We start from the raw sequence: 55,274 nt of genomic DNA on the forward strand, positions 1-55,274 counted from the left end.
GGCCGGGACCGTCACCACGGTCCCGGCCGCCGCTCGGCCGTTGTGCGGGAGCTACACCCGCGCGTCGGTGGCCAGGGCCTCGGCCACCGGGAGGTTGGGCTGCGGGTGGGTCAGCAGGTGCACACCCGCCGCCAGGGCGCCGCCGACCAGCGGGGCGAGCAGGAACAGCCACAGCTGCGACAGCGCCCCGCCGCCCGCGAACAGGGCCGGGCCGAGGCTGCGCGCCGGGTTGACCGAGGTGCCGGTGAGCGGGATGCCGACCAGGTGGACGACCACCAGCGCGATGCCGATCGGCAGCCCGTCGAAGCCGACCGCGGCCAGCCGGTGGGTCACCGCCAGCACGACGTACACCAGCAGGAAGGTGAGGACGACCTCGGTCAGGAACGCACCGCCGGCGTTGATGTGCACCTGGGAGCGGTCGCCCCAGCCGTTGGTGCCGAGCTTGCCGTGGGTCTCCAGCCCCGGTACCTGCTTGGCCAGCAGCAGGACGAGCGCCGCACCCGCGATGCCGCCGAGCAGCTGCGCCACCCAGTACGACACCGCCGTACGCCCGTCGATCCGGCGGGCCAGCAGGAAGCCGAGCGTCACCGCCGGGTTGACGTGGCAGCCGGAGACCGGTCCGAGCGCGTACGCGAGTGCGAGCAGTACGAAGCCGAACGCGAGCGCGATGCCGACCGGGCCGATCGCGTCCCCCGCGAGCACCGCCGCGCCCACCGCCAGCAGCACCAGCAGCAGGGTCCCGAGGAACTCGCCGATCACCGCCCGCCTGTCCGTTCCACCCATGCGCCTGGTCCTCCTGACCGTCAGGGCAGGCGGACCGGTACCGCCCACGTCCGGCCAACCCTGGTCGACCGTTCGGGGGACCGCATGTCGGCCGAACGGCCCACCGCCGTGTTCACGGCGCGTCCGCCTGCCGAATTACTCCGAACGGCTGAAACCGTACGAAAATGGCGAGCCCAATGCAAAACGTAGGTAAAACGGGCAGACGGGGACAGGGCGGGCGCCGGGCGGCTATCGGACCGTCAGCACGATCTTCCCGCGCAGGTGCCCGTCCTCACTGACCCGCTGCGCCTCGGCCGCCTCGGCCAGCGGGAACACCCGGTGCAGCGGCAGCCGCAGGGTGCCCGCCTCGTGCAGGGCCAGCGCGGCCGCGTAGGCGCGCTGGTGATAGGAGTCGACACCCTCGGCTCCGCCGTTGAAGCGGACGCCGTGCTCCTGCGCGCCCTGGATGTCGGCGATGGTCAGCACCCGGTCCGCGCTGCCCGTCAGCTCGATCGACAGCGGCAGCACCCCGCCCCGCCCGGCCGCGTCCAGCGCCCGGTCAACGCCGCCCGGGGCGGCGGCCCGCACCCGCTCGGCCAGGCCCTCGCCGTACGTCACCGGGATCGCGCCCAGCTCCCGCAGGTAGGCGTGGTTCGGCTCGCTCGCGGTGCCGACCACGGTGATCCCGCGCGCCCGGGCGAACTGGAGCAGCAGGGTGCCCACCCCGCCGGCGGCGCCGTGCACCAGCAGTGTCTCGCCCGGCCGCACGCCGAGGACGTCGAGGACCCGCTCGGAGGTCTCGGCGGCCGTCGGGAGCGCGGCGGCCTCCTCCCAGCCCAGCGTGGCGGGCTTGTGGGCCAGCACCGCCGCGTCGACCAGCGCGTGCTCGGCGTAGGCGCCGCCCATCATGCTGCCGAACACCTCGTCGCCGGGCGCGAAGCCGCTCACCTCCGCGCCGACGGCCTCGACCGTGCCGGACACCTCGACGCCCGGCACGTAGGGGAAGACGACCGGGAACAGCGCGGCCAGCTCGCCGGTGCGCAGCCTGCGGTCCACCGGGTTGACACCCACCGCGCGGACCGCGACCAGCACCTGGCCGGGCCCGGGAGCGGGCAGTTCGATGTCGGTCGGGCGCAGCACGTCCGCGCCGCCGAACTCGGAGAAGGCGATCGCCTTGGTCATGGAAGATCCTTCGGTTTCAGGGGAGTTGGTTCGCTCCGACGCCTTCCATCCTGCGACCGGGACGGTGGCTGCCCGGCCGGTCCTTCGGACGGTTCCACCTGTCCGAACGGCCAGGTGGGAACGGCGGCACCCGAACTAGGCTGGACCTCATGGACCACACGAGGGGCGCGGCGGCTACAACGGCGGGTACGGGCGGCGCGGACGGGACCTGGCGCGACCACTGGGGCCGCCCCGAGGACGCGCTGGCACGGGCCGTCGAAGTGCTGCGCGCTCCCCGGCCGGACGTCCTGCGGCGACTGTCCGAGGTGCTCGGCACCCTCGTCCCGCACGCGGCGCTCGCACAGCTCAGTGGCGTCTGTACGTTCAGCCCCACGCACAGCTACGGCCCGCCCGAGCTCACCGGCGCCATCAGCGCGCTGGACCTGTCCCGGCTGGCCGAACGCACGGCCGGGACCACCTCGGCCGGCCGTCCCTGGCAGGGCGAGGCCGAGCTCGCCGGACGGTCCCGGCCGGTGGTGGTCGTCGCAACCACGCCGGGCAACGACAGCGGCGCCGTCCTGGTCCTCGTCCGGACGGGCACCGAACCGGTGGCACCCGGGGCGCTCGCCGTCCTGCAACAGCTGTGGGACCTGGTGATCGCCCACTCCGACCACCGCGCCACCGACGCCGCCCCCACCCAGACGGCCGCCTCCCGCGCCTCCGCCAACGCCCGGGCCCGGGCCATCGCCGAGTTCACCGGCACCCACAGCGCGGCGCTCACCGCGATCCTGGCACCGCTGCGCGCGCCCGGCCTGGACGACGCCACGGCCCGCCGCAGCGCCACCGAGCTGGCCGTCACCGCCCTGCTCGACCTGCGCCAGGGCGCCGAACTGGACCGCACCCTCAGCGAGGAGCCCGCCGACGCCGCCTTCGCCCGGCTGGTGCGCGAGCTGCGCCCGCTGCTGCGGCACACCCGGGTCCACCTCGACGCCGCACCCCCGGCGGAGGCCGGCCGGTCCGTCCCGGCGGACGCCGCGCACACCGCACGCGACGCCGTCCGGGTCGCCGTGCTGCTGATGCTGGAACAGGAGAAGCCGACCCGGCTGCACGTGAGCTGGCAGCTCACGACGGACGGCCTGCTGCGCGCCGTGGTGCGCGGCGACGGCCTCGGCCTGCTCACTGCCGACGCCCTCGCCGTCCACCGCACCGCCGACCGCATCACCGCCCTCGGCGGACACCACGGCGTCGAGGCCGTCCCGGGCTGGGGCACCACGGTGACCGTCGACCTCCCGCTCGCCCTGCCCGAGCCCGTCCTCGCCACCGACCCGCTGGACGGCCTCCAGCCGCGCGAGCTGGAGGTCCTCGACCAGCTGGCGCGCGGCCGCCGCAACCGGGACATCGCGGCGGCGCTGCACATCAGCGAGTCGACGGTGAAGTTCCACGTGGCCAACATCCTCGCCAAACTCGATGTCTCCTCGCGCGGCGAGGCCGCCGCCCTGGCCCACCGCGCCGGACTGCCACGCGGGCCCGTCGGGCTGCACGCGGCATCCTGAACATCCCCCCCGAGAGAAAGAGACCATGACCGAACCCGCCACCTGGGACCCGACCACCCCCGGCATCCTGCGCCTGCCCTCCGGCCGCCTGCTGCGCGGTCGCGGCCTCAGCCGACCCCTGCCGCCCGGACCCCAACCGACCTTCGGCCTCTACCTGTTGGGCCGCCCGCCGCACGTCGACTGGCCGAGCCGCTGGGTGCGCTGGCCCGACTTCCGCCTCCCCGCCGACCGCGCGGACGCCGCCGACGCCTTCCGCGAGGCCTGGGAACGCTCCGCCACCGAACGCGTCGAACTCGCCTGCGCCGGCGGGCGAGGGCGCACGGGCACCGCGCTCGCCCGCATCGCCGTCCTGGACGGCGTCCCGGCCGCCGAGGCGGTGGACTACGTGCGGGAGCACTACAGCCGGCACGCGGTCGAAACGCCGTGGCAGCGCAAGTTCGTGGAGCGGCCGGCCTAGGCCGGGTGGGGAGCGCCCCAGAGACTTCGACGGCCGATCGGATCACCGGCGGAACGGTCAACGGTGACGCGCACCAGGCCGGAACGGGCCGAAGCCGGGCTCGGCGCCGTCGCGCACCTCACCACCGGCCCTTGAACTCCGTCAGAGGTCCCAGCTGCGGCCCGCCGCCCACGTCTCCAGCGGCTGCCAGTCGATGTCGGGGTGCTCGGCGTGCAGGGCTCCGGTGTCGATGGTGAGCCCGGGCTCCCGGAAGTAGCGGAACATCGTGGCGAGGTCCTCGGAGTACCCTGCCGCGACCGACAGCGACACCTCCTCGAAGCGGATCGGCCGACCGCTCGCCGCACCGATGGCGGCGGCGATCTGCTCGCCGGTGCGCCACTGCGAGGCGATGTCGATGCGCCGGCCCGCGTACGCCCCGGGCCGGGCGAGGACGTGGGCGGCGAAGGCGCCGATGGTGTCGGCGGCGATCACGGGAAGCGGGACGCCGGGCGGCATGGGGAGGTGGAAGACGCCCTCGCGGAGGGACTTGAGGGTCCAGTCGTTGGCGTAGTTCTCCATGAAGGCGGCCGGGCCGAGGACGGTCCAGGGCAGGCCGAGGCCGGCCAGGTGCCGCTCGATGCGGTGCTTGCTGTCGAAGTGCGGGATGCCGGTGGAGCGGTCGGCGTTGGCGGCGGAGGCGTAGACGACGTGCCGGACGGTGGCGGCGGCCCGGGCGGCGTCCAGCAGGGCGATGCCCTGGCGGACTTCGGCGTCGAGGTCGGTCCCGAACGGGGTGGACATGGCGAACAGCGCGCCGGCGCCGTCGAGTGCCGCGACGAGGGAGGCCGGGTCGTCGAAGTCGGCGCGGACCACCTCGGCGCCGAGTGCGGCGAGTTCGGCGGCTGCGGGCGAGCCGGGGTTGCGGGTGAGGGCGCGGACGGGCCGGCCGGCGCGCAGCAGGGCGCGGGCCGTGGCGCCGCCCTGGGCTCCGGTGGCACCGGTGACGGCAACGGGAAGAGGAGACTCGGTTATCTGCGTCATGCAGACAACATAGAGAGCGATCTCTGCGCGACGCAAACAATTATCGAGCAGCCGGTTACCCTTCCCCCATGACGACGACCCGCGACGAACTGATGGCCCGGCTGTGGCCGGTCTCGCGCCGCTACCTGGCCTCGTACGTGCTGTTCAACCAGGCCGTCGCCGACCACCTGGGCATGCACCCGACCGACGTCCAGTGCCTCAACCTGCTCACCCTGGAGGACGGGCCGGTCACCACCGGCCGGATCGCCGAGCTCACCGGGCTCACCAGCGGCTCGGCCACCCGGCTGGTCGACCGGCTGGAGAAGGCCGGGCTGGTCACCCGGCAGCGGGACGAGGCGGACCGGCGGCGGGTGCTGGTCGCGGTCCTCCCCGAGGCGCTGGAGCGCTTCGGGGCGGTGTGGCGCGAGCTGTCCACCGACTGGGCGGCCGTCTTCGCCGAGGACAGCGAGGAGGAACTCGCCTTCCTGCTGCGGCACATGAACCGCACCGTCGAGCTCGGCCACCGTCAGGTGGCCCGTCTGGCGGCCATGGAACCGGGCAGAGCGGACACCTCGGGCGGGCCGGGCGGCTCCTGAGGCCGGTCAGGCCGACGGCGGCGCAGGCAGGGTGCCGAGCGCGAGTACGCCGGCGCGGCTGCCCTGGTAGACGGTCCCGCCGGCGGCCGCCAGCGGGCAGCTCAGCCCGCCGTACTGGGTGGACGCCCAGAGCTCGGCGCCGGTCGCCGGGTCCGGCCCGGCGACGATCGTAGAGACCATCGCCATCCGGAAGAAGATCAGGCACGGCCCCGGCCGCCGACACTACGTCTTGCGCAGCTCCGGCGCCGGCACCCCGATCAGCAGCCGCCGCACCGCGTCCCAGGCCGCGCGCAGGGCGGCCGCGACGGCCCGGGTGTCGGAGCCGAGCAGCCGCAGCCAGGCGCCGCTGTCCTGCGGCAGGACACTGACCCCGTACAGCAGCTCGCCGTGGCGCCGGCCGCGGCCGGCCACCGCCTCGTGCAGGACGTCCGCGATCCGGCCCGCCGGGGCGGGGCTGAGGACGTACAGGCTGGACATCACGTCGTGCCCGGCCAGCACCGCCGGCCCGGTGACCCCGCCGCCCCCGGTCGCCGAGGGCTCCAGCCGGACGGTGTCCAGTGCCACCAACTCGCCGTCCGGGCGCCGCACTTCGAGGTCGGACGCGAACACCCGGTAGGCGTTGCGCTCACCCCGGGCGAGCCGACCGGCCAGGACGGTCTCGCCGGCCAGCACCGTCGCGTCCGGGTCGACGGTGAGGACGGTCCGCTGGTAGAGGCGCGAGTCGACGAAGGGGATCACCGGCTCGGGCAGGTACTCGACGTAGGCGCGCGGGCCGGCCGTCAGGTTGACCAGCTGCGTCGCGTAGTCGTGCTCCATCCGGTAGACCTTGGTGGCCGCCTGGGTGGTCAGGTGGACGGCCGTGTCGGCGCCGCAGTGCAGGTCGGTGCGGAGCCGGTCGGCCTGGAGGATCCCGCCGCCGGTGGACATCAGAAAGGTGACGGCGAGGTCGGGGCGGGCCGGGTCGAAGTACAGCGGGCGCATGATCTGCAACGGCGACTTCTGGTAGTGGCCGGTGAGTTCGGTGCGCCCGGCGATCCGCTCGAAGGCCAGCTCCAGCAGCCCGACCTTGCCGGGACGACCGACCGCGAGGGTGTCGGGCGTCCCGGCGTGGCGCCGGACCTCGTACGGGACGCGGGCCGGCTCGTAGTGCCGGGGGTCGAGCCGGGGCACCGCCGCAACCGAAGCGGCCGACGGGACTGTCACGCCGGGACCTTGCGGAAGGTCTCCAGGAAAGCCGCGATCTCCTCCAGCCCCTCCCCCGTCAGGCAGTTGGTGAGCACCACCGGACCGCCCTCGCGCACCCGGCGGGCGTCGGACTCCATCACCCCGAGGTCGGCGCGGACGTACTGGGCGATGTCGATCTTGTTGATGACCAGCAGGTCCGACTCGGTGATGCCCGGGCCGCGCTTGCGGGGCATCTTCTCGCCCTCGGCGGTGTCGAGGACGAAGAGGAAGAGGTCGACCAGCACCGGGCTGAAGGTCAGCGTGAGGTTGTCGCCGCCGGACTCGAACAGCAGGGTGTCGACGTCCGGGAAGCGCTCCAGCATCTCGGCACCGGCCGCGAGGTTCATCGTCGGGTCGTCGCGGACGGCGGTGTGCGGGCAGGCGCCGGTCTCCACGCCGACCACCCGCTCGGGGTCCAGCACCCCGGCCAGGGTGCGCCGCACGTGCTGGGCGTCCTCCTGGGTGTAGATGTCGTTGGTGATGACCGCCGGGCGGTGGCCGCGGGCGATCAGCACCGGGACGAGCGCCTCGATCAGCGCCGTCTTTCCGGAGCCCACCGGCCCGCCGATGCCCACGCGGAGCACGTTCTCGGTCAACTCTCCTCCTCTGGTCGTACATTGTGCGGAACAACAATTCAGCTCATGAACAGCCGGGCCTCCGCCCGTTCGTGCCGCCCGGACATGGCGTCCGCGACCGGCACGCAGCCGCCGAGGTCCGCCAAGTCCCGTTCCAGGGCGGCGGAGACGACCTCCCGGATCACCGGGGAGGCCGCCCGCAGCACCACCTGCGCCTTGCGGTGGTCGGTCAGCCGCAGCCGAAGCGCGGCGCCGACGAAGCTGGTGCAGAACGCGAACAGGTCGCTGGTGACGGCCTGTTCGACCGGAACGCCGGCCGAGGCGTACGCCACCCCGGCCGCCACCGCCTGGCAGCCGGGGGCCCGCTTCTGCGCGACCAGCGCGGCGTACCGCTCCAGCGCCTCGCCGCCCACCGACTCCCCGGCGATGTCCAGGAGTTGGCGCCCGGTCCGGGTGGCGGCCAGGCGCAGCTCGCGGTTGAGCCTGGTGGCGTGCAGCCGCTGGTCGGTCTCGGCGAGCAGTTCCCAGTCGCCCGCCGTGGCCGCCCGGTGGGCCAGGACCAGCGCCGTGGCGTCGGACGGTCCGACGCCGTGCCGCAGCAGGTCGGCGAGCAGCCCGGGCAGGGTGTCCGGCGTGACGGCCTTGGCCTGGGCGTAGCCCTCCAGCCCGTGCGAGAGGGTGTAGAAGCCGCTGGGGAAGGCCGAGTCGGTCAGCTGGAGGCAGACCAGCAGGGCGTCCAGTCCGGTGTCGGCGGTGCCGGCGGCATCAGCGGCATCGCCGGCGCCGGGGTCGACAACGCTCACGCGAGGTAGAACAGGTGGTTGAGCGGCAGCTCGCGGGCCGGCTCGATGGTGGCGGGCTCGCCGTCCAGGGTGACCTTGTACGTCTCCGGGTCGACCGCGATCTTCGGCAGCGCGTCGTTGCGCACCATGTGCTGCTTGCCGATCGAACGGCACCGCCGCACCGGCAACACCCTGCTCTCCAGACCGAGTTCGGCCGGAACGCCGAGGTCCACCGCGGCCTGCGACATGAAGGACACCCGGGTGGCCTGCCTGGCCCGCCCGTACTGGCCGAACATCGGCCGGTAGTAGACCGGCTGCGGGGTGGGCAGCGAGGCGTTCGGGTCGCCCATCAGCGCCCAGTTGATCACGCCGCCCTTGATGACCATCTTCGGCTTGGCGGCGAAGGAGTTGATCGGCCAGAGCACGATGTCCGCGAGCTTGCCGGGCTCCAGCGATCCGATGTGGTCGGCGGTACCGGAGGCGATGGCGGGGTTGATGGTGAGCTTGGCGAGGTAGCGCAGGACGCGGACGTTGTCGTTGCGCTCGCTGTCGCCGGCCAGCTTGCCGCGCTGCTCCTTGCAGTGGTGGGCGGTCTGGAAGGCGCGGGTGAAGGACTCCCCGATCCGCCCCATCGCCTGGGAGTCGGAGGAGAAGATCGAGATGACGCCCTCGTCGTGCAGCACGGTCTCGGCGGCGATGGTCTCGGCGCGGACCCGGGAGTCGGCGAAGGAGACGTCCTCGGGGATGTTGTGGCTGAGGTGGTGGCAGACCATCACCATGTCCAGCAGCTCGTCCACCGAGTTGACGGTGTAGGGCAGCGTCGGGTTGGTGGAGGACGGCAGCACGTTGGGCTCGCCGGCGATCCGCATGATGTCGGGGGCGTGGCCGCCGCCCGCACCCTCGGTGTGGAAGGTGTGGATGGTGCGGCCGTCGATCGCGGACAGGGTGTCCTCGAAGTAGCCGGACTCGTTGAGGGTGTCGGTGTGGATCGCCACCTGCACGTCGTACTCGTCGGCGACGCTCAGCGCGCTGTCGATCGCGGCCGGGGTGCTGCCCCAGTCCTCGTGCACCTTGAGTCCGCACACGCCCGCCTCGACCTGCTCGCGCAGCGCGCCGGGCAGCGAGCCGTTGCCCTTGCCCAGCAGGCCGACGTTGACCGGCAGGTCCTCCACCGCCTGGTACATCCGGTGGATGTTCCACGGGCCGGGGGTGCAGGTGGTGCCGTTGGTGCCGTCGGACGGGCCGGTGCCGCCGCCGATCAGGGTGGTGATGCCGTTGCTCAGCGCCTCCTGCACCTGCTGCGGGGCGATGAAGTGGATGTGGGTGTCGATGCCGCCGGCGGTGGCGATCAGGTGCTCGCCGGAGATCACCTCGGTGCCGGGGCCGATCACCAGCCGCGGGTGCACGCCGCTCTGGGTGTGCGGGTTGCCGGCCTTGCCGACGGCGACGATGAAGCCGTCCTTGACGCCGATGTCGCCCTTGACCACGCCGAGCACCGGGTCCAGCACCACCACGTTGGTGATCACCAGGTCGAGCGCGCCCTGCACGGAGGTCGCGGCCGGGTCCTGGGCCATCCCGTCGCGGATGCCCTTGCCGCCCCCGTAGACGGCCTCGTCGCCGTAGTGGCCCTGGTTGTGGTCCTGTTCGACCTCGACCACGAGGTTGGTGTCGGCGAGGTGGAAGCGGTCGCCGACGGTGGGGCCGAAGAGGTCGGTGTACTGCTTGCGGGAGAGCATGGCCATCAGCGGTCGCCTTCCTGGTGGAGCTCCGGGTGGAAGTCCCGTGGCCGGTCTTCCTTGCGGTCGAGGTTGGTGCCCTTGAAGCCGCGGGCGATGGCCCGGTCGACGGCGCGGGCGCGGGTGTCGGGGGCGGTGATGCCGCCGTCCACGAGGCTGGCGAAGCCGACCAGGCGGCGGTGGCCGCCGAACTCGGCGAGCGTGACGTCCTTGGTGTCGCCCGGCTCGAACCGGACGGCGGTGCCGGCCGGGATGTCCAGGTGCTTGCCGAAGGCGGCGTTGCGGTCGAAGTCGAGAGCGCGGTTGGCCTCGAAGAAGTGGTAGTGGGAACCGACCTGGATCGCCCGGTCGCCGGTGTTGCTGACCGTGACGGTGGCCTTGGCGCGGCCGGCGTTGATCTCCACCGGGTCGTCGCCGTACAGGTATGCGGCGCTACCGGACATGGCTGGTCTTCCTCTCTGCCGGGTCAGTGGGGGCTGTGTGCGTGGGGGGTGTGTGCGTGTTCGCGGGTGTGGCCGTGGCGGTGCCGGTGGCCCTGCTCGCCCGGCCCGTGGCTGTGGCCCTGCTCGCCCGGCCCGTGGCTGTGTGTGTAGCCGTGCCCGTGCTCGGCGTCGAGGCCGGCCAGGATGCCGTCCTCCCCGTGCCCGAGCAGGTGCAGCGCCGCCGCCGTCCGGGCCGCGACCACCCCGGCGACGGCGGACGGCCGCAGCAGCGGGCCGCCGTCCCGTACGCCGGGCAGCGCGGTGCGCAGGGCCGGCCCGAAGGAGGCCGGAACGGCCGTCACCTCGCGGGCGCCGAACAGTCGGCAGCGCTCGGCGCCCTCGGCCGGGTCGGGGTCGCCGCCCTCGAAGGCGACCTCGACCCACCGGTGCCGTCCGTACTGGCGGGCGAGGCGGGCGATCCGGAACAGCTCGGCGTCCTCGAACGGGCCGGCCGCCGGGGCGGTGACCAGCACCGCGCCGTCGGGGGCGGTGCCGGCGGCGGCGCGCAACCAGCCGATCAGGTGGTCGGCGGCGCCGAAGGGCGCGGTCAGTGCGAGCCGTCCGCGGGCCTCCCCGGCCGCCAGCCAGCGCAGCGCCCGAGCGGTGTCGGCGACCAGTCCGGGGTCGCGGCCGAGCGTCATCGGTACGACGCACACCGGCCCGTCGCCCGCCGCGGCGAGCGCCGACCGCACGGCCTCGGCGAGCGGACGGCCTGCGGGGACGGCCGCGCGCACGGCGGGCTCGCGGGCCACCAGAGCGGCGAGGTCCCGGCCGCCGGCGCTCTCGTGCCCGCCGGCCAGCACCACGGCGACGGCCTGAGGCTGAGTCATCGCTCAGGCACCGACCGGGTCGTGGCAGGAGACCAGCTTGGTCCCGTCCACGAACGCCGCCTCGACCTGGAGCAGCGGGAGCATCTCGCGCACGCCCGGCATGACGTCCTCGCCGCCGACGACCTGCTTGCCGATCTCCATGCACTCGGCGACGGTTCGGCCGTCCCGGGCACCCTCCATGATCGCCTCGCTGATCAGCGCGCAGGCCTCGCTGTAGTTCAGCTTGACGCCGCGGTCGCGGCGTTTGCGGGCCAGGTCGGCGACGACGTAGATGTACAGCTTGTCCATCTCACGCGGCGAGAGATTCACGGGTACCACTCTTCCTTTCCGGGAATCCGATGGATGAAATGCAGGAGGTGTCCGACGTGCGGGAAATCCGGGGGCGCCGGATGTGGATTCAGGCCCGGCGCAGGCGGGGGACGGCCGGCACCGCCGCCAGGAACAGCAGGGTGGTCAGCACGAACGGCCAGGTGAAGGCGTGGCCGCCGAAGGGCGCGGAGACGGCGCCGAGCGCGGGGGTCAGCACGGTCGCGGCCGCCGCGCCGACCAGGGCGTAGGCCGCGCTCCAGCCGTCGGGCGCCAGGAACACCCCGCACAGCGCGAGGGCGACCAGCACGCCGCTGTACCCGAGCAGGCCCTGCCCGACCGCCTCCCCGGGAGCGCCGAACACCCAGGCCGTGAGCAGCCCGGTGGCGCTTCCCGCACAGGCCGTCAGGCCCGCGAGGCGGCTCGCCGCGAACAGCCCGGCCAGGAACAGCAGGCCGACGTACCACTGCGGCATGAAGAAGATCTGACCGATGTTCGCGAAGAACCCGTGCCAGAGCTGTTCCCAGCTCAGCCCGGTCGGACCGTCGGCCGGGACGGGCAGGGCGGCGGGTGCGCCCGCGCCGTGCCACAGCCGCCGGAAGCCCGGGGCGGCCACCGTGACGGCCGTCGCGACCAGGCAGAACGGCGCGGTCAGCGCGGGCAGCCGCCAGGTGGCGAGCAGCGCCCCGACGCCCGCCGCGACCACCACGGCCACGGCGGCCCCGAGGACCGCCACCGCGACCGTCGCCGGGTGCCCGGCACCCAGGAAGACGGCGCAACCCAGCGCCACCAGGCACCCGTTGTACCCGTGCAGCCCCGCGCCGACGGCCTCCCGGTCGAGCCCGAGCCCGTACGCGACGGCGGTGGCGACGGCGCTGCCGAGCAGTCCGTAGAGGCCGTACCGCCAGCCGGCCGCGAACAGTGCGGCCACGAAGGAGAGCCCGCAGACGACGGACGGCATGAAATCGACTTGTGCGACGCCGCGCAGGACTTCCGCGGCCCACCTGCCGGATATCGGACGAGTCGCCACCGAGGCGCTCTCCCCACCCTTTTGCCAACCCATGCTGCGCACCAATTTCCGGTACGGCCGGCCTGCCCGAAAGTCGGCCCCGGCGATTCCTCCGGAACCGTACTCCTACAAATTGCGAAGTCCAGCGGGAGCGGACTGTTACGCCAAATCCACGAAGGGTGACCATCGGGCCACTGAGCTGCAACAATCTGTTGAAGTCGGCGCCGCCCGGGTTCGTTGCGGGGAGAAATCCTTTGCGAAGTTTTACCGACGGTTGACGTCGGCCGCGCCGGGGCCCGCGCTCACTCCGCCCGGATCGGATGCCGGGCCAGGAACCGCTCACACGAGGCCAGTTCGAGCTCCGGCACCGCCCGCTCCGCGAGCGCCGCCGTGTGCCGCGCCACCCACGCACTGATCGGCCGGCGGGCCCGCGCCACCAGCCCCGGCCCCAGCTTGTGCCGGCCGCCACCGTGCCCCAGCAGCACCAACGGCCGCCCGCCGAGGGCCGATCCGTCCGGCTGCCAGAGCACACCGGGCACGCCGTCGAGGGTGAAGCGGCGCTGCGTCACGCCGTCCGCGCTGGATTCCGAGGTGAAGTGCACCCCGCCATCATGGCTCCCGACGCGCGTTGGAGTCCCGGCTTCCCCGTTGTCGGCGGAACGGGTGTCCGGCCCGTTGTCAGACCGGCCCGGCAGAGTGCCGATCATGTTCAACGGACTGCACGACATCGACTGGACGCAGCTGCACCACGCGTACGGAACGGCCGAGGAGGTACCGGAACTGCTCGCGGCCCTGGCTTCCACGGACGAGGAGGAGCGGGGCAAGGCACTCGGCCGCTACTACAGCGCCCTCTTCCACCAGGGCAGCGTCTACCCCGCCACCACGGCCAGCCTGCCGTTCCTGTTCGAGCTGCTGGACGACCCGGCCACGCCCGGGCGGGCCGCGATCGTCGAGCTGCTGGCCGGCATCGGCCACGAGTCGGCGGCGTGCGAGGACCACGGGTACACCGACGCGGACTACTCCGACGCGCTGGCCCTCCTGCGCCGACGGAGCGACGTCTTCGTGCGGTTCGCCACCGACGACACCGGGAGCCGACTGCTGCGGCAGGCGGCGATCCCGGCTCTCGGGCTGCTCGTCGAGGACACCGTCCGGGCCGCGGCGGTGCTGCGCGAGCGGCTGCCCGCCGAGCCCGGAGTGGTCGAACGGCTGCTGCTGGTCGAGGCCATGGCGACACTGGCCCTGCGCCGTACCGAAGCGGCGCCGGACGCGGCGGCGTGGCTCACCGCCCTGGCCGGGGACGCCACCCTGGACCCCACGATCCGGCTCGCCGCGCTCGTCCACCGGGCCCGCTGCACCGAGCCGGACCCACAGGACGTCCCGGCCGCCATCGACCTGCTGCGGCAGGAGCCTGCGCCGGCCGGCGAGTGGTGGGCCTCCCCCACCCCGGCCGGGCCCAAGCCCCCGATCGAACCGGGCAGCGCACCCGGGTACGTCATCGCCGCGTTCGCGGAGCTGGACCGGCACGCCGCGGTCCACTCGCCGACCACCGGGCTGCTGCGCGACTTCCACGAAGTCCTGGACTCCCGGGTGCCCGAGCGCACCGCACTGCTCGCCGAACAGCTGTGCAGCCCCGACCCCGGGTCCCGCCTCGACGCGCTGCGGATGACCGCCGAACTCGTCAAGTCCTGGCGCGGCGACCACGGTTCGCTGATCGCGCTGGCCGCCGGACGGCTCGCCGACCCCCACCCCGAGGTGGTCGCCGAGGCCGCCGCCGTCCTCAACGCCTGCCATGTGGTCGCCGGACCCGCCCGCGAGGCCCTCGCCGCCCTCGTCGCGGCGCAGCGCGCCGAGGGCGGGCCCCAGGTGTGGGCCTCGCCCGAGCCGCACCGGCGCCGGGCGCACCAGGAGGCCGTCCTGGCGCTGGCGCAGCTCGGCGACGAACGGGCGCTGCCGGGCCTGCTGACGGCGCTGGACGCGGGGGACGACGCCTGGCGCGCCGTCCAGGTGGCTCGCCATCTTCCTGCTGCTACAGGCGAGTTGGCGCCCCGGCTGGCCGGGATGCTGCGGGGGTTCGACCTGTCCCGGGAGTGGATCGAGATGGAGGTGCGGTCGGTCGTGGGTGCCCTGGGGGTGCTCGGCGACGCGGCGGTGCTCCCGTCCCTCACGGAGGCCCTCGACGCGGCCGTCCGGGAAGGACAGTGGGGCATCGCCGAATCCGCGCTCCAGGCCCTGCAACGACTCGGCCCGGCGGCCGCCCCCGCGTTGCCACGGATCCGCGCCCTGGCACACGGACCGGAGGCCAGGGTCCGCCCCGTCGCCCTCGGCGCGCTCCGGGCGGTCGAGGGCGACGCGGAAGAGGTCCTGCCGCCACTGCTCGAACTGCTCGGCACCGACAGCCCCTTCGGACTGTTCACGGTCGTGGACCTCCTCGGCGAGATCGGCCCGGCAGCGACGGCCGCCCTGCCCCGGCTGCGTGAACTGCTCGCCAACGACTACGACTGGGTTCGCGTCCACTGCGCCACCGCGCTCTGGGACATCGGCGGCGCCCCCGAGATCCCGGCGGTCCTCGACGCGCTCCTCCCGGCCTGGGAGAACAACTCCTCCACCGGCGGCCACGTCGCGGCCTGCCTGGAGCGGATGGGCGCCGCCGCCGCACCGGCCGTCCCGCTGCTGCGCGCACAGCTCGAACTGCCACAGCGGGGAGGCCGGTTCGGGAGCATCGAGGAGGACGAGAAGCTTCAGCGCCAGTGCCGCACGCTCCTCGCCCGCCTCGACCCGGACGGTCAGTCGCCGGCGGCGGAGGGCGCCAGGCAGAACGGGTGACCCTGCGGGTCGAGCAGGACCACCCACTGCCCCTCCCCCGGCTGGAACGCGGGCCGGGTGGCCCCGAGGGCCAGCAACTCCCCGACGGCTCCCGGAAGATCGGCGACGGCGAAGTCGAGGTGCAGCCGCGCGCCGCCTTCCGGCCAGCCCGGCGCACGGTGGCCGTCCACCCGGACGAAGGCCAGCCCGGGCGCGGCGCCGGCCGGGGCGAGGGAGGCGAAGTCCTCGTCGCTGTGGGTGAGTTCCCACCCGGTGGCCTTCTGGTAGAAGGCGGCGAGCGCGAGCGGGTCGGCGCTGTCGAGGACGATCGTGGCGGGCTGGTTCAGCACGGACATGGTGCGGGCTCCTGCGGTTGCGGGTGAATGCGGGTGCTGTTGCTGTGCACAGCCTGCCGCCGGCCCGCCGTGCCGGTCTTGAACATCCTTGCAGGGGGCCGTCGGACCGACCCGGGTGTCAGACCCCGCCCGTACCCTGCCGACCGTGCTCACCGCCGAACCCGTCGCCACCCGGCCCGACTTCGACATCAGCGCGGTCGCCTGCGGCAGCGATCACGCCCGCTGGTCCCCGCCGGAGGTCCACCGTGGCCACCGCATGGTGCTGGTCCGGCACGGCCGCTTCCGCCGTCGCGCCGCCGGGGTGGCCGCCGACCTCGACCCGAACCTCGGCTACCTCGGCACACCGGGCGAGGAGGAGAGCTTCGCCCACCCCAGCGGCGGCGACCGGTGCACCTCGATCAGTGTGACGCCCGCGCTCTGGCGTTCCCTCGCCGGCGATGACCCCGGGCCGGGCGCCGCAACGCTCTACGTCGATCCCGGACTCGGCCTCGCCCACCGCCGCCTCCTCGCCACCGCCCGCTCCGGGGACGTCGACTACGCCGTCACGGAGCAGCTGCTGGGACTGCTGGCCACCGCCGTCACCCGTACGGCCCTCGGGCCGACACCCGCGGCGGCCCGCCCGTCCGCCGCCCGCGACCGCGCCCTGGTCGCAGCGGCCCGCGAGGCGATCGCCGAGGACCACCCGGCCTCCCGCACCCTGCTGTCCCTCGCCGAGCTCCTGGGCGTCTCCCCGTACCGCCTGAGCCGCGCCTTCCCCCGCGAACTCGGCGTCTCACTCACCCACCACCGCCACCACGTCCGCATCACCCGCGCTCTCGACCGCCTCGAAGCCGGCGAACCCAGCCTCGCCACCCTCGCCACCGACCTCGGCTACGCCGACCAGGCCCACCTCACCCGCACCCTCCGCCACCACCTCGGCCACACCCCCACAGCCCTCCGCCACCTGCTGAAACCAGCCGCGGAGTGAAAGGTCGGCCGGGCCGACTTCCCACTCCGGCCGGGTCCAGCGGGGCTCCGGTGGGTGGGCGGGCCGGGGGTGCTACTGCGCGGCCGGGGCGGGCTCGCGGAGGAAGGCGAGCAGCAGGTCGGTGGTGTCGGCCGGGCGTTCCAGGCTGGGGAGGTGGCCCGCCCAGGGGAGTTCCTGGTGGCGGGCATCGGGGAGGACGGCGGGGAGGGTCGCGGCGATGTCGCGGAAGTCCGGGAAGTCGTGGGCGCCGGACACGGCCAGCGTGGGGGCGGTGATCCGGCCGAGGTCGACGTCCTCGCGGTCGGAGCCGAACGTCGCCTCCATCTGGACGTCGAAGGCGTGGCGCTGCATCCGGCGGACGTCCGCGCGGGCCTGCTCGTCGGCCTCCGGGCCGAGCCAGGACTCGACGTTCAGCTCGACGGCCGCGTCGATCTCCCCGGCCTCGATCAGCTCGTCCTCCCGGCCGCCGAAGGCGCGCAGGGTGTCGCTGGGCTGGTGTCCGGGCATGCCCGCGCCGAGCAGCGCCAGCTTGGTGACCGCCGCGGGGCGCAGCGCGGCCGCCGTCAGGGCGATCCGGCCGCCGTAGGACGCGCCGACCAGGGCGGCGGTCTCGATGCCCAGGTGGTCGAGGAGTGCCAGGACGTCCCCGGTGTCGCTGTACGGGCCGTCCGCGAGCGGCGTGTCGCCGAAGCCGCGGAAGTCGCAGCGGACCACCCGATACCCGGCGTCGATCAGCGGCTGCCACTGCGCGTCCCACATCCGCCGGTCGCACACCGAGGAGTGCAGCAGCACCACGGCGGGCCCACTGCCCGCTACGTCATGAGAAATGATCACCCGGCGGATGGTAGTGCCCGCGCCGTCGCTCCCGGGCAATGTGAAGCCGCCACAGCCACCGGTAAGCGCTTGCGGCCGCCCCCGGGCTCTGGACGGGTGAAGGAGGTGCTCGGAAGTGCTCATGAGAGAAGCGAAGAGCGATCAGGACGACGGGTTCCAGGCGTTCATCGTCGCGGCCTGGCCACGCCTGGTGCGGACGGCGTACCTGCTGGCCGGCGAGCAGTACGCGGCCGAGGACCTGGTGCAGTCCGCTGCCGAGAAGGCCTGCGCGGCCTGGCCGAAGGTGCGCCGGGCCGACGATCCGTACGCCTACGTGCGGCGGATCCTGGTCAACCAGCACGCCCGCCGCTGGCGCCGCCGGGCGCCGGAGCTGCTGGTGGAGACGGTGCCGGACGCACCGGGGGTGGAGGACGGCTTCGCCCGCTCCGACCAGCGAGGGGCCCTGCTGGCCGCGCTGGCCACCCTGCCGCCGCGCCAGCGCGAGGCGGTGGTGATGCGGCACTGGGAGGACCTGAGCGACAGCCAGACGGCGGCCGCCATGGGGTGTTCGGTGGGCGCGGTGCGCAGCCACGCGGCGAAGGGCATCGCACGGCTGCGGCAGGTCACGGCGCTGGTGGAGCTCAAGGAAACGACACGGATCGGAGGAGTGGCATGAACCGGGAGCCGGACGGAGTGGGTGCGGGCGTGGACGACGGCAAGGACCTGTGGGTGGGGCTCGGCCTGGCCGAGGCGGCGGCCGGCGCGCGGATCGGCCCGGCCCCGGTGGCGGACATCGTGGCGGGCGGCCGCCGGCTGCGGCACCGCCGCCGGACGGTGGTCGGCGCCGTGGCACTGACCTCGGTGGTGGCCCTGACCGGCGGGGTACTGGCGCAGCTGCGCCCGAACCCGGTTCCCGCCCACGGGATCGGCCCGGCGGGCACCGGCGCCGTGCTCGCCCCGGCGACCGCCCCCGCGACGAGCGCGACCCCCGCGGTGCGAGACCCGCTCACCCCGGTCCGGGTGCTGCTGGGCCAGGACCGGACCCCGGACGGCAAGCAGTGGCAGCTGTGGGAGTCGCTGTGGCCCGAGGCCCCGCAGGAGCGGGCGTTCGAGCAGGCGACGGCGGTGTGGGAGGAGCGCAGCCGGTACGACCCGGCGGTCCCCAGGCCGACGGAGGACTTCGTTCGGCAGTACTGGCAGCCCGACTCCGATGTCGTCAACGTCTATTTCACGGTGGACGGGGTGCGGCTCGGCCATGACTCCGAGGGCACCCAGGCGGCCCCGGGCAAGGTGGACCCGCGCAGCAGGACGAGCTTCGGCGGCGGCATGGTCGGCCACCGGGGCAAGGACGACACCGTGGCCCCGCTCGACGTGGTGCTGCTCTCGCTCGGCCCGGACGTCGGCCGGGTGGTGGTGACCTGGGCGGACGGCTCCACCACCGAGCCGCCGTTCGTCACCGTGGCCGACTCCCCCGTCCGCGCGATGGTGGTGGCCCGCCCGGGGACCCTGCGGGCGAAGTCCTGGCAGTTCTTCGACAGGGACGGCAACAAGCTCCCGGACGCCGGCTCCAAGTTCCTGACCGAACCGGCCTCATGAGGGAAACGGCCTCCTGAGGAACCGGCCCGTGGCTGGCTGGAGCGGTGACGGCTGACGGGGTTCCGGCGAGGCAGGCGGCAGGGCGGGCTGGGACTGGTACTGCTCGCCTGGACGGTCTTCGAGGCGGTGAAGCACACCGGTGCGACGGTCCCCCTCGCGGTGGTGGGGTTCCTGGTCCCCTTCGTGGCGAAGCTCGCGCCGGGCAACGTGCTCGCCCGGCACCTCGTGCTCGGCCCCTGGGCGCCGCTGGCGGTCGACGCGGTCTGCGTCGCCGTCCCCGGCCCGCCGGAGGACACCGCCGCACCGTTCACCTTCGGGCCGGCCTGGTTGACGCACCTCGCCCTGCGGCGTGCCCGGGGTACGGCGGCCGGCTAGGAGGCCTGCTCCTCCACGCCGAGCGGGTGGCGTTCGGCCACCATCGCGGCCATCGTCCGCAGGTCCGTGAAGTAGGAGGCGCCGTACTCGTCCTCGATCAGGGGCAGGGCCTCGTCCAGCACGGCGAGGTACTCGCGGAGGGCGGCCACCTGCCCTACCAGCGGTTTGCGGAGTGGGAAGTCGGCCCCGTCGACTTCCCACTCCTCGCCCACCGCTCAGCCCAGCAGCAGCTTCGCGGCCACCGCTACGCCGTCCGAGCGGATGCCGGCGGCGAGGGCGGCGGCGCGCTCACGGGTGGCGGGGGCGAGGGCGTGACGGAGGGCGGCGGTGAGGGTTTCGGTGGTCGGGGTCGGGCCGTCGTGGGCGACGCCGATGCCCAGTTCCGCCGCCCGCGCGGCCCAGTACGGCTGGTCCACCATCTGCGGGACCAGCACCTGGGGCGTGCCGGCCCGGGCGGCCGTGGTGGTGGTGCCCGCGCCGCCGTGGTGGACGACGGCGGCGACCTTCGGGAACAGTGCCTGCTGATTGACCTCGCCGACCACGAAGCAGTCCTCGGCCCCGTCCACCTCGGCGAGTCGGGCCCAGCCGCGGCCGAGCAGCACCCGCCGGCCCTGCGCCCGGACGGCCTCGACGGCGGTCCGGGCGGCGTCCGCCGGGTCGCGCAGCGGCATGCTGCCGAAGCCGACGTACACCGGTGCGTCGCCGGCCGCCAGGAAGGCCGACAGGTCGGCGGGCAGCGGGCGTTCGTCCGGCAGGATCCACGCGCCGGTCTGCACCACCTCGGGCCAGACCCCGCCGTCCCCCTCGGAGCCGGGCCATGGGTCGAGCAGCGGGTCGGTGGCCAGCCACGGCCGTCCGGTGAGGACGTGGTCCCGGACGTTGTCGACCTGCGGCAGCCCGACCGCCGCCCGGTGGGTGTTGACCGCTTCGCCGAACAGGGCGTTCATCGTCCCGATGTTGAGCTCCCACAGCTCCCGGGGGGCGGTCACCTCCGGCGGGTACGGCCGCATCGGGTACTCGAACGGCCGGTGGTGCGGGGAGGGCAGCATGGTCGGCTGGAGGGCGACGCACGCGAAGCGGGCGCCCAGTTGCTCGGCCGCCGCCTGTGCGCCGGCCACCGCCGGGAACAGGCCGGTGGCCACCACCGCGCCGCCCGGCTCGGCCGCTCCGAGCACCGCCGCGTGGAACTGCTCGACCAGCCGGGCGGCGCGCTTGGGGAGGTCCGAGGGTGCCGGGGGCGGCCCGCTGACCAGTGAGCGCACCGACTGCCCGACCGGCACCGGCTCCACTCCGGCCTCGGCCAGCCGCGCCGAGGACTCGTCGTCCGGCGGCGCGCACACCCGTACCTCGGCGCCCAGTTCCTTCAGCCGCAACGCCAGCGCGGCCATCGGCTCGACGTCCCCGCGCGACCCGTACGTCGACAACACCACTCGCACTTCGTGACTCCCCGTTCGTGCAGACTGCGTCCCTGAGCCGGTGATTCTGCGGCATCACCGGGGCCTTGCCGCAAGGCCCCCCGTGCGCTATACGTTGAGAGTGGCGAGGAGTGGTGACACCTCCGCAGACGCCGCCGCAACGCCGACACGGCACTTCACAGCACCGAACTCCCCTTGACCGCCCGGCCCTTCCGGCCTTCCCCAGCGCGCCGGGCACCCGGAATTCCCCGGCCGGGCGCCGCACCACCTGCCAGACTCTCCCCCATGCGCGCGATCATCGAGGACATGGCCGGCCAACTCACCCGCGTGCCGGGCGTGGTGGGGGTGATGCTCGGCGGGAGCCGGGCGCGGGGCGAGGAGCGGCCGGAGTCGGACTGGGACCTCGGGGTGTACTACCGGGGCGGCCTCGACCTCGACGCGCTGCGGGCGCTCGCCGGGCCGGAGGTCGAGGTGGCCGGCCCGGGCGGCTGGGGCCCGTGGGTGAACGGCGGGGCGTGGCTGCGGGTCGACGGTGTCGCCGTGGACTGGATCCTGCGGGACCTCGACCGGGTCGGGCAGGTGTGGGCGGACTGCCGGGAGGGCCGCTACGAGGTGGGGACGCAGGCCGGCCACCCGCTCGGCTTCTGGTCGCCCTGCTACCCGGGCGAGGTCGCCCTCGGGCAGCCGCTGGCCGACCCCACCGGGGAGTTGGCGCGGCTCAAGGAGCAGACCGCCGACTACCCGGAGCCGCTGCGCGGGGCCCTCACCGCGGCCGCCTGGGAGGCCGGCTTCCTGCTCGACACCGCCGCGAAGAGCGCCGCCCGCGCCGACGCCCTGCACGTCTCGCTCTGCCTGTCCCGCGCCGTCGGCATCCTGGTCCAGGCCCTGTACGCCCATCACCGCCGCTGGTGCCTCAACGAGAAGGGCGCCCTGGCCGCCGCTGAGCAACTGCCCGACACCCCACCGGACTTCGGCCCGCGCGTGCGCGGCCTGCTCGCCGCGCCCGGCGGGTCTGCGGCCGAGCTGACGGCCACCGTCGCCCGGGCGCGGGAGCTGACCCGGGAGACCGTGGCCGCGTTGAACCGCTGAGCCGGCCCGAGGTGGGGCGGGGCCCCTGCGGTGCCCGGTGGCGCGGTGCGGGGGTGGTCAGTCCCGGTACCAGGAAGCGGTGAGTTCGTGGTCGGGTTCGGCCGTCACCGCGACGGCCGCCGCCCTCAGTTCCTGCTCCCATGTCTGCTGCGTCCCGGGCGCCCAGCCGTCAAGGCAGTCCGGGCAGCAGAGCTGGTCGACCACCTCCACGAGCCGCTCTCCCGCCGCGGTCGCGTTCGAGCCGCCCAGGTGCCAGAGCCTGACGACGGCCTCCCCCGGCGTGATCTCCCCCGACGTCAGCCGGGCCGCCGTGCGGTGCAGCACGCAGCGCCGGACGAGGTCGTCGTCCGGCACCGGCAGGCCGAGCTCGGCCATCGCCTGCCACAGCAGCTCCGTCAGCTCGGCCGAGGGCTCGCCACGGCCCCGCCGCCCCGCCAGCTCGCACAGCGCGGGCGACTCCTCGCCGACACCCGCCGCCAGCAGTTCGGCGGCGGCCATCGGCAGTCCCTCGGGGTGGACGAGTCCGGCGGTGTACTGCCAGGCCAGGGTGAAGGCGTCGTTCATGGAGACATCCTGACAAGACGACCGCGGCCGTCGCCACTGGATAAGCCGCCCTGCGGAAAGCCGCAGGGCGCGGCGGTGCGGTTTCCCGCAGGAGGTTCGCCGGAAACCCTCATACCGCCGCTGACCTGCGATTTCTAGCGTGGAGAACAGAGCCGGACGCACCAGCGCCGGCGCCCCGACCACCCTGGAGCCCCGCATGCAGCACACCGTCCTCGCCATCGCCCAGCAGCCCGCCGACGGCTTCGCCGGCTGGGCCGCCGACCTGGTGGACACCATGGGCGGCCCCGGGGCGGGCCTGGCGATCGCGCTGGAGAACCTGTTCCCGCCGCTGCCCAGCGAGGTGATCCTGCCGCTGACGGGCTTCGCCGCAGGGCAGGGCGTGATCAGCCTCGCCTCCGCCCTGACCTGGACCACCCTCGGTTCGGTCGCCGGAGCCGTCGTCCTCTACTGGCTGGGCGCCCTGTTCGGCCGGGAGCGGATGCACGCGATCTGGGCCCGGCTGCCGCTGGTCAAGGCCTCGGACCTGGAGCGCACCGAGGCCTGGTTCGCCCGGCACGGGACGAAGGCGGTGCTGCTGGGCCGGATGGTGCCGATCTTCCGCAGCCTGATCTCCGTGCCGGCCGGGGTCGAGCGGATGCCGCTTCCCGCGTTCGTCATGCTGACCACGATCGGCAGCCTGGTGTGGAACAGCGTGCTGGTGATGGCCGGGTTCCTGCTCGGGGACCGCTGGGACGTGGTGGAGACGTACGTCGGCCTGCTCTCCAAGGCGGTCCTGGTGCTGGTCGTGGTGGCCGTGGCCGGGTACGTCGCGATGCGCTGGCGCGGACGCAACAGCGCCGCCCAGCACCGCCGCGCCCGGTGAGCGGCCCGGCAGACCCCACAACCCCGGCGGGCCCCGTAGCCCCGGCAGGCCCCGTAAGCTCGGACCCCGTGCAGGGGGATGGAGCAGACACCACGTCATGGCCGCGCCGGGCCGCCGGAGTTCTGATCGGCTGCCCGAGCGCCGTCCTCGCCGCGCTGTACCTCCTCCTCGCGGCCGTCGCCCTCGGCCCGTTCCTGCTCTGGCCGCGCACCCGCCCGTACGCGGCGCCGGCCCTGCTGTCCGGGGTACGCCGGCTGGCCGCCGTGGAACGGGCCCGGCGCAGCGCGTTCTTCGGCGACCGCTTCCCCCGCCACTACCGGGCGGACGACCGCAGGCTGCTGCGCTACCTGGTGGTGCGCAGCGGCGGCGGGCTGGTCGCCGGGGTGGTGCTGGGGCTGCTGGTCTTCGGGACGGTGCTGGCCGTGCTGCTGGTCGGCGGGGTGCTGCGCGGCTCGCTCGGCTGGGAGGAGCTGGCGACCCAGGTGCTGCTCGGCGGGGTGCTGCTCTTCCTGGCCGTGCAGGGCCTGTTCTCGCTGGCCGCGTTGGACGCCAGGACCGCCCGGGAGTGCTTCGGACCGTCCGAGGCCGAGCTGCTGCGCCACCGGATCGCCGAACTGGCGGACAGCCGGGCCGCGGTGGTGCAGGCGGTGGACACCGAGCGGCGGCGGATCGAGCGGGACCTGCACGACGGCGTGCAGCAGCGGGTGGTGGCGCTGGCGATGCTGCTCGGCCGGGCGCGGCGCGGCCTGGGCCGCGACCGGGACCCGGAGCGGACGGAGGCGCTGCTGCGCCAGGCCCACAAGGAGGCGCAGGAGGTGCTGACCGAGCTGCGCGAGGTGGCCTGGCGGGCGTACCCGTCGGCGCTGGACACCCTGGGGCTGGAGGAGGCGCTGGGCGGGGTGGCCGAGCGGTGCCCCGTCCCGCTGCGGCTCCGCTACGAGGTGGCCGGCCCGCTGCCCGAACCGGTGCGCACGGCGGCGTACTTCGTGGTGTCGGAGTGCGTCACCAACGCGGCCAAGCACTCCGCCGCCTCGGCGGTCTCGGCCCGGGTCGAGAGGACCGCCACCCTGCTCACGGTACGGGTGGAGGACGACGGCGGTGGTGGCGCGGACCCGTCGGGCAGCGGCCTGACCGGCCTGCGTGGGCGGGTCGCCGCGCTGGACGGTACCCTCCACGTCCACAGCCCCGCCGGGGGCCCCACCGTCATCACCGCGGAGCTGCCATGCGCGTGACCCTCGCCGAGGACTCGACCCTGCTGCGGGAGGGCCTGGTCCGCCTGCTCGTCGAGGAGGGGCACGAGGTGCTGGCCGCGGTGGGCGATGCGACGGCGCTGACGGCGGCGGTGGCCGAACAGCGGCCGGACGTCGTGGTGGTGGACATCCGGATGCCGCCGACCCACACCGACGAGGGGCTGCGGGCAGCGGTGGAGATCCGTGAGCGCTGGCCGGAGGTGGGCGTGCTGGTGCTCTCCCAGCACATCGAACGCGGTTACGCGGCCAGGCTGTTGGACGCGGGCGCGGAGCGGGTCGGCTATCTGCTGAAGGACCGGGTGGCCGAGGTCGAGGAGTTCCTGGACGCCCTGGTGCGGGTCGCGGCGGGCGGCGCGGCGATCGACCCGGAGGTGGTCCGCCGGCTGGTGGTGCGCACCACGCGCACCGATCCGCTGGCCCGGCTCACTCCGCGCGAGCGCAGCGTCCTGGAGGCGCTCGCCGAGGGCTGGACCAACGCCGCCATCGCCCAGCGGCTGCACGTCTCGCTGAGCGCGGTGGAGAAGAACCTCAACGCCGTCTTCGACAAGCTGGACCTGCCCCGCACCACCGACCACAACCGCCGCATCCTGGCCGTCCTGCACTACCTCGGCGCATAGTCCGCCGCCCCGACGGCCCCGGCGTTTCCGACGTCACGGACCCAGACGGGGAAGAATCCGATCACCGACTCCTGTTCGTCCGCCTCGTCCGTCAGCCTGGTCACGCCGGGCTCCTCGTCGGCCAGGAAGTCCGCGACGATCGGCCCGAGGTCCGCCACCGGCTCGTACGCGCCGCGGAACGGCAGGTCGTCCGCGCCGACCGACCCGGTCGAGCACCGCAGCTGCCCGGCCTGGTCGTCGTGCCAGACGTAGAACGTGGCCGGCCCGTCGTGGCCCAGCGCCCGGACCCGTTCCCGGAGCAGGGCGGCGGTCCGTTCGAAGGCGTCCACCACCTCCTCGGTCGTCAGCGCCTGCCGGTCCTCGACCTCGGCGCTCAGCCACCAGGTGTTGGTCTCCCACTCCACCGGGTGGTCGTCCGGCTCCAGCGCGAGCGGCTCGTCGGCCAGCTCGGCGATCCACGTCAACAGCATTGCGGCAGTATCCCCCGGCCGGGGGCAGCGCTCCGACGCCCGGGCCTCAACGATCCCGCAGCGCCCGGAGCACGGCGACCAGGCTCGCGACCGGGCGAATACCCGCACCGGTGTCCGGGCCGGTGCCCCGGAGGCCGGCACCCTGGCGGTCTGCGCCCGGCGGACCGATGGTGAGCACCCGGTCGGCCAGCGACAGGAGGGCCCGGTCGTGGGTGATCAGGACAGTGGTGCGCCCGGCCATCAGGCGGCGCAGCGGGGGGATGAGCTGCTCGACGGTGTGCGGGTCGAGGCCGGTGGTGGGTTCGTCGAGGACGAGGACCGGGGTGTCGCGCAGTAGGGCGCGGGCGATGGCGATGCGCTGGCTCTGGCCGCCGGAGAGCTGGAAGCCGTCGGCGCCGATGGTCGTGCCGTAGCCGTCCGGGAGGGCGGTGACGAAGTCGTGGGCGCCGGCGGTCCGGGCCGCGCGTTCGATCTCGGGCTGTGGGGCGCCGGGGCGGCCGTAGGCGATGTTGTCGGCGATGGTGGCGTGGAAGAGCGGGGCCTGCTGCGGGAGCAGGGTGACGGCGTGACGCAGCGAGGCGAGGGTGAGGCCGCGGATGTCGTGGCCGTCGAGGCGGATGGTGCCCGCCTCCGGGTCGAGGAAGCGGACGAGGAGCTTGGCGAGGGTGGACTTGCCGCTGCCGCTGGGCCCGACGAGGGCCAGGGTCTCGCCGGGCGGGACGTCGAAGGCCACGCCGGCGAGGACGGGCGGGCCGGTGCTGCCGTTGCTGCCCGGGTAGGCGACGCGGACGCCTTCGAAGGTGACCCGGCCGCGCACCAGCCCGACGTCCCGGGCGCCGTCGCTCTCCCGTACCGGGCTGGTCATGTCGTGCAGTTCCAGGACCCGCTCGCCGGAGGCGCAGGCGGCGCCGGCCAGCGGGACGAGTGCGGCGAGCTGCTGGACCGGCTCGAAGAGCTGGGCCATGAAGGCCGCGAAGGCGAGCAGTCCGCCGAGACTCAGCTTCCCGTGGATGACCTCCAGCGCGCCGACGCCCACCACGACCAGCGCGGCGAGCAGTTGCAGCACGCTGAGGAAGGGCTGGTAGAGGTCGGAGACGCGGGCGGCGGCGAGTTCGGCGTCGAGCAGGGCCCGGCCCTCGCGGTGGACCCGTTCGACCTCGCGGTGCTCCTGCCCGTAGGTCCGGGTGATCACGGCGTTGCGCAGGCTTTCCTCCAGCAGTGCGGTGATGCCGCCCGCGCGGCGCTGGACCTGGCGTTCGCGGGCGCGGATGCGCCGCCCGAACAGGCTGGTGGAGAGGATGAACAGGGGGGCGACGAGCAGCGCGGCCACGGTGAGCGGCCAGCTGAGGTAGAACGCGGCGCCGATGAACAGCAGCAGGCTGATGCCGGCCACGGCGCCCTCGACCATGCCGGTCGCCACCATCTGTTCGATCGCCGCGATGTCGGCGGTCATCCGGGCCACCAGGTCTCCGCGCCAGCGGGTCTCCAGGGTGTCCGGCGGCAGGGTGTGCAGGTGGGCGAGGGTGTCGGTGCGCAGCCGCAGCATGTAGCGTTCGGCGATCCAGGTGCTCGTGTAGGTGCCCGCGAAGGCGAACAGGGCGGCCGCGACGGCGGCGCCGAGCATGGCGCCGGCGAGCGGCCAGAAGTCGGCGAAACGCCGTGGGACGAGGACGTCGTCGATGAGGTCCTTGAACAGCCAGACCGAGACGACCTCGCCGAACGCTCCGAGAACGAGCAGGACGGCGGCCACCGGGAGCCAGCGCGCGTCGGGGCGCACCCAGGGCCAGAACCGGTGGAACAGTCCGCGCAGCGGGATGGCCGGCGAGTCCGCCACCGGCCCCTGCGCGCCGGTACCGTCGGGCCTCTCGTCGACCTCCCGGTCCGGCCCCTCGTTCCCCCCCTCGTCCGTCCTCCCGTCGGATTCCTCCGTTCGGTTCCCCGAGGCCGTCGCACCGTGCATGGCGCACCCCGTTCACGATGATGGGGCCGGCGGTGGAACCGCCGGCCCCGGGGTTGGAAACTATGACGGGTTGCCAGAAGCGACCCGTACCGGTCCCTCCGTCACCACATGCCGAAACGACGACGGCGGTTGGAGCGACGACGACGGCGGTTCCGACGTCCGTTGCCATGGTCTCGACGGTCGAAGTAACTCATTGTGCGGCTTCTTTCTCTCGTCGCACCGGTGCTCCGCTCGCTCAGGCCGCCGCCGAGGCGACTGCGCCCAGGAGAGACGGGGTTGCGGCACCGGATCTGCCGTTCGTGGTCGGGTTCCATACCGGCGGGGCCGGAGGCGAAAATGACGCCCGGGTCCCTCCCACTCCTCCAGTATGTGGCCGGCCACGGAACCCGCAGCTCGACATCCGCCATCCGGCTGACGGACGGGGTTCAGCCAGGCGTGACGACGGACGGGGTTCCGGCTGTCACCCGCAGCAACTCCTCGTACGTCATCGGTACGACCGTGTGCGGGTGCCCGGCGGCCGCCCAGAGCACGTCGTACTGCTGCAGCGCGGTGTCGACCACGGTGCGCAGCCGGGCCGGGTGGCCGGTCGGGGCGACGCCGCCGATGGCCTGGCCGGTGGCCTCGCGGACCTGGACGGCGGTGGCGCGCTCGATCGGGCCGGTTCCCAACCGCCCGGCCAGGTGGACGGTGTCGACCCGGTGGGCACCGCTGGTCATCACCAGCAGCGGCGCACCGTCACAGAGGAACACCAGGCTGTTCGCGATGGCGCCGACCTCGCAGCCGAGCGCGGCGGCGGCTTCGGCCGCGGTGCGCGCGGAGTCGGGCAGGAGGCGGATCCCACCGGGGACGCCGGCCGCCGCCAGGGCCTCGGCCACGGCCTGGCTGCGGGTGGGGAGGGAGGAAGTCATCGGCCCATCATGCCTTCCGCGCGGCGGCCGTCGTCGGCGTCGGCGGAGCCCGCGGCGGCCGGTGCGACGGCGCCCGGCACCGCCCGGACGTCCGCGGTGAGCACCGGGGCGTCCCGCAGGGAGAAGGCTCCCCCGGGGGCGCGTCCACGGCCGCACGCCCTGCACGACCGCGGTCCGGAGGCTGCCGGGCGGGTGCCGGGGGCGGAGCCGGAGGCCGCCCGATCCCGCGCGCCGGCCCGCCGAGGGGCGTCCGCTCGTCCACGGACGACCCGCCCACCGCACCGCCGAGCGCCTCCCGGAAGGGCGTCACACAGTTTTCACATGACGGCCATCCAGCGGCCGCGCGCCGCATTGACACTGTGTCAAGCAAGTCCGGAGCCGCCTGCTCCGCATACGTACAGTCAACGACTGAATGACATTGTGGACGCCGCGTGCACAAGCCCGGCCCAGGCGGCGAACGGACTTTCACTCCAATCACACGGTATGACTAATATCGCTTCGTCAAAAATCCCACGCCCCGGACGGCCCGCCCCTCACCGGCCGGCCGCCAGCCTCAAGGAGTCAGCTCTGCGCGCGCGTGCGAATCGGCGGCCCCCGACGCCGAAGGGCCCCCGCAGGCGTCCACGCCTGTCCCTGCGGACGGCGCTGCTCGTCCTGGCCGTCGTCCCCAGCATCGCCCTGGTCGCCCTCTGGGCCGTGACCAGCGGTGAGACCGTCTCCGACTTCCAGCGGCTGGCCGACCAGGCCACCATCGCGCAGAAGGCCGGCCAGCCGTCCAACATCGTCTACTACAACCTCCAGGAGGAGCGCCGGCTCAGTGCCGAGGCGCTCGCCCGGCCCGGCTCCAACGCCGACCAGCTGCGTCACCAGCGGCAGCTGACCGACGACGCGGTACGCCAGTTCCAGACCCTCTCCGGGGCGACCGCCGACAACGCCCCCGCCGAGATCCGCGCGGCCGTCATCGAGGCCCGCCAGGCCATGGGCAAGCTGGCCGAGCAGCGTTCCGCCGTCGACCGCGGCACCACCGACCAGCAGAGCGTCTTCGCCTACTACACCGACCTGATCAGCGTCGACCTGCGGCTGTTCACCGCGCTCAGCCGGGTCGACACCGGCGAGGTCGCCTGGCTGTCCAAGACCCTGGTCAACGCCTTCTGGGTCAAGGAGATGCTCTCCCGCGAGGACGCCATCCTGGCCCGCGGCTGGCCCACCGGGCGGCTGTCCGCCACCGACTACCAGCAGGTCCAGCAGCTGATCGGCACGCAGGACCACCTGCTCAACGTCCAGGTCATCCCGTACATCCCGGACTCCGAGGCACCGGCCTGGCACGAGCTGGTCAACAGCCCGTCCTGGCAGGCCAAGGCCGCCGTCGAGCAGGCCCTGCTCAAGCCCACCGCGGCCGACGCCGGCGGCACGGTCAAGGTCCCGGCGACGCAGGACCAGTGGCGCCAGGCCATCGACGGGCTCAACCCGCCGCTGGTCAAGGCACTGGAGGACCGCACCAACGGCATCATCGAGGTCGCCAAGACCGCCATCATCGGCATGCTCACCCGCGTGGTGCTGACCACCGCCATCGGCCTGGTCACGGTCATCGCGGTCGTCATCGCCTCCTGGCGCCTGAGCCGGTCGCTGCGCCGCCGCATCAAGGATCTGCACACCCAGGCCGAGGACATGCAGCGCACCCTGCCCGAGGTGGTCGACCGCCTCGGCCGCGGCGAGCAGGTGGACGTCGAGGCCGAGAGCCACAGCATCACGGCCGGCCCGCACGGCAACGGCACCGACGAGCTGGCCCGCCTCGGCCAGGCGCTCAACCTCGCCCGCTCCGCCGCCCTGAAGGCCGCCGTGGGCCAGGCCGAGCAGCACCGCGGCTTCGAGCGGCTGCTCCAGCGCATCGCCCGCCGCACCCAGCTGCTGATCGGCCGCCAGCTGCGCAAGCTGGACGAGCTGGAGCGCCGGCACGACGACCCGGAGGTCCTGGAGGGCCTCTTCGACCTCGACCACCTCACCGCCCGCCTGCGCCGCTACGAGGAGAACCTCGTCATCATGGCCGGCGGCCAGCCGCAGCGGCGCTGGCGCAAGCCCGTCCCGCTGCTGGACGTGCTGCGCGCCGCGCAGGGCGAGGTGCAGGACTACCGCCGGATCTCGATCGACATCGAGGGCCACCCGTGGCTCTCCGAACGGGCCGTCGGCCCGGTGGCACACGTGCTCGCCGAGCTGATGGAGAACGCCACCACCTTCTCCAAGCCGCCCACGCCGGTCGAGGTGCGCGCCGCCGTGGTCGGCCGCGGGCTCGCGATCGAGATCGAGGACCGCGGCCTCGGCATGGACCCGGAGCAGTACGACACCGCCAACGAGCTGATGAGCCGGCCCCCGCGCACCGACGTGCTGGCCCGGGCCGACGACATCCGCCTCGGCTTCCACGTGGTCTCCCGGCTGGCCGCCCTGCACGGGCTGAGGATCGAGTTCCGCCCGTCCGCCTTCGGCGGCACCCGGGCGGTCGTGCTCGTTCCGGACGAGCTGGTCCTCGACGGCGACGCCGGGCTGCCGGACGGCGCCGGCGGCACGGCCACCGAGCCGATCCCGCTGGTGCGCCGCTCGCGCCGGGCCGTGCGCTCGGCCTCCGACGAGACGCCCGCCCCGGTGCCGGCCGGCCCGCCGGTCGCGCCGGTGGACTCCTTCACCCGGGGCGACTTCGCCCCGCAGGCGGCTCCGGTGCCGCTGCCGCTGGCCCCGCCGGGTGCCGGGGAGGAGACGGGGCCGGAGACCACGCTCCAGGAGGTCCCGCTGCCGCAGGCGCCGTTCCCGCCGGCGGCCGTCCAGCAGCCGCCGCTGCCCCCGGACGCTCAGGCGGCCCTCCCGGCGCCGCAGTTCGAGGCGGAGCAGCCGTTCCGGGCCGAGCAGGCGTACCCGTCCGCGCAGCCCTTCGGCGCGGAGCCGTCGTACGGCACTGAACCGTCCGTCGGCTCGGAGCCGTCATACGGGGCGGAGCAGCCGATCCCGGCCGCCCAGCCGCCCTCCCAGTCGGAGCAGCCGATCGAGCACAGCTCCCCGGCCGACCCGGCCCCCACCCAGGGCGCCCCGGTCTACCCGGACATCGCCTACGCCCGGGTCACCGAGGCCGAGGCCCCGTACGCCGACGAGCAGTACCGCCCGGCCGACCACTACCGGCTGGCCGAGCGGCGGCAGCGCCGCGAGTACCGGACCTCGGTGCCGTTCAGTCCGGCCGAGAGCGGCCAGCCCCCGCTGCCGCAGCGCGTCCGGCAGGCCAGCCTGGCGGCCGAACTGCGGGTGCCCCCGCCCACCCAGCCGCAGTGGGTCGAGCGGCCCGCCGAGAACGCCGCGCCCGCGGGCCCGTTCCAGCGCACCGACTGCCCGGTGCGGCGCTCGGGTGCGGCGATCGGCGCCTTCCAGCGCCAGTCCCGCGCCGCCCGGGCCCAGGACAGCGGCGAGCACCTGCTGCCCGACACCCCGCCCGCCCCCTCCCCCACACCCGCCCCGTCCCCCTGGGCCCTTCCGACCGCGGATTCCCGAACCACACGAACGGATGACCAGCAATGAACCGCACGATCGCCACCCACCAGGACCTGGACTGGCTGCTGGACGGACTCGTCGACTCGGTGCCCGGGACCAGGAACGCCGTCCTGCTCTCCGACGACGGTCTCGTGGTCAGCCACTCCCGCACCATCGAGCGGGCCGACGCCGAGCGCCTGGCCGCCGTCGCCACCGGCCAGCAGAGCCTGGCCCGGGGCGTCGGGCAGCTCTTCGACGGCGGACCGGTGCACCAGGTGATCGTCGAGCTCGCCGAGTGCTGGCTGTTCATCATCGCCGCCGCCCAGGGCACCCACCTGGCCGTGGTCGCCTCCCAGGAGGTCGACGCCGAGGTGATGTCCGTCGCGATGCACACCCTGGTGCAGCAGGTCGGCCAGAAGCTCACCACCCCCGTCCGCAACGAGGGCGCCCCCGGTGCCCCCGCCGCCCCGGCGTCCTTCGACGCCTTCGCCGCCCGGACCCGGGGCTGACGCAGGTGGAACCGTACGGGAACGACGCCTGGGGGGACGGCCGCGACGACGGCCGGCAGGCTGGTCCGCAGTCCGTCCCGGCCTCCGACCCTCAGTCCGATCCGCAGCCCGGCTGGGACGACCGCTGGCGGCGCGGCGCGGTGCCGCACTGGAGCGAGCTGGAGGAGGAGGACGCGGAGGACGAGACGGGCAGCATGGTGCGCCCGTACACGATCACCCGCGGCCGGACCGCGCCGGAGCGCGACGACCTCACCCTCATCACCGTGCTCACCACGGTCGAGGCGGAGGCCGACGCTGCCCTGGCGCGGGGCAGCCGCGCCGGTGCGCGCGGCCTCCAGCCCGAGCACCGGCTGATCCTCGAACGCTGCCGGCACCCCATCGCCGTCGCCGAGGTGTCGGCCGGCCTGGACCTCCCGGTCTCGGTCACCAAGATCCTGCTGGGCGACCTGGTCGCCCAGGGCCTGCTGAACGCCCGGGCCCCGCTCTCGGTGGCCCGGGCCGCCGGGGGCGTGGACCTCGGCCTGCTCACGGCCGTACGCGAAGGACTCCGGAGACTCTGAACATGGCAACACCCCACTGCGCCATCGACGACCCCGCCGCCGCCCCGGCCGCCGTCAAGATCCTGATCGCGGGCGGCTTCGGCGTGGGCAAGACCACCCTGGTCGGCTCGGTCAGCGAGGTCACCCCGCTGCGCACCGAGGAGTACCTGACCCGGGCCAGCGTCGGCGTCGACGACCTGGCCGGCGTCGACCAGAAGACCACCACCACCGTCGCGCTCGACTTCGGCCGGATCACGGTCAGCCCCGAGCTGGTCGTCTACCTGTTCGGCACGCCCGGCCAGGAACGCTTCTGGTTCATGTGGAACGACCTGGTCAACGGCGCTCTCGGCGGGATCGTCATCGCCGACACCCGCCGGCTGGACACCAGCTTCGCCTCCATCGACTTCTTCGAGAGCCGGGGCATCCCGTTCGTGGTCGCGATCAACTGCTTCCACAACACCAACACCCGCACCCCCGACGAGATCCGGGCCGCGCTCGACCTCGACCCGCAGGTGCCGATGCTGCTCGGCGACGTGCGCGAGCGTGCCTTCGGACGGGACCTGCTGCTCGCCCTCGTCGACCACCTGATGGACCTCGCCGCCAGGCCCGCCGGCTGACCCTCCGATCCCCGGCCGGCCGCCATCCGCACTCGTGAACTTCCTCCCGGAGCACTCCTCATGACCACACCCCTGCGCGTCCTCGTCCACGGCGGCGGCATCGGCGGCCTCACCCTCGCCACCGCCCTCGCCGGACGCGGCCACCACGTCGACGTCGCCGAGCTGCGCGAGCAGTTGGAGGCGCTCGGCGTCGGCATCATCCAGCCGTCCAACGCCCTGCACGTGATGCGCGAGATCGGCGTCCTGGACGACTGCCTGTCCGCCGGCTTCGAGTGGGAGGTGCTGACCATCTGCGACCCGGCCGGCGCCACCCTCGCGACCATCCCGCAGCCCCGGATGGGCGACGCCCCCTCCAACAACGGCATCCCGCGCCCGGCGCTGGCCCGCGTCCTCGCCGACGCCGCCGTCAGGGCGGGCGCCACGGTCCGTTTCGGCACCACCATCGACACCCTGACCGAGAACGCCGACGGCGTCCGGGTCGCCCTCACCGACGGGCACAGCGCCCGCTACGACCTGGTCGTCGGCTTCGACGGCATCGGCTCGCCGCTGCGCCGCCACCTGTACGGCGAGAAGTACGCCCCCGAGTACACCGGCTTCGCCAACTGGCGTGTCACGCTGCCGCGTTCGCCCGAGGTGCAGGGCGTGGTGATGTCCTCCGGCAACCTTGAGGCCAAGGCGCTGCTCACCCCGGTCAGCACGGAGCAGATGTACCTGGGCTCGGTCTTCGCCGAGGCCGAGGACTTCCGCCCGGACCCGGAGCACGCCCACGAGCAGCTGCGCGAGCGGCTGGCCGGATTCGGCGGCCCGATCGCCGAGGCGTTGGCGCAGATCACCGACCCGGCCGCCGTGGTCTACTCGCGGATCTCCCAGGTCACCGTCGAGGAGCCCTGGCACGTCGGCCGGATCGTCCTGGCCGGCGACGCCGCCCACGCCTCCACCCCGCACCTGGCCCAGGGCGCCGCGATGGCCGTCGAGGACGCCCTCGTGCTCGCCCAGAGCCTGGACGCGGCCGACACCGTCCCGGCCGCCCTCGCCGCCTGGGAGGAGCGCCGTCGCCCGCGCGCCATGTGGGTCCAGGCCCTGTCCCGCGCCATCCTCAAGCAGGAGACCGGCACCGCGACCACGCCGGAGGAGGACGAGCTCCTCAAGGTCGGCATCCCGGGGGCGGCGCACGTCCTCGTGCAGCCGTACTGACGGCTGCGGTTCGGCCTCCGGCAGGCTCGGCGGGGCGCTTCGGCGCGCCCCTGGGCCTGCCGGCGAGGTGGTTCACCAGCGGCCGGCCAACTGCAGGATCCGGCACCCGAGCCATCCCGGCAGGACCATCGCGAGGGCCAGCCCCACACTCACCAGGTCCGCCCTCCTCGTGGCGAGTTGCGCGCGCCAGGCCATCGTCCGCGGCCGCCTCCCGGTGGCCGCCAGAGCCGTGTGGATGGTGCGGGCCAGGTGCACCGTGGGCGTGTGCAGGTGGGAGATGCCCGACCGGGCCATCCACGCCGCCGGCCCCCTGCGCTCCTTCACCGGGAACACCCGAGGGGTCCAGTGGCCGTCGAAGGCGATGACGGCTCCGATCCGGTACCCGCCCGTGACCATCTCCCTGGGCAGCAGCGGGGTCGGGAGGCTCTCGTTCACCTGACGGGCCAGCTCCGGAAGGCCGCCCGGGGCCAGCAGGATCAGCTTCGCGGGGGGCTGGGTGGCCCGCGCCTCCCCGATCTCCCACCGCAGCCCTTCCCCCCGCCCGAGGCGCAGGACGATGAGCTGGGACAGGTCCATCAACCGGCGCACCGTGCCCTGCCAGTCGTCGAGCGGGAGGTAGAACCGGGCCGCACCCAGGCGTGGCAGGTCCTCCCCCGGCCGTCCCACCGCGATCACGGGACCGACGGCGCCCAGCGCGGCGGCGAACTGCACCTCCCGCGCGTGGAGGTCGGTCCCCGACCTGCCGCCCTCCCGGGCGGCGACCTCGTCGTCGTCGAAGCTGCGCAGGTAGAGCACGGGTCTGCGGCCGTCCCGCAGCAGGACCTGGGCAGCTCCGCGAGCCGCGTACGGACGGGTGCGGCGCAGGACCAGGAGGCCGGTCCCCGCAGCCGCCACACCGCCGGCCAGCAGCAGGAGCGACACCTCCGGGGAGAGGTCGTCGCCGCGCTCCGACAGGGCGACGGCGACGGCGAGGGCGCCGCCTGCGGACAGCACCCGGCCGGCGGCGCCGGCGGCCCGAACGGCTCGCCTCCGGCGCGGCTGCCGCAAGCCGTACCGGTCGACGAGCCCGACGATCTCGGCCACCCCCGACCGGCGGCGATGCCGCAACCACAGGGCGGGCCCGAGCAGCGCCAGGGCGATCGCCCCGCACCACGACGCCCCCGCCGCGCTCCCGCGCACCTGCCGGCCCATGCCCACGTTGACCAGCAGGTGCAGCGCCACATAGGCCGCCGTGACCGCGATCACCGTGATCCACCGGGCGAACATCCGTAGCCGGGACGACACGTCAACCCACCCCCGAGCCTTCGCGCAGCTGCTTGAGCAGGACCCTTCAAACCGATACCGCACCCGACGGGCCGTCATGCGTGTGCGATCGGTAACGGTTTGGAGGCGCGCTCCCCGGCCGCGCGCTCCTGTGCCCGCACCCCGCCCTGCCGGCCTGCCTGCCGCTCGCGCTCGGCGAACGGCACTTCGAACCCACCGGGCACGAGGGCTCGTACGGGTCAGCCCGCCGAACGAGCCGGCGTCGGACGGGTTGACGCCCCCGGCCCGCTGATCTGCTCGCGGCGGTCCCACACCGCCTTGGAGATGCGGGCGAGCAGGCGGGCCGCCGGGTCGGTGCGGTCCGTGCCGTCGGCGAGCGGGCCGGTGTAGCAGACGGCGATCAGATAGGGCGGGCAGTCGGCCGCCTGGACGAGGCCGACGCTGAGCCGGGTACCGGGGATCCAGCCGTTCTTGAAGGCGATCCGGGTGTTGGAGGGGAGGCCGGCGGCCAGGTCCACCCGGAACTCGTTGCATTCGAGGAGGGCGAGGAGTTCGGGCTCCTCGGCGAGCGAGCGCAACAGCCGGACCAGGTCACGGGCGCTCACCCGGTTGTGCACGCCCCGGGCGCGCGCCGCGTGGTCCTCGATCCCGCGCGGCGTGGAGCTGCGCGTGGCTCCGGCGCGGCGCCACACCTCGGTGACGGCCTGCCGAGTCGTGCGGGCCAGGCAGATGTTGGTGGCCAGGTTGGAGGAGTGGGTGATCATCCGCTCGGCGAGCAGCCGGAGGGGCACGTGGGTGCCGAGCAGCTCCCAGGGCAGCGGATCGCTGTCCCGGTCCGGGTCGTTGCCGAACTCACCACCCACGACGGACTCGAAGCGGTTCACCACCGGCACCTCGGCATCGAGGTTCACCCCGCTGCGGCAGAGCGCGGCGAGCACGGCCACCTTCATCGTGCTGGCGGCGTCGTGAAGTTCGTCCGGGTTGCGGGCGAACACCGGCTCCGCTTGTCCTGCCCAGGGGGCCACCACCACAGAGAGCATGGAGGAAGGGTAGGGGAGGCCGAGGCCGGACCTCGACGGTTGCGGCGCGCGACACGAGCACTCTGCTGCCGTGGCGGTCCGTCAGCCGCCCGGCAGGGGCAGGGGCTTGCGCCGCAGCCACTGGCCGGCCGGCCGTCGCGGCTGCCGTACGACGATGCGGCCGTGCCTCTTCCTGCCGACCAGTTCCACGCGCAGCGTGATCGGCGCATCGAGGTCCGGAGCCCGGTGGTTCCTGACCCTGCTGAACTCCAGCGCCAGGGCGTCGGTATCGACCACGATGCCCGGCCCGGTGATCAGCGTCAGGGTCTTGCCCTCCATGTCCAGGTCGATCCGCAAGGTGTCATGCGTGATCACCGCCTGGGTGAAGTCGAGTGTCACCTCGCACCACTCCGCGAAGAGCTCCAGCCGGCGCGGCACCACCCAGCGCCCCTCCCGCCTGACCGGACTCCACCGCTGGTCGATCCGGAGGACGTCCTTGACCTCCGCCACCACCCCGCCGGCCGAGACCGACACCGCCGGCAGGTCGGCGGTGAGACCGGCCAGCTCGCCGACCGTCCGCGCCGACAGGGCGGCCTCCACGCGCTGGTCCAGTTCGTCCGAGGTCAGGCGGCCGTCGCCCGCCGCGACCCGCAGCACCTCGACCACCCGGTCCCGGTCCGCGTGGGAGGCCCGCATCTCGGGTTCCGAGCTGCGGCCGGAGTGCTTCCCGGCGGGTGACATCTCTCCCGGCATACTTCCCGTCCTGAGCTTGACGAAGGTCTTCGCGCGATGGGTCGGCGACGCGGACAGGAACTCACGATATATCGCGATAGGGGTTCTCGCCAGACCCGAGGGGAGTGCCCTCCGCCGCCTGCGGTGCGGGGGCGCGGCTACGGCTGCCCGGGGAGCCCGCCTCCGGCCGACAGCGCCCGGACGGCCTGGGCGATGTCGGTGCGCAGCCCGTCGAGGGTGTGGTCGGGGCCGAGGATCATGCGGCGGAGCTGGGGCATGGCGAGGCTCCAGCCGACCAGGCCGAGCGTGAGGAAGAGTCGCGCACGGGGGTCGCCGGCGCCGTCCGCGGACTGCGCCGCCCGGAGCTTGTCCTGGTAGTGGCGGGTGCGGGCCTCTTCGCCGGGGACGGGCTGGTCGCCGAGTTCGAGGGCTTCCCACATGAGCAGCCGCAGGGCCTCGGGGTGGGCGCGGTGGTAGTCGAAGAGGTGCTCGGCATAGGCGGACAGGTCCTCGTCGCCGGGCGGGACGGCCCGGGCGAGGTCGGCCATGAGGCGTTCGAGAACGGCGGCGAAGAGCCTGCTCTTGTCACCGAAGTAGTCGTAGATCGCCCGCTTGTTGGCCTGGGCCTGGGCGACGATGCGGTCCACCCGGGCGCCGGCGACGCCGTACGCGGCGAATTCGGTGGCTGCCGCCGCAAGGATCCGCTCTTTGGTTGCCGTCGAGTCGTACGCCATGGACCGATGGTAACGAACCGGTTCGTTTGACGATCCCGCGACGGTCTGCCACGCTCGCACGGAGCATTCGAACCATCTAGTTCGTTCGGTTGGAGTTGTGATGCCCCGGATCGATCCACCTGCCCCGCCGGAGCCCGCCCCGCCCGCGTCCGCCCCGCCGGCACCAGCGCCCGATCCCGCACCGCCGGCACCAGCGCCCGATCCCGCACCGCCGGAGCCGGAACCCACCGCACCGGGCGGACGGCTGCCGCTGGTGATGGCCCTGGCCTGCGGCGTCAGCGTGGCGAACGTCTACTTCCCGCAGGCCGTCACCCCGCTCGTCGCCGACGGCTTCGGCATCGCACCGGGCACGGCGGCGAGCGTCGCCACGGTCACCCAACTCGGCTACGCTGCAGGGATCTTCCTGCTGGTCCCGCTCGGCGACCGGCTTCCCCGCCGCCCGCTGATCACCGTGCTGCTGGCCGTGACGGGCTGCGCGCTGCTGGCCGCCGGGCTCGCCCCGGCCACCGGTCCGCTGGTCGCGGCCGGCGCGGTGGTCGGCCTGGCCACGGTGGTCCCCCAGCTGCTCCTCCCGCTGGCCGCGGGCCTGGTCGCGCCCGACCGGCGCGGCGCCGTGATCGGAACCCTCCAGGGCGGCCTGATCGGCGGCATCCTGCTGGCCCGCACCTTCGGCGGCGTCCTGGGTGAGCAACTCGGCTGGCGCGCCCCGTACCTGGCCGCCGCCGCACTCACCGGGCTGCTCGCGCTCGTCCTCGGTCTGGCGCTGCCCAGCACCGCGCCGGCCGTCCGCGACCGGTACCCGGCCCTGCTCGCCGACACCGTCCGGATGCTGCGCACCGAGCCGGGCCTGCGCCGCTCCGCGCTCTGCCAGGCCGCCCTCTTCGGCGGTTTCAGCGCCGCCTGGACCGCGCTCGCCCTGCTGCTCACCGGCCCGCACTACCGGCTCGGCGCCCAGGCGGTGGGCCTGTTGGCGCTGATCGGGGCGGCGAGCATGTTCTGCGCCACGGCCGCCGGGCGCCGGGTCGACCGGCACGGCCCGGACCGGGTGAACCGCTGGTGCACCGGCGCCACCCTCGCCGCGGCCGCGGTGCTCACCGCGGGCAGCGCGGGCGGCGCACCGGGCCTGGTCGCGCTGGCCGCCGGCCTCCTGCTGCTGGACGTGGCGGTGCAGTGCAGCCAGGTCGCCAACCAGGCCCGCATCTTCGCGCTGCGCCCGGAGGCCCGCAGCCGGCTGAACACCGCCTACATGACCTGCTCGTTCCTCGGCGGCAGCGCCGGCTCCTGGCTCGGCATCCGGCTCCACGGCCAGCTCGGCTGGCCGGGGGTGTGCGGCCTCATCGCGCTCGCCGCGGTCGCCGCCCTGACCGCTCTGCGGGCCGGGGTCGGCCGCTGAGTCCCCGAACACCCGGGTTCCCGGGTCACGAAGTCGCCAAGTGACCACACCACCGCGTCATCACTTCATCAAGTCGCCACGTCACGTCACCACGACCCAAAGGATCTTCCATGACGTTCCCGGCCATGCCGCCCGCCGTCCTCCAGTTCTTCCGTGCCTCCCAGGAAGGCGACGCCGACACCTGGGCGAAGGCCTTCGCCGAGGACGGCGTCTTCCACGACCCCGTCGGCACGCCGCCGATCACCGGGCGCGCCGCGATCCACGGCTTCATCGCCTCCGTCCTGCCCGGCTTCCGTCCCTTCCTCGGGCTGACGCCCCTGGAGGCGCACACCGTCGGCAGCCACGTCGCGGTCTCCTGGCGCGGCGCCGCCGTCGCCCTGGACGGCAAGCCGGTCAACTGGTCCGGCATCAACGTCTACGAGCTGGACGACACCGGTCTCATCCGGGAGGCCAGGGCGTACTTCAACAGCGCCGTCTTCCGGGCCCAGCTCACCGGGTGACCGGCGGACGGCGCGCGGGCGGCCGGCCGGGGTCCGGCTCCGACGGCGGTCAGTCGCCGACCAGGTGCAGGGCCTGCCGCAGGTTGTGCTCGGCGATGCCGGCCATGGCCTCCCGTACCGGGAAGTCCCCGTCGAGCAGTCGGAGCGGGCCTGCCGTCAGCGAGAGGCGTTGCGCCAGCGCGTAGAGGGCGAGCCGGTCCTCGTCCAGCGCGTCGGCCGCCAGCGACCGGTAGTCGGCCTCGTGCAGGCGGATCCGCAGGAAGACGTGCTCCCACTCGACGTCGAAGTACATCGCGCCCTCGATGTCGATCAGCACCGGGTGGCCGTCCGCGTCCACCAGCACGTGGTCGGGCCCCAGTTCGCCGTGCACCACCACGTACTCCGCGCGCGGCCGCACCGCCGCCGCCAGGCCCCGCAGCCGTTCGGCGAACCGGTCCCGGGCTCCCGCGATCCGGGGATCGCGCGCTGCCGCCTCCGCGAGGTCGCACAACGCGCGGTCCAGGACGACGCCCTCGCACGACGGCCCGTGCGAGGCTCCTCCCCCGTCGACCACCGCCACCTTCCCGTAGCCGGACGCGCGGTGGCCGCGCATGGCCCCCAGCGCCTCGCCGAGCCGGGCCATCACCGGGGCGGCGGCGCGCGGGTCGCGGGCGAGCAGCCTCTCCAGGCTCTCGCCGGGAACGTCCTCGACGATCGCGAGATCGGCCGTACCCGGAGCACCGCCGCCGTCACGGCTCCCGGCTCGCTCGACGAACCGGATCGCCGGCACCCGGACGCCGAGCGCGTCCAGCCGTGCGTGCGCGGCCTCGAACAGGTCGAGCCCGAGGCCGGGCGAGAACGGGTCGGCGAGGTCCTCGTCCCCCTCGGCCGCCGGCCAGTAGTTCTCGGACCGGTCCCAGCGATAGGCGATCGCCGTCGTCCCGTCGTCCATCAGCAGCCGGTACACGCCCTTCTTGCTGCCGCCCGCCAGCCGCTGGGCCGCTTCCAGCCGCCGCCCGCCGCCCAGCGCGGCCCGCGCCGCACCCGCCAACAGCTCCCGCACCACTGCCCCGCCCCTCCCCGTCCCGGCCGTTTCCCCGTCCCGGCCGTCTCCCCGGCCCGGTCGGCGCACCCTACCGCCGCAGGTGGCGGCTCACGTCGCCGACCAGGGTGATCCGCACCCGCCGTTCCACGAACCGCCACCGCCCGTCCTCCCCGCGCGCGAAGCGGTCGTGGTACCGGCCGGCGGCGACGGCCTGCAGCGGCAGCTCGGGCAGCGCCTGCAGCACGGTGACGTACGAGCGTGCGACCGCCGTCCCCGCCCGCTCGTCGACCTCGACGGCCACGTTGCCGGTGACGTGCTGGGTCCGCGGCGTCCCGTCGGCGTACACGATCAACGTTTCCCGGAACATCGCCTCGACGGCCTCGCCCCCGTGCAGCGGTGCGCCGCTGCCGACGAAGGTGGCGTCGGCGAACAGGGCGCCGAGCCCCGCGAAGTCGCCGTCGTCCACGAGTTCGGCGTAGCGCGCGATCAGGTTCTCGATCGCCCGGTGGCTCGGCACCGGATCGGTGGGCGCGGACATGTTCCCCCCAAGGCCGGACGGCAGTCGTCCCCCTGACTGTCCCATGCTCTGACCAGGCGGCGGAAAACCGCTTGGCGGGGCGGTGACCGGGCTGGTGTGCTCTGGTCCCCCACCTCCGGCGCATCCTCCGCCGGCGGCACCGGTCGTGCGCCGCTGGTGCTGATGGGGTACGGCGGCGGCAACCACAAGAAGCACCCGGCCATGTCGGGCCAGGCGCGGGCGGCCGGCGAGCCGGAGGGGCCGATCGTGGTGCGCTACAACGCGCACCTGGCGGAGCTCGCCGTGCCCGAGTGGCGGGCGGCGCTGGACGCGCTCCAGCAGCTTCCGGAGATCGGCACCGACGGGCCGGTCGGCTACTTCGGCCTCAACACGGCCGCGGTGTTCGGCCAGCACTGGCCGGACGTCCTGGTCGAGCACGCGAAGCGGATCACCGTCCCGGTCGAGTTCGACCTCCAGTGGGACGACGAGCACATCCCGCGCGAGGCCGGCCTGGCGCTGTTCGACGCCTTCGCCTCGACGGAGAAGACACTGCACGCCAACGCGGGCCGGCACAAGGATCTGCCCCGCTTCGAGGCCGACAGTGCGGTCCGCTTCCTCGCCCGCCACCTCGGCCGCCCGGCCGCCGAGTCGGCCACCACCTCGGCTGCCGCCTCGGCCTGACGCGAACGGTCGCGGCGCCCGGCGGCTACCGGCCGGGCGCCTCGGCCAGCCGGGAGATCTCGGCGGCGACGGCCTCCGGTTCGGCGGCGACGGTGACGCGGGCGACGCCGTCCAGGCCCGGGTGGGTGCCGACCCGGACCGAGTGCCGCGCGTTGCGCAGCAGGTCGAGGTCGTTGATGTCGTTGCCGAAGGCGTTGTACGCGTCGATCCCCAGCGAGGTCAGCGCCTCCCACTTGTTCGTGGTGCCCGGGGCGAAGTCGATGATCGCCTCGTCGAGGTGGTGGTTGACGGTCATCCCGAGCCCGCGGCCGGCCTCGGCGAGGGCCGCCGGGTCGGTCGCGTCGACCACCAGGAACTTGACGACGGCGGGGAGCTCGGCGAGCTCCACCCGGCGGGCCAGGCCGCCCTGGTCGACCCGGCCGCGGATGGGGTGGTCGGCCGGTCCGGTGTAGGCGTAGTCCCACGGCCCGTCGGCGAGGTAGCCCGCCCGGAACCGCTCGGCCTCGGCCAGCAGCCGGCCGAGTTCACCGGCCTCGAACGCGGCCCGCGCCCGCACCTGGCCGTCGACGGAGACCAGGCTGCCGTTCCCGCCGATCAGCGTGGCGGTGGGGAAGGCCCCGTCGAGGACGGGCAGGAGGTCGCGGACCGGCCGGGCGGAGGCGAAGACCAGCTGGTGGCCGGCGCGCTCACAGGCGTCGAGGGCGGCGAGGATCCGGCTGTCGATCGTCCGCCCGTCGAAGCAGAGCGTGCCGTCGATGTCGAAGACCGTGGTGCGGGCGCTGGAAGTGATCACCGGGCGATGCTATCCAGCCGGTCCCGTACACGATCCACCGCCCACGTCAGGCGCGGGCCGGGCCGCTCGCCGGTCGCGCCGCACGGCGGTGACGGCGCACGGCGTCGCGGTTGGCGCAGCGCTGGGAGCAGTAGCGCTTGCGGCCGGTCCAGGGCGGCCACGCCACCGAGCACCCGGCGTCCGTTCCCCGCCCCGCTCCCCCTTGCGCCCGTCCGGGCCTGCCCACGACGAGGGCCCCTCGGCCGAATGACTCCGCCGAGGGGCCCACAGGATGGCGAGGAATCAGCTGTGCTGCGGTGACGGCAGCGCCGCCGAGCCCGCGAGCAGCGGCCACTCCCGGTGGAACGGCGGCAACGGCAGCTTGCCCTCGATGATCGGGGTGCCGAAGACCTTCAGGTGGGCGAGCAGCGAGCCGCTCAGGTCGACGCCGCCGACCAGCGACCAACTGCCCTGCACCTGCGGAGGGTTGCCGGAGGAGTCGACGGTCAGCGAGCCCTCGGCCTGGGCGCGCAGGTAGGGGGCGACGGTGGTCTCCACGCCGACGGTGTCGTACAGGCCGAGGCTGATCTCGGCGCCGAGCGCGGCCCGCACGCCCGCCTTGCCGTTGAGCCGCACGTGCACCGGGGTGACCTTGGTCTCGGCGTTCGTGACCGGGGTCCAGCCCTTGCCGCCGGTGTAGTCGGCGCGCACCGCCCAGGTGCCGGTGGCGTCCTGCTCCGCCTCCAGGTGGACCTGGCCGTCGGCGCTGACCTCCAGGTAGCAGGTGAGGCCGAGGTTGACGACCACGGGCAGGCCGGCGACGGTCAGCACCGGGCTGGCCTGCAACTTGGCGAAGGGCACCCTGACGGGTGCCGCGCCGGTGCTGCGGGCCGCGTCGCCGGTGACCTTCCACTGGGCGTGGGCGCCGAGGTCGAAGCCGATCGAGGCGGTACGCGGGCTGCCGGCCGCCGCGCCGTGGTAGGCGAAGTGGACGGCGGGGTGGAGCTGGAGCGAGCCGGACGCGTCGAGGCTCGCGCCGCCGGGCAGCGGGACGGGGGCCTTGAGGTTCACCTCCAGGGTGCCGGAGGCATCGGCCTGCACGCCGTCGCCGGTCAGGCCGGCGGTCGCCTTGAGGTCCTTGACCAGCGGGGTCACCGTGATGCCGTGCGGGTCGACGGGGACGTTGCCGTCGGCCTCGGTGCCGCCGAGGAGTTCGGCCAGGGTGGCCGGACGGGTGGTCAGGGCGAGCGTGTTGCCCGCGCCGGGGCGGACGCCGGTGACGGCGACCAGCGCGCCCTGCGGTGCTGCGGCGGTGGGCGGGCTGGCGATCAGCTGCCCGGGCTGGACGGCGGCAGTGGCCGCCGTGGGCACGGCACTCGGCGAGGCGGAGGCAGCAGAGGCGGAGGCAGGGGCGGAGGCAGGGGCGGAGGCCGAAGCCGTGGCCGCCGGCCCCACCGCGGACAGCACCGCTGTTCCGCCCGCCGGGTCGTAGGCCGTCAGCTGGAGGTTCTTCGTCGCCGCCGTGACGGCGCCACCGTCCTTGCCCGGACTGCCGATCGCGGCCTGCCGGTCCCCGGCGGGCGCGGCAGTGACGGATGCCTTGCCCGGGGTCGGGCGGCCGGCGGCGGGGCTGCCCGCCTTGGCGCGCGGGGTGTTCCCGGCGGGCGGGACGGCGGCCGGGCTGCCCCCGGCGGCGGTCGCGGCCGGGTCGGCGACGGTGGCGGCGGCCGGTGCGGCACCGGGCTGGGAGGTACCGGGGCCGGTCGGCCCGCACGCGGCGGCCCCGGCGAGGACGAGGGTGAGGACGGCGGGGCCGGCGGCCCTGCCTAGGGAACTTTTGAACACGCCACGTCATGTTACTGACGAGGAATAAGTTTGTCGAAGACGGGCAAAAAAGGCCGCCCAGGCAGGTTTAACCGCAGGTCAGCCCGGATGCCCCAGCCGCTCCGCCGGCAGCGGCGCCCCGTCCGGCGCTCCGACCCCACCCCCGCTCCCTCCCCCGCCGGACAGTTCCGCGAGGTACCGCGAGCGCGCCATCGGCTCGGCCCCCAGGCTCCGCACGTGCGGCCCGTCCCACTGGGCGTCGAGCAGCCGCCCGCCCGCCGCACCGAACCGCGCCCCGAGGTCGGCGACGGCGACCCGGGCGGCGTCCGGGCGGCGGTGGAACATCGAGTCCAGGCTCAGCACCGGCCCGACCCCGACCCCGAACACCCCACCGATCAGCTCCTCCCCCTCCCACACCTCTCCGCTGTGCGCCGCCCCCAGCTCGTGCAGCCGCATCAGTGCCGCCGCCAACTCCTCCGTGAGCCAGACGGGTTGACGCCCCTCGGCGCACGCCGCCAGCACCCGCCCGAAGGCCCGGTCGGCGCTCGTCCACCAGGAGGACCGGTTGCGCAGCCGCCGCGCCAGCCGGCTCCCGAGCCGTACGCCGTCCGGAGCGATCACCGGCCGCGGGTCGGGCGACCACCAGGCCAGCGCGTACGGGTCCGCCCCGCCGGGCAGCAGCGCCACCTCGCCCGCCTCGACGGCTTCGCCGTACAGCGCCTCGTTGTACGCGCTCGCGTACACGTCCGCGGCCGGCAGCGGGAACAGTCCGTGCCGGTACGCCGCCAGCAACTCCTCGGCTCCGAGCGTGCCGCCGAAGGCCACCGGGCCGTCACCGTGGCCGAGTCGTACGTCCAGCGCCCCGAGGGCGGCGGCGAAGGAGCTCACGACGGCGCCGCCCGCAGGAAGCCCTCCCGCTCCATCCTTGTCAGGTAGTGGTCGATCAACTCCGCGCCCACCGGCGGAAGTTCGATACCGCTCCCGGCCAGTGCCGCGTCCGCGTTCGCCCGCTCGAACAGCGGGAACGTCGGCCGGAAGTACATCTCGCTGATCGACAGCGCCGTCCCCGGCGCGCGGTCCACGAACAGCGGGACGAACGGCGCGATCGGGTGCGTCGGGTTCCCGGCCGCGAACCGGACCAGCCGCTGCACCCATTCCCCGTACGGCAGTCGGGCGATCCGGTGGCCGCGAACCCGCAGCCGCTCGGCGAGGTCGGCGAGGACGCCCGGCCGCGGGGAGGTGAGGTGGTAGACCTCGCCGGCGGCAGGTGCGTGGGCGGCGATGTGGGCGGTGGCGCGGGCGAAGCGGTCGGCGGGGACGAAGTCGAGCAGCAGCTGCACGTCCGGGCAGGTCCCGCTGTCGGCCAGGTAGGCGATCAGCGCGCACAGTTCGGTGCGAGTGTTCATCATCCCGTCCGCCAGGTCCCCCGTGACGTCGTTGGTACGCAGCACGGTGACGGGCAGTCCGGCGGCGGCCGCGTTGTGCAGCAGCTGCTCGGCGACCCACTTGCTCTCGACGTAGCCGACGCCGAGCCGCTCCGGGTGGGCGAGCGGGGTCCGCTCGGTGACCTTCGCGACACCGGCCGCACCGAAGCCGGCCAGCACGGCGAGGGTGGAGAGGTAGTGCACGGGGACGCCCCGGCTGTGTCCGGCGAGCCGGACGACCTCCCGGGTGCCGCCGACGTTGACCTGCCGCAGCTGGTGGTACGGGTAGAGGAAGTTGACCTGCCCGGCCAGGTGGTGGATCGCGTCCAGGTGCCCGGCCAGCCAGTCGAACCGGCGGTCCGTCAGGCCGAGCCGCGGCCGGGTGAGGTCGCCGACCAGCGGCACCATCCGCCGGTCGGCGAGGTCGCGCCGCAGGAAGCGCTGCTGCGCCGCCCGCAGCCGTTCCAGCGCGTGCTCCTCGTCGGGCGCGCGGACCAGGCAGTGGATGCGCGCCCGGGTGGTGGCGAGCAGCGCGTGCAGCAGGTGGGCGCCGCAGAAGCCGGTGGCGCCGGTGAGCAGGATCTCGGCGGGGTCGACACGGGAGGGCGCCGGGCTCCAGGACTGCCGGAGGTCCTCGGTGAACCGGGCCTCCGCGGACCAGTCGACGGCGGCATCCCGTACGGTGCCCGCGGGGCCCTCCGTCCGCGCCGCCCGCAACGCCCCCGCGAAGGCGAGCAGGACGGGCTCGCGCAGCAGCGCCCGGGTGAGCGTCCGCACCTGCCCGACGTCGATGCCGAACACGATCCGCGCCCGCGCCAGTATCTCCATCGCGAGCAGCGAGGTGCCGCCGAGCGCGAAGAAGTCGCCGTCCGGGCCGATGTGTTCGACGCCGAGCAGCTCCGCCCACAGCTGCCCGACGGCCTCCTCCACCGTTCCCGCACCGGAGGCCTCGGGCGCGGGCGGCACCGGTGCCGGGGGACGCACCGGGGCCTGCGGCAGCCGCTGGCGGTCGATCTTCCCCGCCGCCGTGAGCGGCATCTCCTCCAGCGGCACGAACACGGCCGGCACCAGGTACTCCGGCAGCCGCTCGGCCAGGAACGCCCGGATCCCCTGCGCCCCGCCGGCCGCCCCGGAGGCGAGCGTGTAGTACGCGGTGAGCGTTCGGCTGCCGTCCGCCGCCTCACCGGCGGCCGCGACCCGGGCCTGCCGGACCTCCGGGTGGGCTGCCAGGACGGCTTCGATCTCGGCCGGGTCCACCCGGTGCCCGCGCACCTTCACCTGGTCGTCGACCCGCCCGAGGATCTCCAGCTGCCCGTCCGCCCGCCACCGCCCGGCGTCGCCGGTGCGGTACATCCGCTCGCCGGGCAGCGGCGCGTACGGGTCGGGCAGGAAGGACTCGGCGGTGAGCCCGGCCTGCCGCCAGTAGCCCCGGGCGAGGCCGGGCCCGCCGAGGTGGATCTGCCCCTTCTCCCCGGGCCGGACGGGACGCAGTCGGGCGTCGAGCACGTACGCCCGGACCCCGGGCAGCGGCCGTCCGATCGGCACGGGCGCGGTGAAGGTGCCCGCTCCCCCGCCGAACAGTTCCGCCGTGACCTCGCAGAGCGTCGAGGTGACGGCCGCCTCGGTGACCCCGTACGCGTTGAGCAGCCGCGCACCGGGCAGCCGCTCCAGGCAGTGTCGGAAGTCGTCGGCGTGCCCGGCGTCCCCGCCCACCAGCACCATCCGCAGCCCCTGCGGGCCGGGTCCGCCGGGCGGGAGCAGGTCGAGCAGGTGGTGCCAGTAGTCGGGGGTGAGGTCGGCGACGGCCAGGCCCAGCCCGGGCAGCCGGCCGGCCAGCTCGGTGGGCGCCCAGGTGCCGCCCGTGTCCCCGCCGCCGCCCAGCACCACCGTCGCGCCCGCGAGCAGCGGGCCGAGCACCTGTTCCAGCGCGGTGTCGGAGCCCAGCGCGGCCAGTTGCAGGACGCGTTCTCCCGGGCGCAGCCGGTAGGCGTGGACGATCCGGTCGAGGGTGAACAGCAGCGCGCGGTGGGTGACCGGTACGCCCTTGGGACGCCCGGTCGTGCCGGAGGTGTAGATCAGGTAGGCGAGGTCGTCCGGGACGGCGCCGTCGTCGCCCGGGGACTCCCCGCCCCCGCCGTCGCCCGGGAACTCCCCGCTCCCGCCGCCCTCCGGCCCGAGCACGGACACCCGGGACACCCCGGGGAACCCGTCACCGTCCGCGACCACCACCCGTGCCCCGCAGTCCTCGACCAGCCGGGCCAGGCGCCGCGGCGGGTGCGCCGGGTCCAGTGGCAGGAAGGCCCCGCCCGCCTTGAGCACGGCCAGCCAGGCGGTCACCAGCCCCGGCCCGCGTTCCAGGCAGACCGGCACCACCTGCTCCGGGCCGGTCCCGCGCGCCCGCAGTGCGGCGGCCAACCGGGTGCTGCGCAGGTCGAGTTCGCGGTAGCTCAGCGTGGCGTCGTCGGCGACGACGGCGATCGCCTGCGGGTCGTGCGCCGCCCGCGCGCGGAACAGTCCGTGCACCGTGTCCGCGAATCCGGCCGCCGCCCGCCGTACGGGGGTTGCGCCGGGGAAGCCGAGCCCGGCCGGGTGCCACGCGTGTTCCACCCAGTCCCGGCAGTCGGCCTGCCCGGCCGGCCCGTGGACCTGCCACCAGCCGGCCGGGACGGGTAAGCCCCAGGGCCAGATCGCGTACTGACCGTTGTCGTTGCGGACCACGGCGTGACGTCCGGAGCTCGCATCCGTTCGTACGCCCCGTGCGCTGTCTGCTGCGTCGTCCACCGGCTTGACCTCGTGCTGTGGCGGCAGAATGCTTGGGAGTGCGACATTTCCGACTATACGCACTCATGCCTCGTCGAGGACGTCCGGTCCCGCCGGACGCCCCACTGCTGCGCGCAAGCGCTCGTCCGCCCCACCCGGGTCGGCCCCGCACGGGCTCGCCCGCCCAGCCCTCGCCCGAACTCCCCTGCCCGACGGGCGGGGTGATGTCGCGGAGGAGGTAGCCTCGTTGACTCGCCGGCGCCGACGCCTGATGGTCTGTTATCTGCTCTGGATGGTGCTGTTCACCGGCATCTACTACGCGGATCCGAGCCAGCGGATCATCTGGTGGACGGGCATCGGCCTCGGCGGCGTCGCCGCCATCGTGGTCGGCGTCCGTCTCAACCGGCCCGCGCACGCGCGGTTCTGGTACGTGCTGGCGCTCGCCAACCTCAGTTTCACCGCGGGCGAGGCGGTGCAGGCCGTCCAGCTGGACATCCTGCACCTGCCCAACCCCTTCCCGTCCGTCGCGGACGCCTTCTACCTCGCCGAGTACGTGTTGTACGCGGTCGGCGTGCTGGGCTTCATCCGCTGGCGCACGGCCCGTCAGGACCGCGCCGGGCTGCTCGACGCGCTCATCCTCACCATCGGGCTGGCCCTGCTCGCCTGGATCTACCTGATCCTCCCGTACGCCCGGGACCCGGACCTCAGCTGGTTCCAGAAGGCCGTCTCGATCGCCTACCCGCTCGGCGACGTGGTCGTGCTCGCCCTGCTGCTGCGCCTGCTGACCCCACGCGGCGCCGGCTCCCGCTCGCTGCGGGTGCTCGCCGTGGGCTCGCTCGGCATCCTGGTCTCCGACGTGCTGTACGGGCTGATCCAACTGCACGGCACCTGGCGCATCGGCACGTCCGTCGAACTCGGCTGGGCCGCGTTCTACACCGCCTGGGGCGCGGCGGCGCTGCACCCGTCGATGGTCGAGCTGACCCGGCCGGTGCCCACCCAGCAGCCGGACCTGAGCACCGCCCGGCTGGTGCTGCTCACCCTCGCCTCGCTGATCGCCCCGGCGATCCTGATCATCGAGTCACTGGCCGGCAACACCAGCAACGCGGGCGTGATCGGCGCCTTCTCCGCGCTGCTCTACCTGCTGGTGCTGGCCCGGCTGGCGGTGGTCGTCTCCGACCGCAGACAGGCCGTCGCCCGCGAACGGGCGCTGCGCGAGGCGGGCGCCCGGCTGACCGCGGCCGTGGCGGTGGAGGAGGTCGCGGACGCCGTCCAGGCCGCCGCCTCCACCCTGATGCCGGCCGAGCCCGGGCACCTCGCCCTGCTCGCGGTGACCGAGGACGGGGTGCTGCACGTCCGGCACGCCGGGAGCGGCACCGCCCGACCCCGGCCGGGGGTCGCCGCGCCGTCCGACCAGGTGCTCGACCTCGCCGCCGTGCGGGAGACCCTGCTGCTACCCGTGGCGGCCCTGGGCCTGACGGCCGCCGACCCGCCGGGTGCCGCACGGTCCGGCGGCGACCGCCGCCCCCGTCCCGGTGGCATGCCGTACGCCCTGGTCTGCCCGCTCACGCTCGCCGAGCGGCCCTCCGGCGACCCACTGATCGGCGCGCTCATCGTCATCGGCACCGAGCAGGAGCTGACCAGCCTCTGGAGCTCGCTGGAGATCCTCGCCGCCCAGGCGGCCCTCGCCGTCGAGCGGGTGGAGCTGAGCCGGGAGGTCACCCGCCGCAACAGCGAGCTGTACTTCCGAACCCTGGTGCAGAACGCCAGCGACGTCATCCTGATCATCGACGCCGACGACGGCGTGCGCTACGCCTCGCCGTCCGCCGAGACGGTGCTCGGCCACCCGAACCTGGCCGGCACCCTGCTGACCGACCTGGTCCCGCCCGAGGACAGCCGGGAGGTCGGCAGGGCACTGGCACGGATGCGCGAGGCGCCCGAGCAGTCCCGGGGCGAGCAGCCGCGCGAGCACTGGCGGCTGCTGTGCCAGGACCGCACCCCGATCGAGGCCGAGGTCCGCTTCAACGACCTGCGCGCGGACCCGACCGTCGGCGCCCTGGTGCTCACCCTGCGCGACGTGACCGAGCAGCGGCAGATGGAGCGCGAGCTGACCCACCGGGCCTTCCACGACTCGCTGACCGGCCTGGCCAACCGGGTGCTGTTCCAGGACCGGGTCGGGCACGCGCTCTCCCGGAGCGAGCGCAGCGGGGCCGTCACCGGGGTGCTCTTCATCGACCTGGACGATTTCAAGGTGGTCAACGACACCCAGGGCCACGCGGTCGGCGACGAGCTGCTGGTAGCCGTCTCGCTGCGGATCTCCACCGCGCTGCGCGCCTCGGACACCGCCGCCCGGCTCGGCGGCGACGAGTTCGCCGTCCTGGTGGAGGACGCGCGGTGGCCCGCCGACGTGGACACCATCGCGGCCGGGGTGCTGGCCGTGTTCGCCGAACCGTTCAAGCTGAAGGCGGGCGCGGTCCGGGTGAGCGCCAGCATCGGCGTGGCGACCACCGAGGACAGCGTGGACGCGGCCGAGCTGCTGACCCACGCCGACCTCGCGCTCTACTCCGCGAAGGCCGCCGGCCGCCGCCAGTGGTGCCACTACCGGCCGGCCCTCCAGACCGGGATGGTGGAGCGGCACGAGCTGAACGAACACCTCGACTCGGCGATCGCGGAATCGGCCTTCCAGCTGTACTACCAGCCGATCGTCGACCTGCGCTCGGGCGATCTGGTCGCCTTCGAGGCACTGGTCCGCTGGCCGCACGACCGGCGCGGGATGGTGCTGCCCGACGAGTTCATCGCCCTCGCCGAGGAGAGCGGCCAGATCGTCCCGCTCGGCGCCTGGGTCCTGGAGCGCGCCGCCCAGGAGGCCGCGGCCTGGCACGCCGCGAGCTCGGCGGTCCGTACGGCTGCCGGCCGGCCGCCGCTGCGGGTCAACGTCAACGTCTCCGCCCGCCAGTTCCGCGACGCCGGCTTCGTGGACGTGGTCCGCCAGGCCCTGGCCGGCTCCGGCATCGACCCGCACACCCTCGTCCTGGAGCTCACCGAGTCGGTGCTGATGCGCCGCGACGACCGCATCCACGCCGACATGGCCACCCTGTCCGGCCTCGGCGTGGGCATCGCCATCGACGACTTCGGGACCGGGTACTCCTCGCTGTCCTACCTGCGCGAGTTCCCGATCTCCCTGCTCAAGATCGACAAGTCCTTCATCGACGGCCTCGGCCACTCGCCCCAGCAGTACGCCCTCGTCGAGGGCATCGCCCGGATCGCCGACACCCTCGGCGTCCAGGTCATCGCCGAGGGCATCGAGCACCCCGAACAGCGCGACCTGCTCGCCGCCATGGGCTGCCCGCTCGGCCAGGGCTACCTCTTCGCCCACCCCATGGACTCCCCCACGGCCCGCGCCCTGGTCCGCAGCACCTCCTACGAGCCCGCCTGAGCGGCCGCTCGTCACTCCTTCCGCAAGGCGCGCGACAGCACCGCGAGCAGCGCCAGCGTGGGCACCGCGTGCCCCGCCTCGACGGCCCGGACGTCGGCCTCCGGAAGCCCGGCGCGGGCGGCGAGTGCGGGGAGGGTGAGGCCGAGGGCGGCACGTCGGGCGCGGACGGCGCGGGCCAGGGCGTCGGCGGGGTCGCCGTCCGGGTGGGCGGGGAAGTCCTCGATCAGGGGGCGCGCCAGATCCACCGGATTCTCCTCATCGGCCTGCGGGGCGCACAGTCTGACATGTCGTCAGTACGGGTGGGACCCAAGCGGAGGTCAAGGTTCCTTGACCTCCGCTTGGGGCTTCCGCCTGCCGCCACCGCGCGCCCAGGAGTTCGCGCGAGCCGGACCGACCAGCCCCGGGAAGCGCTGGTCGAGTCCCCGTGGCACGGCGTGGCCGCGCGGCTGCTGCCGCGGTCGCCCCGCCGGATCAGCCGAGCGGCAGCTCCAGCCGGGACTCGCTCCCGCTCGGCGAGCCGATGGTGGCAGTGCCGTTCACCTCGGCGAAGGAGTACAGCTCGTCACGGCTGTTGACGACCAGCGTCAGCCGGTGACCGACCGGCACGTCGTAGGCGGTGGGCTGGAGCTTCCAGCTGGCGGTCGCGTCCACGCCCGGGGTCAGGTCGAGCGCGGTGTACGGCTCGTGCGCGATGATCCGCGCCGTGCCGTCCGGGGCGACGTCGAACAGGTAGGCCACCAGGGTGGCGGCCTCCCCGCTGCTGCGCACCGTCAGCCGGACCTCCGCGGCACCGCGGATGCGGCGGGCCACCTCGCCCTGCCCGGTCAGCGGGTCGGTCGACCAGACCAGCAGGTTGTCCCGCTCGAACTCGGCCAGGACGTACCTCCGGGGGTTGCCCGTCCACTCCTTCTGGCCCGTCCCCATGACCTCGTCCACCGCGGTGGCCTTGGTCAGCTCGCCGACGGCGAAGCTCCGCGTCCAGTCGGCCGCCGCCTTGTCGGCCAGCGCGCCGTCACCGTCGCCGTTGGTCCCCGTCAGGTACCAGTTCTCGCGGCTGGTGGTGACGTCCGCCCACGCGGCGTACTCCTCCCGGCGGGCGGCCTCGGTGATCCGGTTGCCGCCGCCCAGCGCCGGCTTGGTCTTGTAGGTGAACATGACCTGGCTCTTCACCTGCTTCCGGCTCGGGACGTCGTTGTCGACGCCGAGCAGGTGGTGGTCCAGGAAGTCGTAGGCCTCCTGGACCGGCTCCCGCAGGCCGGGGAACGGCAGGTGGGTCAGCAGGCCGGACAGGCCGGCGCCCTCGGGCGCGCCGTGGTCGCCGATCCACAGGTTCAGGTGCTTCGGCACGTCGAGCCGGTTGAACACGTCGACCACCGAGGCGGCCGGGAAGAGCGTCTCGTGCCAGGTGTTGGAGACGAAGGTCGGGATGCCGCGCGCGTTCGTCTCCTTCAGGTAGGTCTCCGGGGAGCGCTTGTTGCCCCAGGCGATCACGTCGTCGAGGTCGCGGTTCTCGTCGAACTTGTCGAGGATGTCCCGGGTTTCCTCGTCGAACTTCTCCTCCTTCGGACCGCCGGTGAAGCCGACCAGCAGCTCGACGGCCTTCACGTGCCGGGTGTTGTTGGCGTAGAGGCTGGTGGCCAGGTTGCCCCAGGTGCTCAGCGCGACCACGGCGGCGACCCGCTTCCTGCGGTCGTGCGCGGCGACCAGCTGGCTGATCCCGGAGCCGTAGGACTCGCCGAGGAAGCCGACCCGGCTCGGGCTGAAGCGCTCCTGCGCGTAGGTGATCACGTCCGACCCGTCGGACCAGTCCTTGGGTCCGGCGACGTCGACGTACCCCTCGGAGGTGGAGATCCAGTTCGGGTAGCCCAGGCCGCGGGGGGTGTAGGCCAGCACGTGGTAACCGCGCAGCGCCAGCTTGAAGTAGGCGTAGACGAAGGGCAGCCAGCCGACCGGGCTCCAGCCGGCGGGCACGATCACGACCGGGCGCGGCTCGTCGCCCGCCAGCTTGATGGCGAACGCCGACAGCCGGGTGCCGTCCTCCACCGTGATCACGGTGGCGTCGATGTCGGCGATCTGCCGCACCTTGGCCACCAACTCGGCAAGCTCCGGCGGAAGCTGGACGGTCTTGACGCCCTGGGCGGCCGCCAGCAGGCCGTTGCCGAGGTCGATGACGGCCTGGTTGACGGTGGCGCCGGGGCCCCAGAGGCCGTTGTCGGCGATGCCGGCCAGCGTTGTCTCGGTGATCGCCGGGATCGGCTCTCCATTGAAGCTGGTCATGCGAACCACCCTTTCCGTGACGGGTACTGACCGCATCAT

General features: G+C 74.2%; 53 protein-coding genes and 1 pseudogene. 21 read left to right on the forward strand and 33 right to left on the reverse strand.

Annotated features, from left to right (window positions below):
* Positions 1 to 51: 51 nt before the first annotated feature.
* Both ACFU7Y_RS01055 and ACFU7Y_RS01060 read right to left on the reverse strand, forming a co-directional pair.
* The gene (locus ACFU7Y_RS01055) at positions 52 to 783 is read right to left on the reverse strand and encodes an MIP family channel protein (protein ID WP_380765865.1); all 732 of its coding nucleotides are present in this window, start codon (positions 781 to 783) and stop codon (positions 52 to 54) included.
* A 228-nt stretch (positions 784 to 1,011) separates the two neighbouring features.
* Positions 1,012 to 1,944, reverse strand: a complete 933-nt coding sequence (locus tag ACFU7Y_RS01060; protein WP_380765867.1) for an NADP-dependent oxidoreductase — start codon at positions 1,942 to 1,944, stop codon at positions 1,012 to 1,014.
* A gap of 149 nt (positions 1,945 to 2,093) precedes the next feature.
* On the opposite strand from ACFU7Y_RS01060, the gene ACFU7Y_RS01065 reads away from it, so the two are divergent.
* Positions 2,094 to 3,476, forward strand: a complete 1,383-nt coding sequence (locus ACFU7Y_RS01065) for a response regulator transcription factor (RefSeq protein ID WP_308020285.1) — start codon at positions 2,094 to 2,096, stop codon at positions 3,474 to 3,476.
* A gap of 25 nt (positions 3,477 to 3,501) precedes the next feature.
* A complete protein-coding gene (locus ACFU7Y_RS01070; RefSeq protein ID WP_224283827.1) occupies positions 3,502 to 3,933 on the forward strand; it encodes a protein phosphatase in 432 nt (143 codons plus the stop codon).
* A 141-nt stretch (positions 3,934 to 4,074) separates the two neighbouring features.
* Here ACFU7Y_RS01070 and ACFU7Y_RS01075 read toward each other — a convergent pair whose 3' ends face one another.
* Positions 4,075 to 4,953, reverse strand: a complete 879-nt coding sequence (locus ACFU7Y_RS01075; RefSeq protein ID WP_380765870.1) for an NmrA/HSCARG family protein — start codon at positions 4,951 to 4,953, stop codon at positions 4,075 to 4,077.
* Positions 4,954 to 5,021: 68 nt separating this feature from the next.
* Here ACFU7Y_RS01075 and ACFU7Y_RS01080 point away from each other — a divergent pair, with 68 nt between their 5' ends.
* Complete coding sequence (locus tag ACFU7Y_RS01080) at positions 5,022 to 5,528, forward strand: MarR family winged helix-turn-helix transcriptional regulator (protein ID WP_380765872.1); 507 nt, start codon at positions 5,022 to 5,024, stop codon at positions 5,526 to 5,528.
* Positions 5,529 to 5,534: 6 nt separating this feature from the next.
* Here ACFU7Y_RS01080 and ACFU7Y_RS01085 read toward each other — a convergent pair whose 3' ends face one another.
* From ACFU7Y_RS01085 to ACFU7Y_RS01130, 10 genes are all read right to left on the reverse strand, one after another.
* The gene (locus ACFU7Y_RS01085; RefSeq protein ID WP_380765874.1) at positions 5,535 to 5,714 is read right to left on the reverse strand and encodes a hypothetical protein; all 180 of its coding nucleotides are present in this window, start codon (positions 5,712 to 5,714) and stop codon (positions 5,535 to 5,537) included.
* A 36-nt stretch (positions 5,715 to 5,750) separates the two neighbouring features.
* A complete protein-coding gene (locus tag ACFU7Y_RS01090) occupies positions 5,751 to 6,731 on the reverse strand; it encodes an urease accessory protein UreD (RefSeq protein ID WP_380765876.1) in 981 nt (326 codons plus the stop codon).
* A complete protein-coding gene (gene ureG, locus ACFU7Y_RS01095) occupies positions 6,728 to 7,348 on the reverse strand; it encodes an urease accessory protein UreG (protein ID WP_224284085.1) in 621 nt (206 codons plus the stop codon). Before ureG ends, ACFU7Y_RS01090 begins: the two co-directional genes overlap by 4 nt.
* A 38-nt stretch (positions 7,349 to 7,386) precedes the next feature.
* Positions 7,387 to 8,130 (reverse strand): urease accessory protein UreF, encoded by a 744-nt coding sequence (locus tag ACFU7Y_RS01100; RefSeq protein WP_380765878.1) that lies wholly within the window; start codon positions 8,128 to 8,130, stop codon positions 7,387 to 7,389.
* Complete coding sequence (gene ureC, locus ACFU7Y_RS01105) at positions 8,127 to 9,851, reverse strand: urease subunit alpha (protein WP_224284087.1); 1,725 nt, start codon at positions 9,849 to 9,851, stop codon at positions 8,127 to 8,129. Before ureC ends, ACFU7Y_RS01100 begins: the two co-directional genes overlap by 4 nt.
* Positions 9,851 to 10,288, reverse strand: a complete 438-nt coding sequence (locus ACFU7Y_RS01110) for an urease subunit beta (protein ID WP_224284088.1) — start codon at positions 10,286 to 10,288, stop codon at positions 9,851 to 9,853. The genes ureC and ACFU7Y_RS01110 overlap by 1 nt, the downstream gene beginning before the upstream one ends.
* 23 nt (positions 10,289 to 10,311) lie before the next feature.
* Entirely contained in the window at positions 10,312 to 11,157 is an 846-nt protein-coding gene (locus tag ACFU7Y_RS01115; protein ID WP_380765881.1) for a sirohydrochlorin chelatase, read from the reverse strand.
* Between the two features lie 3 nt (positions 11,158 to 11,160).
* Positions 11,161 to 11,466: an urease subunit gamma gene (locus ACFU7Y_RS01120; protein WP_224284926.1), complete on the reverse strand. Its 306-nt coding sequence runs from the start codon at positions 11,464 to 11,466 to the stop codon at positions 11,161 to 11,163.
* Between the two features lie 88 nt (positions 11,467 to 11,554).
* Complete coding sequence (locus ACFU7Y_RS01125) at positions 11,555 to 12,526, reverse strand: urea transporter (RefSeq protein WP_380765883.1); 972 nt, start codon at positions 12,524 to 12,526, stop codon at positions 11,555 to 11,557.
* Positions 12,527 to 12,774: 248 nt separating this feature from the next.
* Entirely contained in the window at positions 12,775 to 13,074 is a 300-nt protein-coding gene (locus ACFU7Y_RS01130) for a hypothetical protein (protein ID WP_380765885.1), read from the reverse strand.
* A gap of 103 nt (positions 13,075 to 13,177) precedes the next feature.
* Between ACFU7Y_RS01130 and ACFU7Y_RS01135 the strand changes: the two genes are divergently transcribed.
* Positions 13,178 to 15,295, forward strand: coding sequence for a HEAT repeat domain-containing protein (locus ACFU7Y_RS01135; RefSeq protein ID WP_380765887.1), 2,118 nt, complete (start codon positions 13,178 to 13,180; stop codon positions 15,293 to 15,295).
* On the opposite strand, the gene ACFU7Y_RS01140 is transcribed toward ACFU7Y_RS01135, so the two are convergent.
* Positions 15,256 to 15,630, reverse strand: a complete 375-nt coding sequence (locus tag ACFU7Y_RS01140; RefSeq protein WP_224284719.1) for a VOC family protein — start codon at positions 15,628 to 15,630, stop codon at positions 15,256 to 15,258. The genes ACFU7Y_RS01135 and ACFU7Y_RS01140 overlap by 40 nt on opposite strands.
* Before the next feature lie 145 nt (positions 15,631 to 15,775).
* On the opposite strand from ACFU7Y_RS01140, the gene ACFU7Y_RS01145 reads away from it, so the two are divergent.
* Positions 15,776 to 16,597, forward strand: coding sequence for an AraC family transcriptional regulator (locus ACFU7Y_RS01145; protein ID WP_224284720.1), 822 nt, complete (start codon positions 15,776 to 15,778; stop codon positions 16,595 to 16,597).
* A gap of 72 nt (positions 16,598 to 16,669) precedes the next feature.
* On the opposite strand, the gene ACFU7Y_RS01150 is transcribed toward ACFU7Y_RS01145, so the two are convergent.
* Positions 16,670 to 17,431, reverse strand: coding sequence for an alpha/beta fold hydrolase (locus ACFU7Y_RS01150; RefSeq protein ID WP_224284721.1), 762 nt, complete (start codon positions 17,429 to 17,431; stop codon positions 16,670 to 16,672).
* Positions 17,432 to 17,552: 121 nt separating this feature from the next.
* On the opposite strand from ACFU7Y_RS01150, the gene ACFU7Y_RS01155 reads away from it, so the two are divergent.
* From ACFU7Y_RS01155 to ACFU7Y_RS01165, 3 genes are all read left to right on the forward strand, one after another.
* A complete protein-coding gene (locus tag ACFU7Y_RS01155; protein WP_224284722.1) occupies positions 17,553 to 18,086 on the forward strand; it encodes a SigE family RNA polymerase sigma factor in 534 nt (177 codons plus the stop codon).
* Positions 18,083 to 19,006 carry a hypothetical protein gene (locus ACFU7Y_RS01160; protein WP_380765890.1) on the forward strand — a complete coding sequence of 308 codons (924 nt, stop codon included), beginning with the start codon at positions 18,083 to 18,085 and terminating at the stop codon, positions 19,004 to 19,006. The genes ACFU7Y_RS01155 and ACFU7Y_RS01160 overlap by 4 nt, the downstream gene beginning before the upstream one ends.
* 126 nt (positions 19,007 to 19,132) lie before the next feature.
* On the forward strand, positions 19,133 to 19,381 hold the full coding sequence (locus ACFU7Y_RS01165) for a hypothetical protein (protein ID WP_380765892.1): 249 nt from the start codon (positions 19,133 to 19,135) through the stop codon (positions 19,379 to 19,381).
* Here the strand turns inward: ACFU7Y_RS01165 and ACFU7Y_RS01170 are convergent.
* Both ACFU7Y_RS01170 and ACFU7Y_RS01175 read right to left on the reverse strand, forming a co-directional pair.
* Entirely contained in the window at positions 19,378 to 19,530 is a 153-nt protein-coding gene (locus tag ACFU7Y_RS01170; protein WP_224282444.1) for a hypothetical protein, read from the reverse strand. The two genes, ACFU7Y_RS01165 and ACFU7Y_RS01170, sit on opposite strands and share 4 nt — an antisense overlap.
* A 66-nt stretch (positions 19,531 to 19,596) precedes the next feature.
* A complete protein-coding gene (locus ACFU7Y_RS01175; protein WP_380765893.1) occupies positions 19,597 to 20,817 on the reverse strand; it encodes a glycosyltransferase in 1,221 nt (406 codons plus the stop codon).
* Between the two features lie 264 nt (positions 20,818 to 21,081).
* Between ACFU7Y_RS01175 and ACFU7Y_RS01180 the strand changes: the two genes are divergently transcribed.
* On the forward strand, positions 21,082 to 21,885 hold the full coding sequence (locus ACFU7Y_RS01180; protein WP_224282446.1) for a nucleotidyltransferase family protein: 804 nt from the start codon (positions 21,082 to 21,084) through the stop codon (positions 21,883 to 21,885).
* A gap of 57 nt (positions 21,886 to 21,942) precedes the next feature.
* Here the strand turns inward: ACFU7Y_RS01180 and ACFU7Y_RS01185 are convergent, their stop codons facing one another.
* Complete coding sequence (locus ACFU7Y_RS01185) at positions 21,943 to 22,449, reverse strand: hypothetical protein (RefSeq protein WP_380765895.1); 507 nt, start codon at positions 22,447 to 22,449, stop codon at positions 21,943 to 21,945.
* 196 nt (positions 22,450 to 22,645) lie between these two features.
* On the opposite strand from ACFU7Y_RS01185, the gene ACFU7Y_RS01190 reads away from it, so the two are divergent.
* From ACFU7Y_RS01190 to ACFU7Y_RS01200, 3 genes are all read left to right on the forward strand, one after another.
* On the forward strand, positions 22,646 to 23,311 hold the full coding sequence (locus tag ACFU7Y_RS01190; RefSeq protein ID WP_224282453.1) for a DedA family protein: 666 nt from the start codon (positions 22,646 to 22,648) through the stop codon (positions 23,309 to 23,311).
* Between the two features lie 68 nt (positions 23,312 to 23,379).
* A complete protein-coding gene (locus ACFU7Y_RS01195; RefSeq protein ID WP_224282448.1) occupies positions 23,380 to 24,543 on the forward strand; it encodes a sensor histidine kinase in 1,164 nt (387 codons plus the stop codon).
* Entirely contained in the window at positions 24,534 to 25,178 is a 645-nt protein-coding gene (locus tag ACFU7Y_RS01200; protein ID WP_224282449.1) for a response regulator transcription factor, read from the forward strand. The genes ACFU7Y_RS01195 and ACFU7Y_RS01200 overlap by 10 nt, the downstream gene beginning before the upstream one ends.
* Here ACFU7Y_RS01200 and ACFU7Y_RS01205 read toward each other — a convergent pair.
* The 3 genes from ACFU7Y_RS01205 to ACFU7Y_RS01215 form a co-directional block, all read right to left on the reverse strand.
* The gene (locus tag ACFU7Y_RS01205; RefSeq protein WP_224282450.1) at positions 25,163 to 25,648 is read right to left on the reverse strand and encodes a hypothetical protein; all 486 of its coding nucleotides are present in this window, start codon (positions 25,646 to 25,648) and stop codon (positions 25,163 to 25,165) included. The genes ACFU7Y_RS01200 and ACFU7Y_RS01205 overlap by 16 nt on opposite strands.
* 46 nt (positions 25,649 to 25,694) lie before the next feature.
* The gene (locus ACFU7Y_RS01210) at positions 25,695 to 27,482 is read right to left on the reverse strand and encodes an ABC transporter ATP-binding protein (protein ID WP_380765899.1); all 1,788 of its coding nucleotides are present in this window, start codon (positions 27,480 to 27,482) and stop codon (positions 25,695 to 25,697) included.
* Between the two features lie 551 nt (positions 27,483 to 28,033).
* Positions 28,034 to 28,516, reverse strand: coding sequence for a YbaK/EbsC family protein (locus tag ACFU7Y_RS01215; RefSeq protein WP_224282452.1), 483 nt, complete (start codon positions 28,514 to 28,516; stop codon positions 28,034 to 28,036).
* Between the two features lie 696 nt (positions 28,517 to 29,212).
* On the opposite strand from ACFU7Y_RS01215, the gene ACFU7Y_RS01220 reads away from it, so the two are divergent.
* The 5 genes from ACFU7Y_RS01220 to ACFU7Y_RS01240 are packed head-to-tail and all read left to right on the forward strand — an operon-like array spanning position 29,213 to position 34,882.
* A complete protein-coding gene (locus ACFU7Y_RS01220; RefSeq protein ID WP_380765901.1) occupies positions 29,213 to 32,071 on the forward strand; it encodes a nitrate- and nitrite sensing domain-containing protein in 2,859 nt (952 codons plus the stop codon).
* Positions 32,068 to 32,532, forward strand: coding sequence for a roadblock/LC7 domain-containing protein (locus ACFU7Y_RS01225; protein ID WP_224282246.1), 465 nt, complete (start codon positions 32,068 to 32,070; stop codon positions 32,530 to 32,532). The genes ACFU7Y_RS01220 and ACFU7Y_RS01225 overlap by 4 nt, the downstream gene beginning before the upstream one ends.
* Before the next feature lie 5 nt (positions 32,533 to 32,537).
* Positions 32,538 to 33,092: a DUF742 domain-containing protein gene (locus ACFU7Y_RS01230; protein WP_374120036.1), complete on the forward strand. Its 555-nt coding sequence runs from the start codon at positions 32,538 to 32,540 to the stop codon at positions 33,090 to 33,092.
* Positions 33,093 to 33,094: 2 nt separating this feature from the next.
* Positions 33,095 to 33,688 (forward strand): ATP/GTP-binding protein, encoded by a 594-nt coding sequence (locus ACFU7Y_RS01235; protein ID WP_224282247.1) that lies wholly within the window; start codon positions 33,095 to 33,097, stop codon positions 33,686 to 33,688.
* Between the two features lie 60 nt (positions 33,689 to 33,748).
* On the forward strand, positions 33,749 to 34,882 hold the full coding sequence (locus ACFU7Y_RS01240; RefSeq protein WP_380765904.1) for an FAD-dependent monooxygenase: 1,134 nt from the start codon (positions 33,749 to 33,751) through the stop codon (positions 34,880 to 34,882).
* Between the two features lie 72 nt (positions 34,883 to 34,954).
* Here the strand turns inward: ACFU7Y_RS01240 and ACFU7Y_RS01245 are convergent, their stop codons facing one another.
* The 4 genes from ACFU7Y_RS01245 to ACFU7Y_RS01260 all read right to left on the reverse strand — a co-directional run bounded on the left by ACFU7Y_RS01245 (position 34,955) and on the right by ACFU7Y_RS01260 (position 38,630).
* Entirely contained in the window at positions 34,955 to 36,166 is a 1,212-nt protein-coding gene (locus tag ACFU7Y_RS01245) for a transferase (RefSeq protein WP_380765906.1), read from the reverse strand.
* A 218-nt stretch (positions 36,167 to 36,384) separates the two neighbouring features.
* Positions 36,385 to 37,185: a serine hydrolase gene (locus tag ACFU7Y_RS01250; protein ID WP_380765908.1), complete on the reverse strand. Its 801-nt coding sequence runs from the start codon at positions 37,183 to 37,185 to the stop codon at positions 36,385 to 36,387.
* Positions 37,186 to 37,266: 81 nt separating this feature from the next.
* On the reverse strand, positions 37,267 to 37,905 hold the full coding sequence (locus tag ACFU7Y_RS01255; protein WP_224282251.1) for a DUF1707 domain-containing protein: 639 nt from the start codon (positions 37,903 to 37,905) through the stop codon (positions 37,267 to 37,269).
* Between the two features lie 149 nt (positions 37,906 to 38,054).
* Positions 38,055 to 38,630 (reverse strand): TetR family transcriptional regulator, encoded by a 576-nt coding sequence (locus tag ACFU7Y_RS01260; protein ID WP_380765910.1) that lies wholly within the window; start codon positions 38,628 to 38,630, stop codon positions 38,055 to 38,057.
* Between the two features lie 256 nt (positions 38,631 to 38,886).
* Here ACFU7Y_RS01260 and ACFU7Y_RS01265 point away from each other — a divergent pair, with 256 nt between their 5' ends.
* Together ACFU7Y_RS01265 and ACFU7Y_RS01270 are read left to right on the forward strand one after the other, a co-directional pair.
* Complete coding sequence (locus tag ACFU7Y_RS01265) at positions 38,887 to 40,023, forward strand: MFS transporter (RefSeq protein WP_380765938.1); 1,137 nt, start codon at positions 38,887 to 38,889, stop codon at positions 40,021 to 40,023.
* Between the two features lie 110 nt (positions 40,024 to 40,133).
* Complete coding sequence (locus ACFU7Y_RS01270; protein WP_224284158.1) at positions 40,134 to 40,523, forward strand: nuclear transport factor 2 family protein; 390 nt, start codon at positions 40,134 to 40,136, stop codon at positions 40,521 to 40,523.
* A 49-nt stretch (positions 40,524 to 40,572) separates the two neighbouring features.
* On the opposite strand, the gene ACFU7Y_RS01275 is transcribed toward ACFU7Y_RS01270, so the two are convergent.
* Both ACFU7Y_RS01275 and ACFU7Y_RS01280 read right to left on the reverse strand, forming a co-directional pair.
* Positions 40,573 to 41,568 (reverse strand): phosphotransferase family protein, encoded by a 996-nt coding sequence (locus ACFU7Y_RS01275; protein ID WP_380765912.1) that lies wholly within the window; start codon positions 41,566 to 41,568, stop codon positions 40,573 to 40,575.
* A 67-nt stretch (positions 41,569 to 41,635) separates the two neighbouring features.
* A complete protein-coding gene (locus tag ACFU7Y_RS01280) occupies positions 41,636 to 42,085 on the reverse strand; it encodes a nuclear transport factor 2 family protein (RefSeq protein ID WP_224284160.1) in 450 nt (149 codons plus the stop codon).
* 81 nt (positions 42,086 to 42,166) lie between these two features.
* On the opposite strand from ACFU7Y_RS01280, the pseudogene ACFU7Y_RS01285 reads away from it, so the two are divergent.
* A pseudogene (locus ACFU7Y_RS01285) lies at positions 42,167 to 42,745 on the forward strand (alpha/beta hydrolase); the annotation flags it as partial.
* 25 nt (positions 42,746 to 42,770) lie between these two features.
* On the opposite strand, the gene ACFU7Y_RS01290 reads toward ACFU7Y_RS01285, so the two are convergent.
* The 4 genes from ACFU7Y_RS01290 to ACFU7Y_RS01305 all read right to left on the reverse strand — a co-directional run bounded on the left by ACFU7Y_RS01290 (position 42,771) and on the right by ACFU7Y_RS01305 (position 49,546).
* Complete coding sequence (locus ACFU7Y_RS01290) at positions 42,771 to 43,538, reverse strand: HAD family hydrolase (protein WP_224284161.1); 768 nt, start codon at positions 43,536 to 43,538, stop codon at positions 42,771 to 42,773.
* Positions 43,539 to 43,820: 282 nt separating this feature from the next.
* The gene (locus ACFU7Y_RS01295) at positions 43,821 to 45,362 is read right to left on the reverse strand and encodes a hypothetical protein (protein ID WP_380765914.1); all 1,542 of its coding nucleotides are present in this window, start codon (positions 45,360 to 45,362) and stop codon (positions 43,821 to 43,823) included.
* 78 nt (positions 45,363 to 45,440) lie between these two features.
* A complete protein-coding gene (locus ACFU7Y_RS01300; protein ID WP_380765916.1) occupies positions 45,441 to 46,229 on the reverse strand; it encodes a leucyl/phenylalanyl-tRNA--protein transferase in 789 nt (262 codons plus the stop codon).
* Complete coding sequence (locus tag ACFU7Y_RS01305) at positions 46,226 to 49,546, reverse strand: amino acid adenylation domain-containing protein (RefSeq protein WP_380765918.1); 3,321 nt, start codon at positions 49,544 to 49,546, stop codon at positions 46,226 to 46,228. Before ACFU7Y_RS01305 ends, ACFU7Y_RS01300 begins: the two co-directional genes overlap by 4 nt.
* Positions 49,547 to 49,772: 226 nt before the next feature.
* On the opposite strand from ACFU7Y_RS01305, the gene ACFU7Y_RS01310 reads away from it, so the two are divergent.
* Positions 49,773 to 52,958, forward strand: coding sequence for a putative bifunctional diguanylate cyclase/phosphodiesterase (locus ACFU7Y_RS01310; protein WP_380765920.1), 3,186 nt, complete (start codon positions 49,773 to 49,775; stop codon positions 52,956 to 52,958).
* 11 nt (positions 52,959 to 52,969) lie between these two features.
* On the opposite strand, the gene ACFU7Y_RS01315 is transcribed toward ACFU7Y_RS01310, so the two are convergent.
* Positions 52,970 to 53,203 carry a helix-turn-helix transcriptional regulator gene (locus tag ACFU7Y_RS01315; protein ID WP_224279039.1) on the reverse strand — a complete coding sequence of 78 codons (234 nt, stop codon included), beginning with the start codon at positions 53,201 to 53,203 and terminating at the stop codon, positions 52,970 to 52,972.
* Between the two features lie 226 nt (positions 53,204 to 53,429).
* Positions 53,430 to 55,235: a CocE/NonD family hydrolase C-terminal non-catalytic domain-containing protein gene (locus ACFU7Y_RS01320; RefSeq protein WP_380765922.1), complete on the reverse strand. Its 1,806-nt coding sequence runs from the start codon at positions 55,233 to 55,235 to the stop codon at positions 53,430 to 53,432.
* Between the last annotated feature and the right edge of the window lie 39 nt (positions 55,236 to 55,274).

The sequence above is a fragment of the Kitasatospora sp. NPDC057542 genome, from assembly GCF_042801945.1.
Classification (GTDB): Bacteria; Actinomycetota; Actinomycetes; order Streptomycetales; family Streptomycetaceae; genus Kitasatospora.

What these genes read in the sequence shown, in the direction of transcription:
- ACFU7Y_RS01055 (WP_380765865.1), bottom strand. Translation starts at nt 783, where the DNA reads ATGGGTGGAACGGACAGGCGGGCGGTGATCGGCGAGTTCCTCGGGACC.
- ACFU7Y_RS01060 (WP_380765867.1), bottom strand. Translation starts at nt 1,944, where the DNA reads ATGACCAAGGCGATCGCCTTCTCCGAGTTCGGCGGCGCGGACGTGCTG.
- ACFU7Y_RS01065 (WP_308020285.1), top strand. Translation starts at nt 2,094, where the DNA reads ATGGACCACACGAGGGGCGCGGCGGCTACAACGGCGGGTACGGGCGGC.
- ACFU7Y_RS01070 (WP_224283827.1), top strand. Translation starts at nt 3,502, where the DNA reads ATGACCGAACCCGCCACCTGGGACCCGACCACCCCCGGCATCCTGCGC.
- ACFU7Y_RS01075 (WP_380765870.1), bottom strand. Translation starts at nt 4,953, where the DNA reads ATGACGCAGATAACCGAGTCTCCTCTTCCCGTTGCCGTCACCGGTGCC.
- ACFU7Y_RS01080 (WP_380765872.1), top strand. Translation starts at nt 5,022, where the DNA reads ATGACGACGACCCGCGACGAACTGATGGCCCGGCTGTGGCCGGTCTCG.
- ACFU7Y_RS01085 (WP_380765874.1), bottom strand. Translation starts at nt 5,714, where the DNA reads ATGGCGATGGTCTCTACGATCGTCGCCGGGCCGGACCCGGCGACCGGC.
- ureC (WP_224284087.1), bottom strand. Translation starts at nt 9,851, where the DNA reads ATGGCCATGCTCTCCCGCAAGCAGTACACCGACCTCTTCGGCCCCACC.
- ACFU7Y_RS01110 (WP_224284088.1), bottom strand. Translation starts at nt 10,288, where the DNA reads ATGTCCGGTAGCGCCGCATACCTGTACGGCGACGACCCGGTGGAGATC.
- ACFU7Y_RS01115 (WP_380765881.1), bottom strand. Translation starts at nt 11,157, where the DNA reads ATGACTCAGCCTCAGGCCGTCGCCGTGGTGCTGGCCGGCGGGCACGAG.
- ACFU7Y_RS01125 (WP_380765883.1), bottom strand. Translation starts at nt 12,526, where the DNA reads ATGGGTTGGCAAAAGGGTGGGGAGAGCGCCTCGGTGGCGACTCGTCCG.
- ACFU7Y_RS01135 (WP_380765887.1), top strand. Translation starts at nt 13,178, where the DNA reads ATGTTCAACGGACTGCACGACATCGACTGGACGCAGCTGCACCACGCG.
- ACFU7Y_RS01140 (WP_224284719.1), bottom strand. Translation starts at nt 15,630, where the DNA reads ATGTCCGTGCTGAACCAGCCCGCCACGATCGTCCTCGACAGCGCCGAC.
- ACFU7Y_RS01155 (WP_224284722.1), top strand. Translation starts at nt 17,553, where the DNA reads ATGAGAGAAGCGAAGAGCGATCAGGACGACGGGTTCCAGGCGTTCATC.
- ACFU7Y_RS01160 (WP_380765890.1), top strand. Translation starts at nt 18,083, where the DNA reads ATGAACCGGGAGCCGGACGGAGTGGGTGCGGGCGTGGACGACGGCAAG.
- ACFU7Y_RS01180 (WP_224282446.1), top strand. Translation starts at nt 21,082, where the DNA reads ATGCGCGCGATCATCGAGGACATGGCCGGCCAACTCACCCGCGTGCCG.
- ACFU7Y_RS01185 (WP_380765895.1), bottom strand. Translation starts at nt 22,449, where the DNA reads ATGAACGACGCCTTCACCCTGGCCTGGCAGTACACCGCCGGACTCGTC.
- ACFU7Y_RS01190 (WP_224282453.1), top strand. Translation starts at nt 22,646, where the DNA reads ATGCAGCACACCGTCCTCGCCATCGCCCAGCAGCCCGCCGACGGCTTC.
- ACFU7Y_RS01200 (WP_224282449.1), top strand. Translation starts at nt 24,534, where the DNA reads ATGCGCGTGACCCTCGCCGAGGACTCGACCCTGCTGCGGGAGGGCCTG.
- ACFU7Y_RS01205 (WP_224282450.1), bottom strand. Translation starts at nt 25,648, where the DNA reads ATGCTGTTGACGTGGATCGCCGAGCTGGCCGACGAGCCGCTCGCGCTG.
- ACFU7Y_RS01215 (WP_224282452.1), bottom strand. Translation starts at nt 28,516, where the DNA reads ATGACTTCCTCCCTCCCCACCCGCAGCCAGGCCGTGGCCGAGGCCCTG.
- ACFU7Y_RS01225 (WP_224282246.1), top strand. Translation starts at nt 32,068, where the DNA reads ATGAACCGCACGATCGCCACCCACCAGGACCTGGACTGGCTGCTGGAC.
- ACFU7Y_RS01235 (WP_224282247.1), top strand. Translation starts at nt 33,095, where the DNA reads ATGGCAACACCCCACTGCGCCATCGACGACCCCGCCGCCGCCCCGGCC.
- ACFU7Y_RS01240 (WP_380765904.1), top strand. Translation starts at nt 33,749, where the DNA reads ATGACCACACCCCTGCGCGTCCTCGTCCACGGCGGCGGCATCGGCGGC.
- ACFU7Y_RS01250 (WP_380765908.1), bottom strand. Translation starts at nt 37,185, where the DNA reads ATGCTCTCTGTGGTGGTGGCCCCCTGGGCAGGACAAGCGGAGCCGGTG.
- ACFU7Y_RS01255 (WP_224282251.1), bottom strand. Translation starts at nt 37,905, where the DNA reads ATGTCACCCGCCGGGAAGCACTCCGGCCGCAGCTCGGAACCCGAGATG.
- ACFU7Y_RS01260 (WP_380765910.1), bottom strand. Translation starts at nt 38,630, where the DNA reads ATGGCGTACGACTCGACGGCAACCAAAGAGCGGATCCTTGCGGCGGCA.
- ACFU7Y_RS01265 (WP_380765938.1), top strand. Translation starts at nt 38,887, where the DNA reads ATGGCCCTGGCCTGCGGCGTCAGCGTGGCGAACGTCTACTTCCCGCAG.
- ACFU7Y_RS01270 (WP_224284158.1), top strand. Translation starts at nt 40,134, where the DNA reads ATGACGTTCCCGGCCATGCCGCCCGCCGTCCTCCAGTTCTTCCGTGCC.
- ACFU7Y_RS01280 (WP_224284160.1), bottom strand. Translation starts at nt 42,085, where the DNA reads ATGTCCGCGCCCACCGATCCGGTGCCGAGCCACCGGGCGATCGAGAAC.
- ACFU7Y_RS01320 (WP_380765922.1), bottom strand. Translation starts at nt 55,235, where the DNA reads ATGACCAGCTTCAATGGAGAGCCGATCCCGGCGATCACCGAGACAACG.